The sequence below is a fragment of the Microbacterium oxydans genome, assembly GCF_006540085.1.
In the GTDB taxonomy this organism is placed as follows: domain Bacteria; phylum Actinomycetota; class Actinomycetes; order Actinomycetales; family Microbacteriaceae; genus Microbacterium; species Microbacterium oxydans.
This window is the reverse complement of the sequence record NZ_BJOG01000010.1, coordinates 115,344-165,595: the sequence shown is the minus strand read 5'-3', so window position 1 is coordinate 165,595 and position 50,252 is coordinate 115,344. Positions and strand designations below refer to the sequence as shown.

Sequence of the window (50,252 nt, the reverse complement as noted above, 5' to 3'; positions counted from 1 at the left end):
CCTCCGCGACGAGGTCCGAACCGAACTCGGCATCAGCGGATAGCCGCACCGCACCCCGCTTTCGAATCGCGCTTTCGAATCGCGCGAATGGTCCCTTCCGAGTCCAGGATGGGACCATTCGCGCGATTCGAACGCGCGTCGAGCGAATCCGGCACCGACGGGCCGACCGGCTAGACTGAACCCACAACTGAAGACAGGCCGAATGACCCACGCGGGAGAGCCCCGGCGAACGCAGCCGGGCACCGAAGGAGCAAGCCTCCCCGCCAATCTCTCAGGTACGCGTACCGCGCGGTTCCGGCCACTCTGAAAAGCGATCCGTCTCATGTGCGGATCCGCCGACGGTGAAAACCCCGCCTCCGTGCACGGGTGAAGCTCTCAGGCCCATGACAGAGGGGGAGTTCCGAGGAACGGCGATGCCGCCGTTCCGCCCGACACAGCCCGGGAGAACTCCATGTCCGACCCCCGCTACACCCCGCTGCGCGAACGCCATGAGGCACTCGGCGCGTCGTTCACCGACTTCGGTGGCTGGCAGATGCCGGTGCGTTACACCTCCGACCTCGCCGAGCACCACGCCGTGCGCCAGAACGCGGGGATCTTCGACATCTCGCACATGGCCGAGTTCCTCGTCACGGGCGAGAAGGCGGCCGAGTTCCTCGACTTCGCGCTCGCAGGTCGCATCTCCGCCATGACGGTCGGCAAGGCGAAGTACTCGCTGATGCTGAATGAGAACGGCGGAATCGTCGACGATGTCATCGCGTATCGGCTCGCGGAGGACCGCTACCTCGTCATCGCCAACGCCGGCAACCGTGGCTTCGTGGACTCGGGATTCGCCAAGCGCGTGCGGGACTTTCCGTCGCTCGTCGAGCGGGCGCTTCCGCCGCTGGCTCCGGGGGAGGACCGCACCTTCGCCGGATTCCTGGGCGACCGCGGTGTCGATGTGGAGGATGTGTCCGACCTGTTCGCGCTGCTCGCCGTGCAGGGACCGGCCGCCGAGGCGATTCTCGCTGCGACGCCGGGCATCGACGAGCTGAGCACGCCCTGGGCGGAGCAGAAGTACTACGCCTGGGCGGACGCGCGCTTCCGCGGGGAGCCTCTGCTCATCGCACGCACGGGCTACACCGGGGAGGACGGCTTCGAGCTGCTGGTTCCTGCCGGCGACGCCGCAGCCCTGTGGGACGCTCTGCTGGCTGCCGGCGAACCGCATGGTCTCGTTCCTGCGGGCCTCGCCGCCCGGGACACGTTGCGTCTGGAGGCCGGGATGCCTCTCTACGGCCACGAGCTCAGCACCGACACCCGCCCCTCGCAGGCCGGACTCGGCCGTGTCGTCGTGACGGCGAAGGAGCACTTCGTCGGCAAGGAGGCGCTCTCGTCCTTCGAGGACTCGACAGAGGCATCGGAAGCGCCGGTCCTGGTCGGCCTCGTCGCCGAGGGCAAGCGGGCAGGACGCGCCGGATACGCCGTCGTCGACGAAGACGGATCCGTGCTCGGAGAGATCACGAGCGGCGCTCTCAGCCCGACTCTCGGCCACCCGATCGCGATGGCCTACGTGACCCCATCTTCCGCGGAAGAGGGAACCGCAGTATTCCTTGACGTGCGGGGAACCAAGATCCCCGCGACCGTGACCGCCCTGCCTTTCTATCGGAGGACCAAATGACCGACCTCGCCGCACTCCACTACACCGAAGAGCACGAGTGGATCGCCGCCGACGGCGACACCGTGACCATCGGCATCACCGACTACGCCGCCGAGAAGCTGGGCGACGTCGTGTTCGTCGAGCTCCCCGCCGTCGGCACCGAGGTGACCGCAGGTGCGGTCGTCGGCGAGATCGAGTCGACGAAGTCGGTCGGCGAACTCTACGCGCCGGTATCGGGAACCGTCGTCGAGATCAACGACGCGGCCGTCGACGATCCGTCGCTGGTGAACGCCGCGCCCTTCGAGGGCGGCTGGTTGCTCAAGGTCTCCGTCGCAGCCGGTGCGCTGGACGGACTGCTCGACCGCGACGCGTACGTCGCACTCACGGAGGGCTGATTCACCAGTGGTCACTTTCGCCGATCGTCACATCGGACCCACGGATGCCGCGCAGCGCACGATGCTCGCGGCCCTGGGTCTCGACACCCCAGGGGCCGATGGCGCGCTGAGCCCGGTCGAGGCGCTCATGCGCCAGGCCGTGCCCGCGTCGATCTACACCGGGCCGTCGTCCGACTCCCCGGACGCGCCTTCACGCATCCCCTCTGCCGCGAGCGAGACCGAGGCTCTCGCCGAGCTGCGGGTGCTCGCCTCGCGCAACACCGTGAACCGACCCATGATCGGCCTGGGGTACTACGGCACCATCACGCCGCAGGTGATCCAGCGGAACGTGCTGGAGAACCCGTCGTGGTACACGGCCTACACGCCGTACCAGCCGGAGATCTCCCAGGGGCGTCTGGAAGCGCTCATCAACTTCCAGACCATGGTCGCCGAACTCACCGGGCTCACGACGGCCAATGCGTCCATGCTCGACGAGTCGACCGCGGTGGTCGAGGCGATGCTGCTCTCGCGGCGCGCATCGAAGTCGGCGTCGACCGTGTTCGCGGTCGACGCGGATGCGCTCCCGCAGACCAAGGCGATGCTCGCCACGCGCGCGGAAGCTCTCGGTATCGACATCGTCACGGTCGATTTCGCCGCGGGCGAGGAGCTGCCCGCCGACCTGTTCGGTGTCTTCGTGCAGTACCCCGGCGCATCCGGTCGCGTCTGGGACCCGTCGGCCGTGTTCGACGCCGCGCACCTCTCCGGCGCTCTCGCGGTCGCGGCCGCCGATCTGCTCGCTCTCACCCTCATCGCCTCTCCCGGCTCACTAGGCGCCGACGTGGCAGTCGGCACGACCCAGCGCTTCGGCGTGCCAATGGGCTTCGGCGGTCCGCACGCCGGCTACATGGCCGTCCGCTCCGGCCTCGAGCGTCAGCTCCCCGGTCGCCTCGTCGGAGTGTCGGTCGATGCCGACGGCAAGCCCGCGTATCGTCTCTCGCTGCAGACGCGCGAGCAGCACATCCGCCGCGAGAAGGCCACGTCGAACATCTGCACCGCCCAGGTGCTGCTCGCCGTCATGGCGTCGATGTACGCCGTGTACCACGGTCCGGACGGGCTGCGGGAGATCGCGACCCAGACCACGGCGAAGGCGGCGCTGCTGCGTGACTGGCTGACCGAGGCAGGGGTGGAGGTCGTGCACGCGGACTTCTTCGACACCCTGCAGGTGCGCGTGCCCGGTCGTGCGGCGGAGTTCGCCGCTCGGGCCCATGACGATCACGGGATCCTGCTGCACGTCGCCGACGCCGACACGGTCGGCATCGCCGTCGACGAGACCACGACCCTCGGCGAGCTGCACCACGTCACGGCTGTCTTCGGCGGCAAGAACGACCGCGCGTTCGGCATGTTCGGCGGGGACAAGCTGCGGGGGCTCCCGGAAGACCTGCTCCGTCAGGACGAGTACCTCACGCACCCGGTGTTCCACTCGCACCGCTCGGAGACCGCCATGATGCGGTACATGAAGAGTCTCTCCGACCGAGACTACGCACTCGATCGCGGCATGATCCCGCTGGGCTCGTGCACCATGAAGCTCAACGCCGCCACCGAGATGGCTGCCATCACCTGGCCCGAGTTCGCCGGCATCCACCCGTTCGCCCCGGCGTCCGATGTGCAGGGCTACCTCGAGCTCATCGACCAGCTCGAGGGCTGGCTCGCCGAGGTCACCGGTTACGACGCGGTCTCGCTGCAGCCGAACGCCGGTTCGCAGGGTGAGCTCGCGGGTCTCCTCGCCATCCGCGGGTACCACCACGCGAACGGCGACACCCACCGCACCGTGTGCCTCATCCCCTCGTCGGCCCATGGCACGAATGCGGCATCGGCCGTGCTCGCGGGCATGAAGGTCGTCGTGGTCGCGACGGACGAGCTCGGCAACGTCGACCTCGACGACCTGCGCGCGAAGATCGCCCAGCACGCCGACGACCTCTCGGCTCTGATGATCACCTACCCCTCGACGCACGGTGTGTACGAGGAGCAGGTCGTCGAGATCACGGCCGCCGTGCACGACGCGGGCGGACAGGTGTACGTCGACGGGGCCAACCTCAACGCGCTGCTCGGTTACGCGCGCTTCGGTGACCTCGGCGGCGACGTCTCGCACCTCAACCTGCACAAGACCTTCGCCATCCCGCATGGTGGGGGAGGTCCCGGCATCGGTCCGGTGGCGGCGAAGTCGCACCTCGCCCCCTACCTTCCCTCGCACCCGCTCGCACAGCGCGCCGAGCACTTCGGCGGATACACGTTCGATGGCGGTGTGATCTCGGCGGCTCCTTACGGTTCCGCGGGGATCCTGCCGATCTCGTGGGCGTACGTCCGCATGATGGGTGCCGACGGTCTTCGTCGTGCCACGGCGGCAGCCGTGCTCTCCGCCAACTACATGGCCGAGCGTCTGGGCGGCCACTTCCCGGTGCTCTACACGGGGGAGAACGGTCGCGTCGCGCACGAGTGCATCCTCGATCTGCGTCCGCTCAAGGAGGCGACCGGAATCACCGTCGACGACGTGGCCAAGCGCCTCATCGACTACGGCTTCCACGCTCCGACCATGTCGTTCCCCGTCGCGGGCACGCTCATGGTCGAGCCGACGGAGTCGGAGGACCTCGATGAGATCGAGCGCTTCATCGAGGCCATGATCATGATCAAGGCCGAGGCGGAAGCCGTGGCGGCGGGGCGCTGGCCCGCGGACGACAATCCGCTGGTGCATGCACCGCACACCGCGGTATCCCTCATCGCGGGGGAGTGGGAGCACCCCTACACGCGGGAGGAAGCCGCCTACCCCGTCCATGCGCTCGTCGCCGGCAAGTACTGGCCGCCCGTGCGTCGCATCGACCAGGCGTACGGCGACCGGAACCTCGTGTGCGCCTGCCCGCCGGTGGAGGCCTTCGCCTGAGCCGGTGCGCATCTGAGCAGACGGTGTCGCGCTTCCGTGCGGAAGCGCGACACCGTCCTGTGTTTCCCGGTGTTTCCAGGTGTTTCGCGGGTGTTACGGATGGTCACCACTCAGTAACAGTTCGTTAGCTGAAGGCGGCGGGGGGCCAAGCGGCGGGTTACGCTCAGGTATCCCTGCGTGCTCGATGGTGAGCGCGCAGACTCAGCACTGTCCACAGGAGGACGAAAAGTGAAACGAAACAGGATTGCCCTCGCGGGCAGCGCTCTGCTCGTGGTCGGCGCCCTGGCGCTGGCCGGTTGCGCAGGCGGGAACGACTCCGGCGATGAGGGCTCCAAGGGCTCGGCGTCGGCGATCATCTCGGCGAACGGAGGCGAGCCGGAGAACGCGCTGATCCCGACCAACACCAACGAGGTCAACGGCGGCAAGATTCTCGACTCCGTCTTCGCAGGTCTCGCCTTCTACGACGGCGACGGTGCTCTCGTCAACGACATGGCCGAGTCGATCACGGTCGACGCGCCGAACAAGGTCACGGTCAAGCTGAAGGAGGGCAACAAGTTCACCAACGGTGAAGACGTCGTCGCCCACAACTTCATCGACGCGTGGAACTACGGTGCGCAGCTCTCCAACGCGCAACTGAACCAGTCCTGGTTCGCCGACATCGTCGGCTTCAACCCCGACGCAGACTCCGAGCTCACCGGTCTCACCGAGGTCGATGACCAGACCTTCACGATCGACCTGAGCAGTGACGTCGCCTCCGACTTCGTGACCCGCCTCGGCTACTCGGCGTTCTACCCGCTGCCCGATGTCGCCTTCGAGGACATGGACGCCTTCGGCGAGAACCCGATCGGCAACGGCCCGTACATGCTCGCCAAGGAGGGAGCATGGCAGCACGACGTCCAGATCGACCTCGTCAAGAACGATGACTACAAGGGTGAGCGCGTCGCTCAGAACGGCGGCCTGACGCTGAAGTTCTACACGGCTCCCGAGGGCGCGTACGCCGACCTGCTCGGCGGCAACATCGACGTCATCGACCAGATCCCCGAGGCTTCCCTCGCGGTCTTCGAGGACGAGCTCGGCGAGCGGGCGACCAACCAGCCCGCGGCCATCTTCCAGTCGTTCACCATCGGTGGGCAGCTCCCGCACTTCTCGGGCGAAGAGGGCACCCTGCGCCGCCAGGCCATCTCGCTGGCGATCAACCGCGACGAGATCACGAGCAAGATCTTCGCCGACACCCGCACCCCGGCGAGCGACTTCACGACGCCCGTCATCGACGGCTGGAGCGACAGCGTTCCCGGTTCCGACGTCCTGAAGTACGACCCGGAGAAGGCCAAGGAGCTGTGGGCGAAGGCTGACGCCATCTCCCCGTGGTCCGGCACCTTCCAGATCGCGTACAACTCCGATGGTGGACACCAGGTGTGGGTCGACGCGGTCTCGAACTCGCTGAAGAACACGCTCGGCATCGAGGCGTCGGGCGCACCGTACGTCGACCTCGCCACGCTCCGCGCAGCGGTCAACGCGCGTGACGACGCGGGCAAGCGCACGATCCAGACGGCGAACCGTTCCGGATGGCAGGGCGACTACCCCGCCGTCTACAACTTCCTGCAGCCGCTCTACGGCACGGGTGCATCGTCGAACGACGGTGACTACTCGAACCCCGAGGTGGACTCTCTGCTCGCAGAGGGTGCAGCGGCCACGAGCGCGGACGACGCGAACGCGGCTTACGAGAAGGTCCAGGAGATCCTCTTCAACGACCTCCCGGTCATCCCGCTCTGGTACCAGAACTCGATCGGTGGCTTCGGCGACTCGGTCGACAACGTCACCGTCGGCTGGAACTCGGTTCCGCTCTACTACGAGATCACCAAGGCCGAGTAGGCCCTTGGAGTGAACGGCAGCGAGGCGGTGGCGGCGACGTCACCGCCTCGCGTCGTGCACTCCGGCTGACTCCGACTCCACGAAAGGAGCAAGGATGCTCGCCTACACCCTGCGGCGACTTCTTCAGCTGATCCCGGTCTTCTTCGGTGCGACGCTTCTCATCTACGCGCTCGTCTTCCTGATGCCGGGTGACCCGATCGCGGCGCTCTTCGGTGACAAACCGCCGAGCCCGCAGCTGCTCGCCACGATCCGAGCGCAGTACCACCTGGACGACCCGTTCCTCGTCCAGTACTTCTACTACATCACCGGCGTCTTCAAGGGCGACATGGGAACGACGTTCTCCGGTGAGTCCGTGAGCACCGTGCTGGCACGCACGCTCCCCATCACGGGACGTCTGGCCATCATGGCGATCGCGATCGAGTTCACGCTCGCGATCATCATCGGAACGCTCTCCGCGCTCCGCAAGGGCAAGCTGTTCGACCACGCCTCGCTGATCGTCTCGCTCGTCTTCCTGTCGATGCCGATCTTCGTCGTCGCCTTCCTCGCGCAGTACTTCCTCGCGATCAAACTGGGCTGGTTCCGTCCGACCGTCGGTGGCCAGAACGACTGGGGCGATCTGTGGCTTCCCGCCATCGTGCTGGGGCTGAGCCTGTACGCGACCAGCATGCGGCTCATGCGCGGGTCTGTGCTCGACACCCTCAACCAGGACTGGGTGCGCACGGCATACGGCAAGGGGCTGTCACGCAATCGCGTGATCCCCGTGCACGTGCTGCGCAACTCCCTGATCCCGGTGATCACCAACTCGGCGACGAACTTCGGTGTGCTCCTCGTCGGAGCGACCGTGACGGAGTACATCTTCAACATTCCCGGCGTGGGGCAGACCCTGTTCCAGGCGACGTTGAGGCACGAAGGACCGACGATCGTCTCCTTCGTGACGGTGTTCGTCATCATCTACGTTCTCGTCAACCTGCTCGTGGACCTGCTCTACGGGCTGCTCGACCCGAGGATCCGCTATGTCAAGTGACCGTCCCTCCCATTACGTCGCACCGGTGGTGGCCGAACAGCCGCCGACGGATGCCATCAACGTCAAAGGCAAGCCTGCGAGTCTCTGGCGGGACGCGTGGACCGATCTGCGCCGTCGCCCGTCGTTCTGGATCTCGCTCGGCATCGTCGCGCTCATCCTGCTGATGGCCCTGTGGCCGACGCTCTTCACGCAGACGCCTCCGAACAACCAGTGTGAGCTCGGGAACTCCAATGCGGGACCGGCCGCCGGCCATCCCCTCGGCTACACGTTCCAGGGGTGCGACATCTGGTCGCGCATCGTCTGGGGCTCGCGCACATCGATCAGCGTCGGCCTGCTGGCGACGATCATCAGCTCGACTCTCGGTCTGATCATGGGTGCGTTCGCCGGCTACTACGGAGGATGGCTCGATGCCGTGCTCTCCCGCGTCGGCGACATCTTCTTCTCGATCCCCTACATCCTCGCGGCGGTCGTCGTGATGACGGTGTTCGCGCAGTACCGCAACGTCTTCACCCTCGCCCTCGCGATCGGTGGGTTCGCCTGGGCCGCGACGGCGCGTGTCGTCAGGGCGGAAGTGCTCAGAGTGAAACAAGCGGACTTCGTGATGGCGTCGGCCGCGCTGGGGAAGGGGCGTTTCGGCACCCTGCTGTCCCACGTGATCCCGAACGCGTTCGCTCCGCTGCTCGTGCTGGCGACCCTGGCACTGGCCGGCGGTATCGTCGCGGAGGCGACCCTGAGCTTCCTCGGTGTCGGTCTCGGAAGCGACGTCATGTCCTGGGGCAACGACATCAGCCAGGCACAGCGCTCGCTGCGTGTCGCGCCGATGGCACTGATCTATCCGTCGATCGCGCTCACCATCACGGTGCTCGCGTTCATCCTTCTGGGTGAGCTCATCCGAGACGCCCTCGACCCGAGGGCGAGGGCACGCCGATGAGTGAAGCAACGACCCCGCTGCTGAGCGTCCGCGATCTCACGGTCGCGTTCGACACGCAGAACGGCACACGACAGGTCCTGCATGGCATCAGCTTCGATGTCATGGCAGGGGAGACGGTCGCGATCGTCGGCGAGTCCGGTTCGGGCAAGTCGACGGCGGCGACGTCCATCATCAAACTGCTGGCCGGCACCGGAAAGGTCACCGGCGGGAGCATCACCCTGGACGGCGAGGAGCTCACGCACCTCTCCGAGCGGGAGATGGAGCGCATCCGCGGCAAGGCGATCGGCTACGTGCCGCAGGACCCGATGTCGAACCTCAACCCCGTCTGGAGCATCGGCTTCCAGGTCGAGGAGGCGGTCCGTGCCAACGGCCTCGCCCAGGGACGCGCGGCGGTCCGGGCTCGGGCGATCGAGGTGCTCCAGCAGGCGGGGCTCGCTGACGCGGCCAAGCGCCTGCGCCAGTTCCCTCACCAGTTCTCGGGCGGTATGCGCCAGCGAGCGCTCATCGGGATCGGATTGGCCGCGGACCCCCGGCTTCTGATCGCGGACGAGCCCACCTCGGCCCTCGACGTCACGGTGCAGCGCGTCATCCTCGACCACATGGCGAGCCTGACCCGCGACCGCGGAACCTCGATGCTGCTGATCACGCACGATCTCGGTCTCGCTGCCGAGCGCGCGGAGCGCCTGATCGTGATGCAGAACGGGACGATCGTGGAGTCGGGACCGAGCCGGGAGATCCTGCAGAACCCGCAGCATCCGTACACCAAGCGCCTTGTCGCCGCCGCGCCCAGCGTGGCATCCCAGCGCATCCAGGCTGTGGTCGAGGACCGCGGTGTGGAGACGCTCGAGGATCTCGCCGCCATCCCTCCCACGGTGCGAGTGGCCGGCCTCACCAAGGACTACCGCATCCGACAGGGCGGTTTCCGCAGCGAGATGTTCCGCGCCGTAGACGACGTGTCGTTCGAGATCCCGCGCGGGAAGACGCTGGCTCTCGTCGGCGAGTCGGGCTCGGGCAAGTCGACCGTCGCCAAGATGGTCCTCAAGCTGGAGGACCCGACGTCGGGGACGATCGAGATCGACGGCATGGACGTGTCCGGGTTCTCCCGCGCACAGTCCTTCGGTCTGCGCCGGCGCATGCAGCCGGTGTTCCAGGACCCGTACGGTTCTCTGGATCCGTTGCGCAATCTCGAGAACACCATCGCCGAACCGCTCGAGATCCACGGTGTGGGTGATCGCACTTCGCGTCGAGAGCGCGTGCGTGAGCTTCTGGATCAGGTGTCATTGCCGCAGGATCTGGCAACCCGCTACCCGAGCGAGCTGTCGGGTGGACAGCGCCAGCGGGTCGCGATCGCGCGTGCTCTGGCGCTCAAGCCGGACATCGTGGTGCTCGACGAGGCGGTCTCCGCTCTGGACGTGCTCGTCCAGGCGCAGATCCTCAGGCTGCTGGCCGACCTGCAGACGGAGCTGGGCCTCACCTACCTGTTCATCACGCACGACCTCGCGGTGGTGCGTGTCTCGAGCGATCTGGTCTGCGTCATGGAGCGCGGCCGGATCGTCGAGCAGGGCACGGTCGATGAGACCTTCGCGAACCCGAAGCAGGAGTACACGAGCCGTCTGCTCGAAGCGATCCCCGGTGCGTCCATCCCTCTGGGTGGCCTCTGATCGTGGCGATGCCGAACTCTCCCGAGGACGGGCGGACCTTCCGCTCGTCCTCGGGCACGGTCGTCATGGTCGTGAGCCTCGCTCTGGCGGTGTTCCTGCTCGGCGACGCCGTCGTGCGCGGAGGCTGGGGGCAGACGCTGCTCCTCGCACCGTGGGTGCTCCTCGGCCTGTGGATCATCTACGAGATCAGCTTCGTGTCGATGGTCCGCATCAGCGACGACGGGGCACTCGTCCAGAACATGCTGCGGCGCACCGAGTTCGGTTGGCACCGGGTCCGTGACATCGACCTGCAGTGGCAGCTGCGGTTCTCGCTCGACGATGACACGGAGCTCACCTGCTGGGGTGGACCGGCGCACGCGCGTCCGAGACGAAGCAAGATGCGCGACGAGGAAGTGCAAGTCTCCGCGTCGTTGCGCGGCCTGACGGACATCCGCGACCGCTGGCAGGCTGCTGCGGGTCACGCGGCGAGTGCGCCGATCCGTCGCTCCTGGGACGCCAGGGCGCTGTCAGCGCTCGGGATCATCGTCGTGTGGGCGGTCGTCGCCGTGATGATCGCCTCCGCAGGCTGAGATACTTCCCACTTCCCCGCACACGTGCCCCCTGCCGTCTCACGAGGACAGGGGGCACGTCGCAATACGGTTCGGGGCCGGTTCAGGAGTAGGAGAACCAGTACCCCGGCTGGCCGCTGCGGTGCACGCAGGAGCCGACGCTGTAGCCCTCCTGCATGAAGATCCGTCGTTCGGCCTGGCAATAGGACAGATCGGTGAACGGGCCGAACCAGCTGGCGGCCTGCGCTGCAGCGGCCCCGCCGAACACCATTCCCGTGACGAGGACGATGCCTGCGGCCGTTGCGGACAGTTTCTTCTTCATTCGAATCCCCCCGGATTGTCGTACCCACGTCGTCGTGGGTGCCCCGAGCCTAGGGGCGAGGTCCGACGGGTGTCAACGGATCGAGGCGACGGGCTGATGCCCGCCGCCTCGATCCTCGATGATGCTCAGTACGTCTGGAAGTACCAGCCTCCGGTGCCGGGGATGCAGGGGGCGGCCTTCCCCCCGCCCCTGACATAATCGGTGCGATCGGCGTTACACTGCGCCGCCGACGAGTAGGGCCCGAAAACACTTGCCGATGCGGGCGCGACGCTGAGCAGCGTGATCCCTGCTGCGATGGCGATCGCGGCCCCCGCCTTGGTCATCCTGTTCATCTTCATGAGACTTCCCTCCGTTTTCCGTCGTTGGAAGCCTTCAGGCTAGAGCACTCCGTCAGCGAAGGGGGAGAGCCATCCCACCCGTCGTCACTCAGCCGGGGAGACCGAACAGCTCAGGCCACATCGCCGCGGCCCATGGATACCCGACGAACGCGGCCGCGTCGATCAGGAAGTGCGCGACGAGGAAGGGCATCAGCCGCCCGCTGCGGTGATACAGCCAGCCGAAGAGCAGCCCCATCGCGAGGTTGCCGACGAACGCCGGGTACCCCTGGTACAGGTGGTAGCTCGCCCGCAGGACCGAAGTGGAGATGATGATCGTCCACGGACTCCACCCGAGTTGTCGCAGCCGTGTGAAGAGGTATCCGAGCACCACGAACTCCTCCTGCAGGGAAGCGCGGGCCGCCGCGAGCAGGAGAACCGGAACGGTCCACCAATACGCGTCTATCCCGGCAGGATCGATGGCCACGGTCAGTCCGAGCGCCCGGCCGGCGAGATAGAGACCGAGGCCGGGGATGCCGATCGCGAGCACGAGCAGGATGCCGCGGCCTGCATCCTTCGCGACACCGGTGCCGTCCAGCCCCAGTCGCGCCAGATGCGGACGTCGCGACTGCCACAGCAGGAAACACACCAGCACGACGGGGACGAGCGAGAACCCGATCGCGAGCACCTGGTAGACGAGGTCGAAGATCTCCCTGTCGCTCCGAGACGGGTTGAGCTTCGCCACCTGATCGGCGATCGGCACGTCGTCCGTGAGGCGGTAGGCCAGCTGGACGATCGCGTAGACCGCCGACTGGCCGAGACCCAGCGCCAGGACGATCGCGATCTCCCACCACAGTCGAGCACGGGAGGGGGCGGGGGAGAGGTCGGGGAGGTCCCACGGAGCCTGTGGTCGGGTCACGATCTCGATGCTACGACCTGCTTTTCAGGAACCGGCCCCGAGCTTGCGTTATCCTGGAACGTCGGCTTCCCGGCGAAACCCCACATCTTTTAGGACACCTGCATGGCGCACGCCCTCCGTTCTGACCTCCGCAACGTCGCAATCGTGGCGCACGTCGACCACGGCAAGACCACTCTCGTCGACGCCATGCTGCGTCAGACGGGTTCCTTCGGCGAACACGCTCACGTCGATGAGCGCGCCATGGACTCGAACGACCTGGAACGTGAGAAGGGCATCACGATCCTCGCCAAGAACACGGCGATCACCTACAAGGGCAAGCACGCCGGCGGCAAGGAGATCACGATCAACGTGATCGACACCCCCGGCCACGCCGACTTCGGTGGCGAGGTCGAGCGCGGCCTGTCGATGGTCGACGGCGTCGTGCTGCTCGTCGACGCCAGCGAGGGTCCGCTGCCGCAGACCCGCTTCGTGCTGCGCAAGGCTCTCGAGGCCAAGCTGCCCGTCATCCTCCTGGTCAACAAGACCGACCGTCCTGACGCGCGCATCGCCGAGGTCGAGGAAGAGGCGCACGACCTGCTGCTGGGTCTCGCCTCCGACCTGGTCGACGACGTGCCCGACCTCGACGTCGACGCTCTTCTCGACGTGCCGGTGGTCTACGCCTCCGGTCGTGCCGGCGCCGCCTCGCAGAACCGTCCCGCCGACGGCACGCTTCCGGACAACGACGACCTCGAGCCGCTCTTCGAAGCCATCCTCGAGCACGTGCCGGCGCCGGAGTACGACGACGAGCACCCGCTGCAGGCCTGGGTCACGAACCTCGACTCCAGCCCGTTCCTCGGCCGTCTCGCCCTGCTCCGCATCTTCAACGGCACCCTCAAGAAGGGGCAGACCGTCGCCTGGGTGCGCGCTGACGGCACGCACCAGAATGCGCGTGTCACCGAGCTCCTGAAGACGCGTGCACTCGAGCGCTACCCTGCCGAGTCCGCGGGCCCCGGTGACATCGTCGCCATCGCCGGCTTCGAGAACATCACGATCGGCGAGACCATCGCCGACCCCGAGGACGTCCGTCCGCTTCCGGCCATCACGGTCGACGACCCCGCCATCTCCATGACGATCGGCACCAACACCTCGCCGCTCATGGGCAAGGTCAAGGGGCACAAGCTCACGGCTCGCATGGTCAAGGACCGTCTCGACAAGGAGCTCATCGGCAACGTCTCGCTCAAGGTCGTCGACATCGGACGCCCGGATGCCTGGGAGGTGCAGGGTCGTGGAGAACTGGCCCTCGCCATCCTCGTCGAGAACATGCGTCGCGAGGGCTTCGAACTCACCGTCGGCAAGCCGCAGGTGGTCACGAAGAAGATCGACGGCAAGACCTACGAGCCGTTCGAGCACCTCACGATCGACACTCCGGAGGAGCACCTCGGCGCGATCACGCAGCTGCTCGCGAACCGCAAGGGTCGCATGGAGAACATGACCAACCACGGCACCGGCTGGGTGCGCATGGAGTTCATCGTCCCGTCGCGCGGCCTCATCGGCTTCCGCAGCGAGTTCCTGACCACGACCCGCGGCACCGGTATCGCGAATGCGATCTCGCACGGCTACGAGCCGTGGGCCGGCTCCATCACGACGCGTCAGAACGGCTCGATCGTCGCTGACCGTCAGGGTGTCGTCACCCCGTTCGCGATGATCGCTCTGCAGGAGCGCATGTCGTTCTTCGTGCAGCCCACGCAGGAGGTCTACGAGGGCATGGTCATCGGCGAGAACTCGCGCGCCGACGACATGGACGTGAACATCACCAAGGAGAAGAAGCTCACCAACATGCGTGCAGCGAGCTCCGACACCTTCGAGTCGATGACGCCTCCGCGCCAGCTGACGCTGGAGGAGAGCCTCGAGTTCGCCCGCGACGACGAGTGCGTCGAGGTGACCCCCGAGGTCGTGCGCATCCGCAAGGTGAACCTCGACGCGAACACGCGTGCACGCGAGACCGCGCGCCTGAAGCGCCAGGACGCGAGCGTCTGAGAACAGCCTCGGACACGCTCCGAGTGAGAGGGCCCCGTGCCGCCGAAAGGCGTGCGCGGGGCCCTCTTCTCATGTAAATCCCAGGTGAGGGATTGTTTTCGTTCAGGTTCATCGTTCAGAGTGGTTCACTTGCGCCTGGGACGAGCTCCCGATGAGTCTCCTTAAAGGGCGTACGACAACCCGAAAGTCGAACCCAATGCTTCAGAAGACCCGTGCGCTTCGGCGCGCCTCCGCGGCGGCATCAGCCCGTAACGCGGCCCACCGTCCCATGACCATCCTCGGCGTCGCATCGGCGACGCTGGTCGGCATCACGCTGAGCGTCGGTCTGGCCTCCACCCCCGCGGTGGGAGCCATGAGCCCTGCTGCGGCCGTCACCGCACCCGCACTGGCGGGCGCTCAGCCGCTGGCAGAGATCGCGGAGGATGCCTCCGCCACTCTGGCACAGGCGAAGGACGCGGTCACCGCAGCCGAGACCCTGAGCGCTGAGGTCGCCGCCGCCGGCCTCGATGTGGGAGCAGTGACTTCCGTCGACACCTCCGATCTCGAAAGCGACATCGAGAAGCTCGATGACACCGAGGTGACGCCGGTGCTGCTCGTCGGCGTCCTCGCCGACAAGGCGCAGGATGAGACCGCGAGCGTGGTCGCCGACACCGCGGAGCTGCGCGGGGCGCTGACCGCCGCCCAGCAGAAGCAGGCCGAGGAGGAGGCAGCGCGGGTCGCAGCGGAGCAGGCGGCGGCCCAGGCCGCCGCGGAACAGCAGGCCGCAGCCGCGCTGGCTGCAGCGAACACTCCCGAGGGGGCGAAGGCGGCCGCACAGCAGATCATGTCGAGCACGTACGGATGGGGCGGTGACCAGTTCTCCTGCCTGAACTCCCTGTGGAACAAGGAGTCCGGCTGGAACTACAAGGCGTACAACCCCAGCGGTGCCACCGGCATCCCGCAGGCGCTCCCCGGAAGCAAGATGGCCTCCGCCGGCTCCGACTGGCAGACGAACGCGGCCACGCAGGTCGCGTGGGGTCTCGGGTACATCTCGTCGGTGTACGGCACTCCCTGCAGCGCGTGGTCGCACTCCCAGGCGATGAACTGGTACTGATGCCCTCCGCAACGCTGCACATGCTCTAGGTGAAGGCGGTCGTCGAGCGCTACGGTGACTCTGACGGCTGGGGGACGTCACGGATCCGAGGAGGAGATGTGCTCGACCCCGCAGCATGGCACGGTGTCCCGCAGGAGGCGTCCACCGGCGCGCTGCCGGGGTGGGACCGCGTCGAGGAGGTGGTGCGCGATGCTCACGCCCGCTACGCCGACGAGCGCCGCGGGAGCGTCGCGGACTACATCCCGGTGCTCGCGGAGGTCGATCCGGAGCTGTTCGGTCTGGCGGTGATCGAGGTCGGCGGCGGGCTGCACGACGCCGGTGATGCGTTGCATCCGTTCTCGATCCAGTCGATCTCGAAGATGTTCGTGTACGCCCTGGCCATCCAGGAGCACGGCCATGAGCGCGTGCGCGAAATCGTCGGGGTGAACAACACCGGCCTGGCCTTCAACTCCGTGATGGCGCTGGAGCTCAACGACGGCCACCCGATGAACCCCATGGTCAACGCGGGGGCGATCGCCACGACAGCGCTCATGCCCGGTGCGACATCCGTGGAGCAGTGGGAGCGGATGCGGGAGGGGCTCTCGGCGTTCGCCGGCCGCCCGCTGAGCCTCGACGGCGTCGTGTACGCCTCGGAGGCTGCGACCAACGACCGCAACCGTGCTCTCGGACGCCTGCTGCGCAGCTACGGGCGGCTCGCGGGTGACCCGGACGAGGTGGTCGATGTGTACACGCGCCAGTGCGCGCTCGGGGTCACGGCTCACGACCTCGCGGTCATGGGCGCCACGCTCGCCGACGGGGGAGTGAATCCCGTCACGGGCGAGCGGGTCGTCTCGGCGGACGTGTGCCGCGACACGCTCGCGGTCGTCGCATCGACGGGCCTCTACGAACGCTCCGGCGACTGGCTGTTCGAGATCGGACTCCCCGCGAAGTCCGGTGTCTCCGGAGGCATCGTCGCGATCGCGCCGGGAAAGGGCGCCGTCGCGGGGTTCTCTCCTCGACTCGACGAGGCGGGCAACTCCGTCCGCTCGCAGATGGCCGTCGGCTACCTGTCGCGGGCGCTCGGGCTGAACCTGTTCGCCTCGTCGGCCGTCCCCCATCCTGCGTCTTCTCCCGCCTCGCCCTCCGCACCCCTGGAGCTGTCATGACCCAGATCCCCGCACCGCAGACCCCGATCAAGACCTCGTGGCTGCCGATGGTCAGCCTCTTCCTCGCGCAGGTGCTGATGTCGTTCAACGTCGCCGCGCTGCCGATCTCGCTCGGGGGCATGGTGAGCGAGTTCGGAGTGCCGCCGACGGTCGCGAGCACGACCATCGTCATGTACGGCCTCGCCGTCGCGGCGCTCGTGATGACCGGCGCGAAGCTCGGGCAGCGGATCGGCTGGGTCGTGATCTTCCGGATCGTGATCGCGTTGTTCGCCGGTTCGTCGATCATGATGATCCTCGCTCCCACCGTGTGGTGGGCCATCGCGGGGCAGGCCGTGGCCGGGGCGGCTGCCGCGATCATCGTACCGTCGATCGTCGCTCTCATCGCCGAGAACTACCGGGGGCCTCAGCAGGCGACCGCCATCGGCGCCATCGGTTCGGCGCGCGCGATCTCGGGCGTCAGCGCCTTCCTGATCGGAGGGACGCTGGGCACGTTGGTGGGCTGGCGACCGATGTTCTTCATCGTGCTCGGCATCGCCGTGGTGGTGTTCGCCCTGAGCTTCACCCTGCGGGGGGATCGCGGCGACGCGTCGATCCGCATCGACCTCGTCGCCTCGCTGCTCATCGGCGCGGCGATCGTGCTGCTGACCCTCGGGTTCAACAACCTGAACTCGTGGGGTGCCGTGGCGGCGACGGCCGATGCCCCCTTCTCGGTGCTCGGCCTCTCGCCGGCCCCCGTGTTCATCGTGGTCGGCCTCGTGCTCGGCCAGGCGTTCTTCCTGTGGACGAGGAAGCGGATGGCGGACGGGAAGGTGCCCCTGATCGACCTGAGCGTCCTCGGATCCTCTCGCGAGCGCGCCGCCGTGTACGCGATGTTCATCGTGGTGGCGCTGGAAGCGTGCGTGAACTTCACGATCCCGCTCTACATCCAGATCGTGCAGGGCAGGACGCCGTTCGACACCTCGATGGCCATGATGCCGTTCAACCTGACGGTCTTCGTCACCGCCACCCTCGTGGTGCGGCTGTACAAGCGGTTCCCACCGCGCACGATCGGCGTCGTCGGGTTCATCCTCACCACGGCGGCCCTGGTGTGGCTGTCGTTCGTGGTCAACAACAACTGGGAGACGATCCCGACGATCCTGGGCCTGATCGTCTTCGGCATCGGGCAGGGGGCGCTGGTGACCCTGGTGTTCAACGTGTTGGTGACGGCGGCTCCGGCCGAGCTCGCGGGGGATGTGGGGTCGCTGCGAGGCACCACGCAGAACCTCGCCTCGGCGGTGGGCACCGCGCTGGCCGGAGCGCTGCTGGTGTCCCTCCTCGGCCTCAGCGTCGGTCGTGCGGTCGTCGAGCATCCCGAGCTGCCGCCGTCCCTCGTCGCCCAGGTCGACATGGACAACATCAACTTCATCAGCAACGACGATCTGCGCGCCGCGCTCGAGGCGACGGACGCGACGCCCGAGCAGATCGACGCCGCGGTGGTGGTGAACGAGGAGTCGCGCCTGGGCACTCTCAAGCTCGGGCTCCTTCTGCTGGCGGGGATCAGCGCGCTCGCGATCCTTCCCGCTTCCCGGCTGCCGCAGTATCGGCCGCACGAGATCCCCGATCCGTCGCCGGTCTCGGGAGGGGAGTGAGGCTCAGCGCAGCTCCGAGATGAGGACGGCTCTGGTGCCCGCCGCGGTCGCCTCGAAGACGTGGGGCGCATCCCCGGCGTAGGTCAGGTAGTCGCCCGGGTCGAGGAGGACGGGATTCTCCGCCGGGCCGATCCGCGCCTGGCCGGCCATCAGGACCACGTGCTCGATCGTCCCGGGGTGATGGGGGTCCGATCGACGAGCGTCCCCCGGCTCCGCCTGGATCAGGTAGACGTCGCGGCGTGCGCCGGGCGGGCTCGCAGACAGCAGGGTCGCGCTGTAGGCGGCAGCGGAGGACGGCACCCCGGACAAATCGTCTGCGCGGATCAGCGTCGGTGCGTTGGACTGCTGGTCGACGAGCACGGCGAAGGGCACACCCAGTGCGACACCGAGGGCCCACAGCGTCTCGACGCTGGGGTTGCCCGAGCCGCTCTCGAGCTGGGACACCGTCGCCTTGGAGACCCCGGCCCGTCGAGCGAGTTCGGACACCGACAGGCTCGCCGCCTCACGTTCCCGACGCAGGGTGCGGGCGATGCGCGTACGAAGTTCCTCCATACGTTCATCATGTCAAACGATCGTTCGCTTGACTATGCCGAAAAACGTGTTCAGAATTATGACCATGTGTTCACCGAAGCGAACGGCAGCTCTTGGGCGGCGCGATGACCGCGGAGCGTGAGGTCTGGCGTGAGGCACTCGGCGTGGTGCTGGCGACCAGTGCGTACGGGGTCTCTTTCGGCGCGCTCGCCGTGGCGTCGGGGCTCGACGTCTGGCAGACCTGTGTGCTGAGTCTGCTGATGTTCACCGGGGGGTCCCAGTTCGCCTTCGTCGGCGTCTTCACCGCCGGGGGATTGTCGGCACTGCCTTCCGCGATCGCCTCGGCTGCGCTCCTCGGCGTCCGCAACGTCGCCTACGCCATGCGGATGTCACCCATCATCGGGGGCGGACCGGCTCGCAAGGCCGCAGCTGCGCACTTCACGATCGACGAGTCGACGGCCGTGGCGATCTCGCAGGGTGATCCTCGGCTGCGGCAGGTCGGCTTCTGGGTGACCGGGATCGGCATCTTCGTCGGGTGGAACATGACCACCCTCGTCGGGGCGCTCGTGGGCGACGTGCTCGGCGACCCCAGGACGTGGGGACTGGATGCGGCCGCAGCCGCGGCGTTCCTCGCTCTCCTCTGGCCTCGGCTCCGGCAGCGGCAGGCCGTCGCGGTCGGCGTCGCCGCGGCTGTCGTCGCCGCGGCCTTCACGCCGTTCCTGATGCCGGGCCTTCCGGTTCTGGTGGCTGCGGTCGTCGCGATCGCCGTCGGCTGGTTCGGCTGGTGGGGTCGTCCCGCGGCCTCGACCGACGGTGGAGCGGACCGGGGTGCGGGGGCGGCCTCGTGACCGTGTGGAGTGCGATCCTCCTCGCCGCCCTGATCTGCCTCGCCCTCAAGGCGGCCGGATACCTGGTGCCCCCTCGGGTGCTGGAGGCGCCACGCACCGCCCGCATCTCCGATCTGCTGACAGTGGGTCTGCTCGCGGCTCTCGTGGCCGTGCAGACCCTCGGCGACGGTCAGGCGATCACGGTCGATGCTCGCGTGCCCGCGCTGCTGGTCGCCGGCGGCCTCCTGTGGCTGCGGCAGTCCTTCCTCGTGGTCGTCGTCGCGGCGGCGGCGGTCGCAGCCCTGTTGCGTCTGTTCGGGATCGCCGCATGACCCACCTCCCCGATCCCGTCCGGCGGGGGCTCATCGGTAAGATCGACAGGTGCGCGTGAGCTGGGTGTCGAGAGTGTTGTCGTGGATCGCTGCCGCCCTCGTCGGCGGTGTCTACGGCGTCGCCGGCACTATCAGTCACAGTGTGATGTGGGGCCCCATCCCCATCGGCATGATCATCGCGGCCATCGCGTGCGCTGCCATCCTCATCGCCGTCCGAACCCTCACGCATGACAGGGGCGCCGCTGTCGCGGCCGGACTCGGGATGATCGGAATGCTGGTGCTGATCTCCGGGGAGGGGCCGGGCGGATCCGTCGTCGTGCCCGCCTCGTTCCTCGGGCAGATCTGGACCTATCTGGTCGCCGGAATCGTCCTGCTCGTCGTCGCCTGGCCCTCCGTCCGACGCCTCCCGGCGCGCACGGAGGCGCCTGCCGCGCAGGAACCCGAGCCGCGCGAGTCGTAGACTGAGGGGGTGACGTATGTGATCGCCCTCCCGTGCGTCGATGTCAAGGATCGCGCCTGCATCGACGAGTGCCCCGTTGACTGCATCTACGAGGGCGAACGCTCGCTCTACATCCACCCGGACGAATGCGTGGACTGCGGCGCCTGCGAGCCCGTGTGTCCCGTCGAGGCGATCTACTACGAAGACGACCTGCCCGATGAGTGGCAGGACTACTACAAGGCCAACGTCGAGTTCTTCGACGAGATCGGGTCGCCCGGTGGCGCCGCCAAGGTGGGTGTCTACTCGTTCGATCACCCGATCGTCGCGGCTCTGCCGCCTCAGGGCGAGTAGGCGCTGGCTCCGTGAGCGTCCGCGATCTCGCCGACTATCCGTGGGATGCCGTCGTCCCGTTCCGTGAGCGCGCGCAGCAGCACCCGGACGGACTGATCGACCTCTCGGTCGGTTCTCCGGTCGACCCCACCCCCGACATCATCCGCCGCGCCCTGGCCGAGGCCACGGATGCGCATGCCTATCCGCAGACGGTGGGCACACCCACCCTGCGGGAGGCGATCGTCGAGTGGTACGCCCGGCGCAGGGGAGTGCCCGACCTCCGGGTCGACAACGTGCTCCCGACGATCGGATCCAAGGAACTCGTCGCGCTGCTGCCCACACTGCTCGGCCTGGGGGCCGGAGACATCGTCGTCCACCCGCGCGTGGCCTACCCGACCTATGAGGTCGGCGCCCGCGTCGCTGGAGCGACGCCCCTTCCCGCGGACGATCCCGCCGACTGGCCGGAGGGCACCAAGCTCATCTGGATCAACACCCCGGGCAACCCGGACGGACGCACCTGGACCGTCGATGAGCTCGCCGCTGCCGTGCGTCGTGCTCGTGAGCTCGGTGCCGTGCTCGCGAGCGACGAGTGCTATGCCGAGCTGGGCTGGGACGGCGTCTGGGCGACCGAGTCGATCCCGTCGGTCCTCGACCCGCGGGTGACGGGCGGAAGTCGTGCGAACCTGCTCAGTGTCTACTCGCTGAGCAAGCAGTCGAACCTCGCCGGCTACCGTGCGGCGTTCGTGGCCGGGTGCGCTCGTGTCGTCGGCGAGCTTCTCACTGCCCGCAAGCATCTCGGGCTGATGCCCCCGGCACCGGTGCAGCACGCGATGGCGGTGGCGCTCGCGGACGACGAGCACGTCGCCGTCCAGAAGGCTCTCTACCGCACCCGCCGCGATGCCCTGCGTCCCGCGTTGGAGGCCGCAGGCTTCCGCATCGACGGTTCGGAGGCCGGGCTCTACCTCTGGGCGACCGAGGGGCGCGACTCCTGGGAATCGATGGGACGACTGGCCGATCTGGGCATCCTGGCCGGTCCAGGTCCGTTCTACGGCGGTGACTCCGGGCAGCATGTCCGCCTGGCCCTCACCGCATCGACGGCTCATGTGGCCGAGGCCGCGCGCCGTCTCACTGTGGCCGATATGTAGATTCCCTCCTCGGAGGGGGCGTCCCTTTGGCGGATGTCACAGTAGGCCTGTGCGACTACTAGGCTGTAAAGGCGATTCGGTCGTGACCCGACCTGGCGCCTGAGCGCCGTGAGATCGCCAGTTCAGGCTTGATCAAGATCTTGTTCGAACCCACCGCGACGAGCGGGGGCGGACACTACGAGGAGGTCCGCGTGAGTGCAGCGGCAGACCAGACGGCGAAGCTGACGATCGGCGACACGACCGCTGAATTCCCGGTGCTGCGCGGCACGGCGGGGCACGACAGCATCGATTTCTCGACGTTGACGCGACAGACGGGCTACACCGGCCTGGACTACGGTTTCGTCAACACGGCGTCGACGAAGTCGGAGATCACGTTCATCGACGGCGACAAGGGCATCCTGCGGTATCGCGGATATCCGATCGAGCAGCTCGCGGGTTCGACGAGCTACCTCGAGGTCGCGTGGCTCCTCATCTACGGCGACCTGCCCTCCGCCTCCGAGCTGGCGGAGTTCGACGAGAAGATCCGCCGGCACACCCTCCTGCACGAAGACCTCAAGCGCTTCTTCTCGGCGCTTCCGCACACGGCGCACCCGATGTCGGTGCTGTCCTCGGCGGTCGCGGCGCTCTCGACCTACTACGAGGGTCAGACCGACCCGCACAACCCGGAGCACGTCGAGCTGAACATGGTGCGCATGCTCGCGAAGCTCCCCGTGATCGCGGCCTACGCGCACAAGAAGAGCGTCGGCCAGGCCTTCCTGTACCCCGACAACTCCCTGAGCTTCGTGGACAACTTCCTGAAGCTCAACTTCGGCGTTCACAGCGAGGAGTACGAGGTCAACCCGGTGATGTCGAAGGCTCTCGAGCTGCTCCTCATCCTGCACGAAGACCACGAGCAGAACGCGTCGACGTCCACGGTCCGCCTGGTCGGTTCGACCGGAGCCAACCAGTTCGCATCCGTGTCCGCCGGTATCCAGGCTCTCTCCGGTCCGCTCCACGGCGGGGCGAACGAGGCCGTGCTGACCATGCTCGGTCAGATCCGCGACTCCGGGCAGAGCGTCTCGCGCTTCGTCGAGCGGGTGAAGAACAAGGAAGAGGGCGTGAAGCTGATGGGCTTCGGGCACCGGGTCTACAAGAACTACGACCCCCGTGCCAAGCTCGTCAAGGACGCGGCCGACGAGGTGCTCTCGTCGCTGGGCGTCACCGATCCGCTCCTCGACCTCGCCAAGGAGCTCGAAGAGCTGGCGCTGGCCGACGACTACTTCCGGGAGCGTCGCCTGTACCCGAACGTCGACTTCTACACCGGCGTCATCTACAAGGCGATGGGCTTCCCCACGCGCATGTTCACCGTTCTGTTCGCGATCGGTCGTCTGCCCGGTTGGCTGGCCCAGTGGCGCGAGCTGCAGCTCGACCCCCAGACGAAGATCGGTCGTCCGCAGCAGCTGTACACAGGATCGCCGGAACGTCAGTTCCCCACGCGCTGAGCGCGTGACGAGAAAGCGCCCCTCCCGCCGTAGCGGAAGGGGCGCTTTCTTCTTCGCCGTGCAGCGGGGTCAGCGACCCTGCGAGCCGCGACCGCCCTGGCGGGACTGACCGCTCTGCGTGGAGTACCCGCCACCCTGGCCTGCGCCGGGACGGGGGCGACGACGGCGACGCGACGGCGGGTTGGCCGCGCTGTTCCTCTCGCCGCCGGCCGGACGCTGCTTCGAGGACTGACGCTGCTGCTGCTGCGGTGCCTGCACCGGTGCCGGGCGCACGTGCGGCGCGCGCTCGGGGACGAGCTCGGCGACCGCAGCGGCGGTGACGTCCTCGAGCGGCGCCGTGATGGCGGCCTTGCGCAGAAGATCCTTGACGTCGCGGCGCTGCTCAGGGAGCACGACCGTGACGACGGTTCCGGCAGCACCGGCGCGGGCTGTGCGGCCGGAACGGTGCAGGTATGCCTTGTGCTCGACCGGCGGGTCGACGTGGACGACGAGGTCGACGTTGTCGACGTGGACGCCGCGCGCGGCGACGTCGGTCGCGACGAGCACCCGCACGCCGCCGTCCTCAGGGGCGGTCGAGAACGCACCGAGGTTGCGCTCGCGCGCGTTCTGCGAGAGGTTGCCGTGCAGGTCGACGGCGGGGATCCCCGCGGCGGTGAGCTGCTTCGCCAGCTTCTTCGCCTGGTGCTTGGTGCGCGTGAAGAGGATGCGCCGACCGGTGCCGGAGGCGAGCTCGCGCACGAGAACGGTCTTGTTGTCGGTGGAGTCGACGACCAGCACGCGGTGCGTCATCTCGCCGACGGGAACGCTCTCCTCATCGACCTCGTGGCTGACCGCGTTCGAGAGGAAGCGGCGCGCCAGGGTGTCGATACCGCGGTCCAGCGTCGCGCTGAACAGCAGGCGCTGTCCGCCGGCAGGCGTGGCCGTGAGGATGCGGGTGACGCCGGGGAGGAAGCCGAGGTCGGCCATGTGGTCGGCTTCGTCGAGCACGGTGACCTCGATCGCGCTGAGACGGAGGACCTGCTGCTTCATGAGGTCTTCCAGGCGGCCGGGGCAGGCCACGACGATGTCGACACCGCCGCGCAGTGCCTGCTCCTGCGGGCGCTGGCTGACGCCGCCGAAGACGGTCGTGACGCGAAGGCCGGCGGCCTCGGCGAGAGGAGTGATCGTCGCGGCGATCTGAGTCGCGAGCTCACGGGTGGGGGCGAGGGCGAGACCACGCGGCAGGCCGGCGCGGCGCTGACCGCCGGAGGCGGCGAGGCGGGCGACGAGGGGGAGCGCGAAGGCGATGGTCTTGCCGCTGCCGGTGCGTCCGCGACCCAGGAGGTCGCGTCCGGCGAGAGAGTCGGGCAGCGTGTCGCGCTGGATGGCGAACGCCTCGGTCTTACCCGAGTCGGCGAGAACGGCGGCGAGCTCGGCGGGAACGCCGAGTTCAAGGAAAGTAGACATGCAGAAACTCCGTCAGCGCACGAATGAACGGCGCGAGATAGGGGGTGAGGTGGGCGACGGCGCGGAATCGCGCATCGGTTCGCCGTTCGAAAGGCCAGCTCGTGCTGGTGGTGGGAGCGGTTCCGCTCGCTTCGGTCCTCGGAGACCCCGTGACGACGACGATGTTGGGTACCGGCGGTACACGCAACGGATTCAGTCTACCAGTGCATGCATGAGCTCGGCTGCATGTCGGCTCCTGCGCGGGTCGCCGAGGCCACCTGCGCGCACTGACACCCGCCGCCCGGGGGTCTCAGGCGTGCAGGGCCTCGTTCAGCGTCACCCCGACGCCGGCGCGGCGGACGGCCTCGACGGCACCGCTGAGCGAGTTGCGGCGGAACAGCAGTCCGTCCTGACCGGAGAGCTCTCCGCCCTTCACCGTCCTCCGCCCGCCATCGGCGGTCACGGGGCCGTCGACCAGGACGATCTTCGTGCCGGCCGTCACATAGAGGCCTGCTTCGACGACGCAGTCGTCACCGAGGGAGATGCCGATGCCGGCGTTGGCGCCCAGCAGCGTGCGCGCGCCGATCGCGACGCGGTGCGTCCCTCCGCCCGAGAGCGTGCCCATGATGGAGGCGCCCCCGCCGATGTCGCTGCCGTCGCCGACGACGACCCCCTGGGAGATGCGGCCCTCCACCATCGACGCGCCGAGCGTTCCGGCGTTGAAGTTGACGAAACCCTCGTGCATGACAGTGGTGCCGGGGGAGAGGTATGCGCCGAGGCGCACGCGGGAAGCATCCGCGATGCGGACACCGGTCGGCTGCACGTAGTCCGTGAGACGGGGGAACTTGTCCAGACCCTGGACCTGGATGCCCGACCGCTGGAGGAGCGGACGCAGGCGGGCGGCGTCCGAGGGCAGGACGGGTCCCGCGTTGGTCCAGGCGACGTTCGGGAGATGAGCGAAGACGCCGTCGAGGTTCACATCGTTGGGGCGCACCACCAGGTGGGAGAGCGCGTGCAGACGAAGATAGGCGTCCGCGGTCGAAGCCGGTGCGGCGTCGAGGTCGATCTGCAGCTGCACGACCTCCACCGTGACGTTGCGTCGCTGGTCGGCTCCGGTGAGATCCGCGAGCGCGGTGACGGCGGCCTCATCCGCCTCCGCGGTTCCGGTCCGCACCTCGGGGTACCACGCATCCAGGACGGTGCCGTCTCCGGCGATCGTGGTCAGTCCGATACCCCATACCGTGCGCGCGTCGCTCATCCCTCCACGCTATCGCGCCCGCAGCGCGGTGACTGCACGCATGACGGGTAAGTAGTCTTGACCCATGGTGCTCGATCTGACCGCGTCCTCCGTCGACCTCACCCGTGCGATCTGCGATATCCCCAGCGTCTCCGGAGACGAGAAGACGCTCGCCGACGCCATCGAGGCGGCCGTCACGCCGCTGGGGCACCTGCAGGTCTTCCGCCACGGCAACACCGTCATCGCGCGCACGGATCTCGGTCGCGCGCAGCGCGTCGCGATCGCCGGGCACATCGACACGGTGCCCATCAATGCCAACCTCCCCACCCGCGACATCGAGATCGACGGTGTGCCGTACCTCTGGGGTCGTGGGACCGTCGACATGAAGGCAGGGACCGCGGTGCAGCTGAAGCTCGCTGCGGAGCTGGTCGAACCCGCGATCGACATCACCTGGATGTGGTACGACAACGAGGAGGTCGAGGCGTCGAAGAACGGCCTCGGGCTGCTCGCCGCCGTCCGCCCCGACCTGTTCGAGGCCGACTTCGCGATCCTCGGTGAGCCCTCCAACGGCGAGGTCGAGGGCGGATGCAACGGCACGATGCGGGCGACCGTGCGCACGTCGGGCGTCCGGGCGCACAGCGCGAGGGCATGGATCGGGGAGAACGCGATCCATCGTGCCGCGCCGATCCTCACCCGGCTCGCCGAGTACCGGGCCAGGGAGGTGCCGGTCGAGGGGCTGCTGTACCGCGAGAGTCTGAGCGCCGTGCGCATCGCAGGTGGCGTCGCGGGGAACGTCATCCCCGATGCCTGCGAGGTCGAGGTCAACTACCGCTTCGCGCCGAGCAAGTCCGCGGCTGAGGCCGAGACACATCTGCGCGGAGTCCTCGCGGGGTTCGACGTCGAGATCACCGACGCCGCCGAGGGTGCGCGTCCCGGCCTCGACGCGGAGATCGCGAAGCAGTTCGTCGCCGCCGTCGGTGCGGAGCCGCGGCCGAAGTACGGCTGGACGGATGTCGCCCGCTTCTCCGCTCTGGGGATCCCCGCCGTCAACTACGGTCCCGGCGACCCGCACCTGGCCCACCACGATGAGGAGCGCGTGCCGCTCGCGCAGATCGACGCCGTGGAGCGGGGCCTGCGCGCATGGCTCACCTCGCACTGAGCGCAGCGCGCCGTTGGGCGAAGGCGCCGATCGCGCTGCGCGTCGTGATGATCTACCTCGGGGCGCGGGTCGTGACGACGGTGCTCCTCATCATCGCCGCATCGCTGTCGACCTCCTCCTCGCGCTTCGGCGCCGGGGCGGGCCTGATCGATTTCGTGCTCGGCTGGGACGCGCAGTGGTACTGGCTCGTCGCCGAGGACGGGTACCCGACAGAGCTGCCGCTCACGGATGCGGGCGACGTCGCCGAGAATGCCTGGGCCTTCATGCCGGTGTTCGCATATGCGGCCAAGGGGATCGGTCTCGTGCTCGGTTCCTGGGGAGCAGGCGCCCTCCTCCTCTCTCTCGGGGCCGGATACCTGGCGTGCCTCGTGCTGCACCGGCTGCTGCGCGAGCGCATCGGTGATTCCGCTGCGCTGTGGGCAGTGGTCTTCTTCGCGGCCGGCCCGATCGCGGCGATGTTCCAGGTGGGATACGCCGAGACGCTGTTCCTCCTGCTGCTCTTCCTCGCCCTCGACATGACGGCGCGGCGGAAGTACGCCTGGCTGTATCTGCTCATCCCGGCGATGGCCTTCACCCGCCCCGGCGTCCTCGCCTTCGCGCTCTATCTGGGATTGCACGGCGTGGTGCGCTGGATCCGTCGCCGCGACGATCCGTTGGTGGGGAGGGAGATCGCACACATCCTCGCGCTCGGGGCGCTCGCGACCGTCTGCGGATTCGCCTGGCAGGTGATCGCCGGCATCGCGACAGGGGATGCGGGAGCGTATCTCGCGACCGAGCTCGCCTGGCGTCAGCACTGGATCACCGGCGGCGTCGAAGGGTTCATCCCTTTCGAGGGGTGGATCCAGGCGTCGCAGTTCTGGTTCGGTCTCTGGGGCTTGCCGCAGTGGTGGGGGCCCATCGCCCTGGTGCTCATCGTGGCAGGTGCCGCCGCAGTGCTCCTGCTCTCACCGCAGGTACGGGCGCTCGGCGTCGATCTTCGCCTCTGGAGCGCGAGCTATCTGCTCTACCTGCTCGCTGTCTTCTTCCCCCAGTCGAGCACCTTCCGCCTGCTGCTCCCGCTCAGTCCGTTGTGGGGCGCGGTCGCCGTGTCGCGGTCTCGGCTCTGGCGTCTCGGCGTCCTGGCGGCATGTCTGGTCGGTCAATGGGTCTGGATATATCACGTGTATGGGCTCGGGAACACGTTCTGGCAGGTCCCGTGACCGTGGAGCTCGACCCAATTGTTGCTCCGTGACCTCCAGGTTCCGGTGACACCCGATAAACTCATCCCATACCACCGGAGGAAAGGGAGCCACGATGGCAGCGATGAAGCCGAGGACCGGAGACGGGCCTATGGAAGCCGTGAAGGAAGGACGACTCATCATCGTGCGCGTTCCACTCGAAGGCGGCGGCCGCCTGGTCGTCTCCGTGAACGACGCCGAGGCCAAGGAGCTTCACGACGTGCTTGGCGCCGTCGTGGCACCGGCCTGATCGACCAGGGATCCGCGTCAGCGGATCCGAAAGGGCGGTGGTTCCTCGGAACCACCGCCCTTCTTCCTGGGTCGGCACCTGCGTGGTCGGCGCCGCCTCCATCGGGAATCCGTGCGATCAGCCGCGCTCTGCGAGGCTGATCAGCTGCAGCAGGCCTTCGCCCGCGGGGGAGAGCGTCGCGAGCACGGCCGAAGACTCCTGCGTCTCCTGCACGAGGGATCGGTAGGCGGCCGTGATCTCGTCGCGCTGCACCGGGTCGGCGACGCGGCCGCCCGCCAGGACACGCGGCACGAGCACGAGGCCACCGGTGCGTGCGAGACGCAGACCGTGCTCGACGTACTCGATGACGTGCTCGGGGTCGGCGTCGACCAGCACGATGTCGTAGGAGTTCTCGTTCATGCGCGGGAGCACGTCGATCGCACGCCCCGTGATGAAACGTGCTCTCGTGGAGGGGATCTTCGCGTCGGAGAAGGCCTGCCGCGCGGCGGCGAGGTGCTCCGGTTCGTTGTCGATCGAGGTGAGCACGGCCTGGGGCGCGCCGCGGAGCAGCCAGAGTCCGGAGACACCGGCACCCGTGCCGATCTCGACGATCGACCTGGCGCCGGTCGCGGCGGCGAGCACAGCGATCTGAGAGCCGACGGACGCGCTGACGGGCATGGCCCCGAGCTCGAGCGCGTGCGCACGGGCGCGAGCGATGGCGTCGGGTTCCACGATGGACTCGCGCAGAAAACGCGCGTTCGCGTCATGCTCGCTCATGGCCTGTATCTCCCTGCCTGCCTGTGATCTTCTCCAGCGTATTCGGTCCGCGAGTGCGGGGACCGCAGGCGCGGCGGTAGCCTGTAGAGATGACGTTCGGGCTCACCTTCGAGAAGCTGTTGCTGATCGGCCTCATCGCGGTTCTGATCATCGGCCCCGAGCGTCTCCCGCGCGCAGCGGAGAGCTTCTCCCGCATGGTCCGCAAGGCCGGCGAGTACCTTCGTGCGACCAAGTCGAGGGTGCGCGAGGAGATGGGCCCCGAGATCGACGACGTCGACTGGCGCAAGCTCGATCCCCGCCAGTACGACCCGCGTCGGATCATCCGCGATGCCCTCATGGAAGAGCCGCAGCCGGCGACCCCGATGCAGGCCACAGCGACGATCGCGGAGCCGGTCGCAGGCTCCATCGCCCCCACGCGCGCGGTCCCGCAGGAGTTCAGCGCGACCAACCGCCCGCCGTTCGATCCCGAGGCGACCTGATCAGGTTGCGACGTCAGGGGTCCGCGGGAGAGGGCTAGGAGATCCGGGAGCGGAGAGCGGCGATGTCGTCGTCCGTCAGCAGCTCGCGGGGTATCGCGGTCGCGGCCGAGGTGTCGCGCAGCTTCAACAGCACCGCGTCCCTTCCCACGTGCATCCTCTGGAACGTGCGGTACGCGATGTCGGAGCGACGTCGCCCGCTTCCCATCTGCAGACCCTCGTCTTCCAGTGACACCCACACGCGTGTCCCGACGGGCATCGCGATCCGCACGGCGGTGCGCGCCCCCGACACCGACATGAACACGGCGAAACCTGCGAGCGCGACGATGAGCACGGGCATCCAGCCTGCCCCGTAAGGTCCCTCTTCCCCCGGAGCCACCGGCGCGGTGAGGTTGACGACGCTGAAGACGAGCGCCGCCGCGAGTGCGACCCACATGACGATGGCCGCAGGACGGGTCAGCGAGTACATCGCGGCGTCGCGTGCCATCCGTCGCAGCAGGCTCTCGTCGACGGTCAGGGAACGTGCAGGCATCCGAGCATCCTCCCAATCCCTAGCGGATCGACATGGGCAGGGATCGGCCGGAGAGACCCCTGCCCCGGTGCGCGAGCGCGCTCGCGAGGCCGCGGATGGTCACGGCTGCGGCATCGTCCGTGTCGTCGGAGACGATCGGCCGTCCGGTGTCTCCGCCCTCGCGCAGGGCGGGGCTCAGCGGGATGGATGCCAGCAGCGGGACCGCGGCTTCCGGTTCGGAGAGTGCTTCGGCGACGGCCGCGCCGCCTCCGGAGCCGAACAGGTCGACGACAGTGCCGTCGGGGAGGGTGTACGCCGCCATGTTCTCGATGACGCCGATGACGTGCTGGCCCGTCTGCCGGGCGACGAGTCCGCTGCGGATGGCGACGTCGGCGGCGGCGGTCTGCGGCGTCGTGACCACGAGCACCTCCGCATGGGGGAGGAGCTGGCCGATCGAGATGGCGATGTCGCCCGTTCCCGGTGGCATGTCGATCAGCAGCACATCGAGGTCGCCGAAGAACACGTCGGTGAGGAACTGCGACACCGTGCGGTGCAGCATCGGACCGCGCCACGCGACGACGGATTCGCCGTCGCGGAGGAACATCCCGATGGAGATCGTCTTCACGCCGTGTGCGACAGGGGGGAGCATGAGGTCGTCGATGCGCGTCGGCTGCGTGCCTGCCGGGATGCCGAGCAGGCCAGGGATCGAGAAGCCGTGCACATCGGCGTCGACGAGCCCGACGGAGAGACCCTGCGCGGCGAGGGCGACCGCGAGGTTGGCCGTGACCGTCGACTTGCCCACGCCGCCCTTGCCGCTGGAGACGAGGATCACGCGGGTGAGGGAGTCGGGGCCGAACGGCATGTGCCGTGCCGGCCTGCCCGCGCGGAGCTTCTCCGTGAGCGCCTTCCGCTCGGTCGGAGTCATCACGCCGACCTCGACCTCGACCTCGGCGATACCGGGAACGGAGGCTGCAGCCTCGCGCACATCCGTCTCGATCCTGGCAGCGGCGGGGCAGCCCACGATCGTCAGGACGATGCCGACGTGTGCGCGATCACCCTCCACCGAGATGTCGCGGACCATGTCGAGATCGCCGATGGGACGACGCAGCTCGGGATCCGTCACAGCGGCGACGGCGGATCGGACGCGCTCCACCGCCGTCACGATGCGGAGCCGGATCGGGTCTTCTCAGGAGACTCTTCGAGCTCGGCGAGAAGAGCCTTGAGCTCCTGACGGAGCACGTCGCGCGTCACGACCTGCGAATTGCGCTCCTCGAGCGACATCCGCAGCGCCACGATCTCGCGGGCGAGGTACTCGGTGTCGGCGAGGTTGCGCTCTGCACGCTGGCGGTCCTGTTCGATCTGCACCCTGTCGCGGTCGTCCTGACGGTTCTGCGCGAGCAGGATGAGGGGTGCCGCATAGGAGGCCTGCAGCGAGAGCATGAGCGTCAGAGCCGTGAACCCGAGCGCGGCGTCGTCGAAGCGCAACTCGTCCGGCATCAGGGTGTTCCACACGATCCACAGCACGCAGAACAGGGTGAGGATCAGGAGGAACGCCGGCGTCCCCATCGCCCGCGCGACCCACTCCGTGAAACGGCCGAAGCGGTCGCGTGAGGTCGCCCTGGGGCGAGTGGTCGTGCGCCCTGGCGCGTCGAGGCGGGGGGAGCGGGGCATCAGCGCACCTCCTTCGCCGGAGCGGCGGCGTCGTCATTGTCGTGCGAGCGCCAGTCGTCGGGCAGCAGGTAGTCGAGCACGTCGTCGATGCTGATCGCTCCGACCAGGCGGTGCGCCGCGTCGATCACCGGGAGCGACACCAGGTCGTAGCTGGCCAGGAGGCGTGCCACCTCGGCGGCGGAGGCGGTGACGGGCACGGGTTCGAGACTGTCGTCGAGGATCGCGCCGAGCCGTTCATGCGGCGGGTAGCGCAGCATCCGCTGGAAGTGCACGAGCCCCAGCAGGCGCCCCGTCGGCGTCTCGAACGGGGGGAGCGTCACGAACACCGCGGCGGCCAGGGCCGGATGCAGCTCGTGGCGGCGGATCAGCGCGAGCGCTTCGGCCACGGTGGCATCGGCGGACAGGATGATCGGTTCCGGGGTCATCAGACCGCCGGCAGTGTCCGGGCCGTAGCGCAGCAGCATCCTGACGTCTTCGGCCTCCTCCGGCTCCATGAGCTCGAGGAGCTGCTCCAGACGGTCCGGTGCCAGCTGCGCGAGGAGGTCGGCTGCGTCGTCCGGCTCCATCTGGTCGAGGATGTCGGCCGCGCGCTCGTCTCCCAGGCGATCGAGGATGTGCACCTGCTCGTCTTCGGGCATCTCCTCGAGGGCATCCGCGAGGCGGTCGTCGGAGAGCTCCTCCGCGACCTCGATCATGCGCTGCTGCGGGAGATCGAGGAGGGTGTTGGCGAGGTCGGCCGCATGCAGCTCGGAGTACGAGGCGACGAGCTGCTCCGCCGACTGCGACTCGCCGGGAGCGCGCTGCTCCGTCACCTCGCTCCAGGCGGCGAAGGTCGTCGGGCCCTTCGCGAAGGGAGAGGCGCTGGTCTTGGGTCGGCGGAGGAACAGCTGGCTGATCGCCCACTCGCCGAGCCGGTTGGGCTCGATCGCGATGTCCTCGATCACGGCGGTGCCGCTGCCGTCGACGAAGCTCACCCGTCGCCCGAGCATCTCCGCCAGCACGCGGACCTCACCGGCGCGGGGTGAGAAGCGGCGCACGTTGATCAGGCCCGTGGTGATCACCTGGCCGGAGCGGATCGAGGTGACGCGTCCGATCGAGAGGAACACGTGTCGTCGCCCCGGGATCTCCACGACCAGGCCGATGACGCGGGGTGCCGCGGTACTTCGATACACGACGACGACATCCCGGACCTTGCCGAGCCGGTCGCCGACGGGATCGAAGACGGCGCACCCGGCGAGGCGCGCGGCGAATACCCGTTGTGTGCTCACCTCTCCAGAGTAGTCGGCGGCTCAGGTCTCCGGCGGGATGGCCGCGCCTCGGGCCGTCCATCGGCGCGCGTGGAAGAATAGCCGGATGAGCATGCTGAACCGGCCCGCGAGCGGCACAGACACCGGCGAGATCGTCGCGTCGATGCGCGACTACGAGAGCGCGCAGAAGACGGTCTCGAAGCTGATCGCGGGGGAGGTGCCCGCGCGCGACATCGCCATCGTCGGACAGAGCGTGCGCACGGTCGAGCGGGTGACCGGCAAGCTCGGCTATGCCGCCGCAGCGCGCTCCGGCGCGATCAACGGCGTGCTGATCGGTCTCTTCCTCGCCGCGATCCTCGTGCTGGGCAACCCCGAGGTGCCGATCCAGCTCTTCCTGGGCTTCGTGCTCATCGGCGTCGCGGTCGGAATGCTCCTGAGCCTCATCACCTATGCGATCGTGCGTCGTCGCCGAGACTTCGCCAGTGTCACGCAGTTCGCCGCCGATCACTACGAGGTCACGGTGCTCTCCTCCTCGCTGGGCAAGGCCCGTCAGGTGCTCGGGGCCAACAAGGTCGCACCGGTGCGTCCCCCCGTCAACCTCGATGAACCGCCCCGCTACGGCGAGCGGATCACTCCTGGGGCAACGGTGCCGGAAGCCACGCCGGCGCCCGAGCCCGTCCCTGCGCCCGAGGAACCCGTCATCCCGCCGCGCCCGGCAGATCCGGTGGCGGAGCCGGTGGAGCCGGTGGAGCCGGAGCACACTCCCGATCCCCGCCCGGACTCCGACGGAGTCCAGGGCGAGCGGGCATGACGTCGGTGCCGGTTTCCGCCGCCTGATGGTCGAGATCCAGGTCGAGCTGCCGACCGGACCCGCGGCGGTGTCCGCCGACTGGGCCCCCGGCGACAACGGCGCGACGGTGATCGTCGCGCACGGCGCCGGGACGGGCAAGGACCATCCGTTCTTGACGGGCTACGTCGATGCGCTGAGCGAGAGCGGCTTCTCGACTCTGCGGTTCAACTTCCCCTACGTCGAGCAGGGACGACGCATGCCCGGTCCCGCCCCGCATGCGATCGCCACCTGGAACGCCGTCGTGGCCTTCGCCCGCTCGGCCGACCCCGCGGCGACCGTCTGGGCGACGGGGAAGTCGTACGGCGGGCGGATGGCGTCGATGGCGGTCGCCGAAGGGCTGCGTGTCGACGGGCTCGCCTACCTCGGCTACCCGCTTCATCCGCCGGGGCGGCCCGAGAAGCCGCGCATCGAGCATCTGCCGGACATCACGGTGCCGCAGCTCTTCGTCGAGGGGACCAACGATCCGTTCATCCAGCCCCTCTCGCAGTTCGAGGAAGCGGTCGCGAGCTGTCGGGATGCGCGCGTCGTCTGGGTCGATGGCGGCGGGCACACCTTCGAGGTCAAGGGGCGGAAGCGCCCGGCGGAGCAGATCGGAGCGTCACTCGCGCCGATCGTCGCGGAGTTCGTCCGCGCTCGCCGATCCGGCTGAGAGCGGTCAGTCGATGAGCGCGGAGAGACCTGCATCGGCCAGCAGACGTCGCACCGTCGAGATGCCCAGTGCGCTCATGATCGGGTTCGAGGCCTCGTAGTACCAGCCGAGCCCGAGCGCCTGCTGGAGCGCCCATGCCGCGCCCCGGTGCCATTCGACGTCGTCCGCGCCGACGTCGTCACGGAGGATGCGCCGTGTCGGTGCGTCGAAGAGATGCCAGGCCACGACGAGGTCGAGGGCAGGATCGGCGGGTCCGAAGCTTCCGCCGTCGAGCACGCCGGCCAGTCGCGTCTCATCCGCACGCTCGGCGACCAGGAGATTGAACGGGGTGAGGTCTCTGTGGCTCATCACCTCCGCGACGGGACACGGGAGCTCCCGCAGCGCGCCCCAGAGCCTCTCGGCGCGTGGCGCATCGAACAGGTGCGCGCTCCTGGCGAGGCAGTGCGCGACCCACTCGTCGTGATCGCCGAGGCGTCCGCCGCGACCGTTGCCGTCGAAGGTGCGTCCGCGGAGGTCGACGGCGCGCAGTGCCAGGATCAGCGAGGCCAGGTCGCGCGCCAACGCCGGGGCGGCGGCGGAGCGCGCAGGGTCCGCCGTCTCGCCCTCGACCCAGGTCTGCATCGCCCAGGCCGAGGGGAACTCCGGCGACGGCGCGGCGATCCCGTACGGTCGCGGCGCGGGGTAGGGACTGGCGGCGGCGAACTCGTCGAGAGCGGCGGCCTCGCCCGCGAGCTCGGTCTCCGTCGCCCCGAGTAGCGGGAACCGGGCGACGTGTTCCCCGCCCACGCGGATGATCCTGTTCACGGTCCCCGTGAGAGGCACGGCTCGCACCGGCTCTCCGCGCAGTTCGGGGAACCGCCGGGCGATCAGGCGTGCCGCCGCCGCCGTGTCGAGCGCTAGTTCCCCTTCATGCATCCGACGAGGTCAGCTCTGCAGGCGTGCGATCCACGCCTCGACCTCGTCGGCCGTGCGCGGGATGCCGGCCGAGAGGTTCACCGGACCGTCCTCGGACATCACGATGTCGTCCTCGATGCGCACGCCGATGCCGCGGAGCTCGGCGGGCACGGTGAGATCGTCGATCTGGAAGTACAGCCCCGGCTCGATCGTGAACACCATGCCCGGTGCGAGGATGCCGTCGTAGTACATCTCGCGGCGGGCCTGCGCGCAATCGTGCACGTCGATTCCGAGGTGGTGCGAGGTGCCGTGCACCATGTAGCGCCGGTGCTGACCGCCCTTGTCGGCGTCCAGAGCCTCTTCCGCTGTGACGGGGAGCAGACCCCACTCGGCCGTGCGCTCGGCGATGACCTTCATCGCGGCACCGTGCACATCGCGGAAGCGCACCCCGACCTTGGCAGCGGCGAACGCGGCATCCGCTGCTTCGCGGACCGTCTCGTAGACGCGGCGCTGCACCTCGGTGAACGTGCCGGAGACCGGCAGGGTGCGGGTGATGTCGGCGGTGTACAGGCTGTCCGCCTCGACGCCGGCGTCCACCAGGATCAGATCACCGGGAACCACGGTCCCGTCGTTGCGGGTCCAGTGGAGGTAGCAGGCGTGCGGCCCCGATGCGGCGATCGTGTCGTACCCCTCGCCGTTCCCGTCCTCGCGTGCGCGGCGGTGGAAGACACCCTCCACGACGCGTTCGCCGCGGGCGTGCGCCGTCGCAGCGGGGAGCTCACGGATGATGTCGTCGAAGCCGTTCGCCGTGATCTCGACCGCGCGGCGCATCTCTGCGATCTCGAACTCGTCCTTGATGAGACGCAGCTCGGAGACGAAACGGGTCAGCGCCTCGTCCTCGTCGAGCACGAGCTCGCCCTCGACCGCCTCGAGCTCGTCGAGGTGCGCCGTCGTGATCTGGAGGTCGGCGGCGACGCCGGCGAGGGAGGGGCGCGGTCCGATCCAGAACTCGCCGACCGTCGCGTCGGCGTAGAACTCCGTGGTGGTGCGGTCGGCACGCTCGCGGAAGAAGAGCGTGATGTCGTGACCGTTCTCGGTCGGCGCGAAGACGAGGACGGAGTCGGGCTCGGCATCGGAAGCCCACCCCGTCAGGTGCGCGAAGGCGGAATGCGCCCGGAAGACGTAGTCGGTGTCGTTGCTGCGCTGCTTGAGCGAGCCTGCCGGGATCACCAGACGCTTGCCGGGGAACGCGGCGGAGACGGCGGCGCGGCGGATGGCTGCGTATGAGGCCTGCGCGCGCGGGGCAGGGAGCGTCTCCGGACGCTCGGCCCAGCCGGTGGAGATGGTGTCGAGGAAGCCCTGCGGGAACGGCTGCTTGCGGTTCGTCGTGCCGTTCTCGGCAGACGCTTCGACGGTGGGCTCTGCGATCGTGTCGCGCTCTCCTGTGCTCATCCCTCCAGTCTGTCACCTGGCGGGCAGGCGTGGGACTCAGCCGGCGGGCTCGAGCTGCACGACGAGGGCGCGGTGGTCGCTTCCGCCGGCATCGTCGAGCACGACGGAACCGCTCGGCGACCAGTTCTGCGACGCCATCACATGATCGATGGGTGCACCGGCGAGGGCGGGCAGCGAGCTCGGCCACGTGCCCGTGAGTCCGTTCCCGGTGCGGGCGGCCACATCGCGGCAGTATCCGATGTCGCCGCCCTCAACTCCGAGCGGAGCCATGTGATCGACGGTGGCGTTGAAGTCGCCGGCGAGGATGAAGTCACCCTGCGGGCACTGATCGGCGATCCACTGCAGATCGCTCCGCCACTGCTGCATCTCCTCCATACGCGGGGCCACCGCGTGCACCGCGACGATCGTGGGGCCGGTCCCATCGGTCGGCATGAGCACGACGCTGGGAACGGAGCCGGTGTTGCTCGTGCCGTCCTTGGCCGATTCGATCACGGAATACTCGCCGAGGTCCGGAGCGACGAGCACGGTGGTGTGCCAGGACTGCGGGCCGTCCTGCACATCCGGTCGGAACTGCACGTGATGCACCCACATCGGATGTCCCTGCTCGCGCAGCATGATGGCGATGCGCTCGCCGACGGCCTCGGTCGTCTCCGGGAGCGCGACGATGTCGGCTCCCTGATCGAGGATCCGCTGCGCGATCACCTCCGCGGAGACGGCCTCGCCCGCGGTGTTCCAGGTGAGCACGCGCACACTGCCGTCGGTCTTCTCCGGGAGCGCGGATGATCCGAAGCCGCGCACGGCTCCGATGGCCGCGGTCGCGCCCGCGCCGAGCAGCGCCACGATGAGGATCGATGCGGCGAACCCCCTCAGCGGGCGGGCGAACAGGAGGAGGAGCGCCAGGGTCGCGACGACGAGGAATCCGCCGAGTACGAGACCGCGCGCCGATACCAGCTGCGCGAACGGGTACGTCTGTTCCAGACGGAAGAACTGCGGCCACACCACGATCGCCGTCGCGATCGCGAGAAGCACGGTGAAGAGGATCCCCAGGAGACGAAACATCCCCTCCAGCCTAGGAGCGCCGCCTGGGAAGTCCCTGCCTCGACATCCGTGCCGAGCCTGAGCGGGATGGGGCGTGCCTGAGCGGGCCTGGGGCCGCGGATGCTCGGTACGCTCGGAGGATGGCCACTTCGTCCCCCGGGTTCGCCGGTCCCGCCGACCTGCACCTGCACTCCAACCATTCCGATGGCACGGAGTCGCCGGCCCAGGTGGTGGCCCAGGCGCATGCGCACGGGGTGCGTACTCTGGCGCTGACCGATCACGACCGCACCACGGGGTGGAGCGAGGCCGGAGATGCGGCTGTCGAGCTCGGTATGACGTTCATCCCGGGGATGGAGCTCTCCGCGAAGCACGAGTGGCGGAGCGTCCACGTGCTCGGGTACCTCTTCGACCCGGAGGACGAGGCGCTGCGTGCGGAGACCGATCGCATCCGCGGCGATCGGATCGGCCGGGCCGAGCGCATCGTGCGCAACATCGGGCGGGACTACGACCTGCAGTGGGACGACGTGGTCGCGCAGACAACGCGGGATGCCACCGTGGGGCGCCCGCACATCGCCGACGCCCTCATCGCGCGCGGCATCGTGCGGGACCGGACGGAGGCCTTCGACGGCATCCTGCACCCTCGCGAGGGCTACTACGAGCCGCACTACGCGCCCGATCCGCTGACGGCGGTGCGTCTGATCACGGACGCGGGGGGAGTGGCGATCATCGCCCACCCCGTGACGGCGGGTCGCGACCGCATGATGCCCGTGCCGTTCATCGAGCGACTCGTCGCCGCGGGGCTCGGCGGATTCGAGGTCGAGCATCGGGAGAACACGGAGTCGGGCAAGCGGGTGCTGCGTGAGATCGCCGCGAAGCACGACCTCATCGTCACCGGATCGAGCGACTATCACGGCACCGGCAAACCGAACCGCCCTGGCGAGAACACGACCTCCGAGGAGATGGTGTCCAGGCTCATAGCACGAGGCACCGGCATCGCCCCGCGTTTTCCCTGACCCTCGGCGTTCTGTCGGCGACTTCCCTGCGGGCTGTCGAACCGGACCGATACCGTCCGAGGCATGCAGCGAGCGACTTCCCTGGAGCGGCGCGTCGACGCGTGGGCTCACCGGCTCCTCCGTGACGCCCCGTCGAACGGTGTCCGCGCCGGACTCATCGAGTTCGCGGTGTTCGTGGTCAAGCAGGCGTGGGCGTGCATCTTCGGTGGAGCGCTCCTGGTCCTCATCGTCGCCGCGCGCCTGTGGTATCCCGACGACGCGGCGCTGGCCCGCAACGACGCGCTGACGATCGCTGCGGTGCTGATCCAGATCGCGATGCTCGTCTTCCGCTTGGAGAGCGGCCGTGAGCTGTGGGTCATCGTCCTGTTCCACATCACCGGCACCGTGATGGAGCTGTTCAAGACCGATGTGGGTTCGTGGGCGTATGCCGCAGACGGGATCCTCCGAATAGGCGGGGTCCCGCTGTTCAGCGGCTTCATGTACGCGGCGGTCGGGTCGTACATGGTCCGCGTCTACCGGCTGTTCGATCTCGGGTTCACGCGGTATCCGCGACGCTGGATGACGGCGATCCTCGCCGGGGCGATCTACGTCAACTTCTTCACGCACCACTGGTGGTGGGATGCGCGGTGGGTGCTGCTCGTCGGAGTGGTGCTGCTGTGGCTGCCGACCGTGATGCACGCGCGCGTCTGGCGGCGTACGATCCGCCTTCCCCTGCTGGCCGTCTTCGCGGGTGTGGCGGTGTTCATCTATCTCGCCGAGAACATCGGCACCTGGGCGGGCGCGTGGGCCTATCCGGATCAGGCCGGAGGGTGGCAACCGGTCTCGCTGAGCAAGCTGAGCTCGTGGTTCCTGCTGATGATCATCTCGGTCGTCCTGGTGGCCTGGGTGTATCCGCCGCAGGTTCCCGGAGCGCTGTTGCGTACGACGGGGAGCGGAACCGCCAGGAGAGTGCAAGGGGGCGGCGAGGGTCGCGCCTGACGTCGTCGCCCGTGCATGCGAGAGGGCGCATGGTTCGGGGGATTTCCCGACCCATGCGCCCTCTCGGTGTGACGACTCAGGCTCCCGCGACGGGAGCGGCCCCTGCCCCGGAACCCCCGCGGCGACGGCGGCGACGGCGTGCGGGAGCCGGCTTGCCGTCGTGGTGCTCCTTACCAGCGCCATCGTGGGTCCCTGCGCCCTCGGCTCCGCGATCGGACGATGGCGCGGTCTCTCCCTCGCCGCTGGACGACGACGCGGCGCCCTCGGCGAACGTCGAGCCCACGGGCGTCGAGCTGTTGCGGCGACGCCGGCGACGACGGGTACCGCTCTCGTCGGTGCCCTCCGCCGCGGCGTCGGTCGCCCGCTCGGGGCGACGGCTGCGCTCGGTCTTGACGGACTCCGTCTTGGGCGCCGACACCAGGCGGCCCTTCGTGCCCTGGGGGATGTCGAGGTCCTCGTACAGGTGCGGGCTCGACGAGTAGGTCTCGATGGGCTCGGGCTGACCGAACTCGAGGGCCCGGTTGATGAGGGCCCACTTGTGCAGGTCTTCCCAGTCGACGAAGGTGACCGCGATCCCGGTCTTGCCCGCGCGGCCGGTACGGCCGGCGCGGTGCAGGTACGTCTTGTCCTCGTCCGGAATGGTGTGGTTGATCACATGGGTGACGTCGTCGACGTCGATGCCTCGAGCGGCGACATCGGTCGCGACGAGCACGTCCTTCTTCCCCGCCTTGAAGGCGGCCATCGAACGCTCACGCTGGTCCTGGCCCATGTCTCCGTGCACGCCGCCGACGTTGAAACCGCGGTCGCTCAGCTCGTCGACGAGCCGCTGCGCCGCACGCTTGGTGCGGGTGAAGATCACGGTCTTGCCGCGCCCCTCCGCCTGCAGGATGCGGGCGATGACCTCGTCCTTGTCCATGGAGTGAGCGCGGTACACGAGGTGCTTGATGTTGGCCTGCGTGAGGCCCTCATCGGGGTCGTTGGCGCGGATGTGGATCGGGTTCGACATGAAGCGACGCGCGAGGGCGACGATCGGACCGGGCATGGTCGCGGAGAACAGCTGCGTGTGGCGGACGGCCGGCACCTTCTGGAAGATCTTCTCGATGTCGGCGAGGAAGCCGAGGTCGAGCATCTTGTCGGCCTCATCGAGCACGACCTCGGTCGCGTTCGAGAGGTCGAGCAGGCGCTGGCCGGCGAGGTCGATCAGTCGGCCGGGGGTGCCGACCACGATCTGCGCGCCCGCCTTCAGCTGGTCGATCTGGCCCTCATAGGCCTTTCCGCCGTAGATGGCGACGACGCTGGTGGAGCGGTTGCTGGTGAGCAGGTCGATGTCCTCGTACACCTGCACCGCGAGCTCACGGGTCGGCACCACGATGAGCGCCTTGACGCCGTGCTCCGGGTCCTTGCCGAGACGCTGGACGACCGGGATGCCGAAGCCGAAGGTCTTGCCGGTTCCCGTCTTGGCCTGACCGATGATGTCCTGGCCGGGAAGGCCGAGGGGGATGGTCTGCTCCTGGATGGGGAACGCGTCCACGATGCCCTTGGCGGCGAGTGCGTCGACGATGTCCTGATCGATGCCGAGATCGGCGAAAGTTGTCACTTTGTTCAGATTGCCTGTCCGGCGACCCTGCGGGATCGCCACGTTCACGGATCCACGCCGTCTCTTGTGCCACAGGCGCGGGGCCCCGCTCCGACGGCGGGGACACGCCCAGCCTACCCGAGGGGTGCCGCAGGCCGGGAAGAGGGCTTCCGCACGAGTATTGTGAACGTCGTGGTGGACTCGGGAGGACGACCTCGTGGTTAAGTGGTTCTGGCAGCGCGATGCGGCGCCGCGACGCACCCTCGCCTTGCGCGGCAGGGGAGAGCAGGGAGATGCGACGCGCATCGACTTCGCCGAGCTCGCCCCCGAGCTGAACCGCTTCCTCGGACAGGCCGCCTATCTGCAGCTGGGCTACTTCGAGACGCTGACGCGTCTCATCCGCGCCACACCCGAGCTCTCCGAGAAGGAGTCGCTCTCGCGCGCAGCCGGAGCCGCGCTCACCAAGCACCGCGGGATCGTGGAGCTCATCGCGGAGCGGGGGGACGACCCGACGCAGCTGATGCTGCCGTTCCGGGAGAACCTCGATGCGTTCCGTCGGAAGACCATCGGCGCCCGCCCTCGCGAGACGCTGCTCGCCGTCTACATCACCGCAGGGATGTTGGACGACTTCTACCTCGCGCTCGCCTCCAGCTACGGGGAGACCGGGCACCGCGTGGCGCAGATCCTGCGCGAGGACGATGCCAGGCACGAGATCGTCGCCATCGTGCAGGAGACCATCGAGAGCGATGAGGAGTGGCGGTCGCTGCTGTCGATGTGGGCCCGCCGTCTCGTCGGCGACACCATCCTCGTCTGTCGCTCGGCGCTGCGGCCGGAGCGTCTCGACGTCGACGAGGAGCGGATCGAGCCGGTGTACACCGAGCTCATGGGCGCTCACGCACGGCGCATGGACGCCATGGGACTCGCGTCCTGACCCGACATCGCCACACGCGCGGTCGGTTCACGGCGGTCAGATTCCCAGCGCGACTCGCTTCTGGGCGTCGGCGCGCTTGCGCATCCCGGTGATCGCCACGGTCGCCAGTGCGGCGACGATGGGGGCTCCGAGGACGCTCGCGAGCCACAGCCAGATGCTGTCCTCGCCCACGCCCGCCCACTGCAGCGCGGTGTACAGGACCGCAGCCACCGCGGTCGCGATGGCGGGGGTCAGAGCGACACCGCGCAGCTCACGACCGCCGATCAGGAAATGTGCGGCGATCCCGAGAGCGCACGCGCCGATGAGTGCGAGGAGGATGTACATCGTCGGGTCAGGCGACGAAGCCGACGCGGCGGGATTCCTCGGTTCCCAGCTCGATGTACGCGAGGTTCGCGGTCGGGACGATGTAGGAGTTGCCCTTCACGTCGGCGAAGCTCACGTGCGACGCGCTCTGCTCGAGGGCGGTGGCGACCTGGGTGCGCACCTCTTCGGCGCTTGCGCCGGTGTCGAAGCTCAGTTCACGGCCGGTGTTGATGATGCCGATGCGGATTTCCACGCGTGCTCCTTGAAGTTCGGGGACTGCGCCAACTCTACCCCGGGAGTACAGGCCGGGATCGGCGGTCGCGGCCTGTTTCGCCGTGAGCGCACAGGGGGAAGGCACCATGGCTGCGGGCGGCCTCAGGCGGGTGAGGACGGTGATGTCCGCGCGTCCGGATAGCGTTGGTGTCATGACACCGGATTCCGCTCAGCGTGCTGTGATCGCCGCGGAGTCGCACGCGTCCGGTGTCATCATCGGCGCACCGGGAACGGGGAAGACCCGCACCCTCATCGACCGCGTCGTCCACCTTCTCGATGCAGACGCCCTGCGCCCAGAAGAGGTGCTCGCCCTCACCCCGAACCGTCAGGCGGCGACGGCGCTGCGCGACCGGATCGGAGTCAGGATCGGGCAGGCCACGCCGGGTCCGCTCGCGAGATCGCTCGGCTCGTTCGCCTTCCAGCTCGTGCGGGGGGCGATGGTGAAGGAGGGGTCCGAACCGCCGGCGCTGTTGACGGGCGCGGATCAGGACCGCATCATCGCCGAGCTGCTCGCCGGTGACGCGGAGGACATGCGCATCCCGTGGCCGGAGAGCCTGAGCGCGTCGGTGCGGGCGTCGAAGGGATTCCGCTCCGAGCTGCGCGCTTTCCTCGCCGAGTGCACCGAGCTCGGGGTGGACGCTGCGGAGCTTCGTGCATCGGGCAACGCCGTGTGGGCGGCGACGGCGGAGTTCCTCGAGGAGTACCGAGCCGTGCTCGACGCCCTCAGATCCGCACATCGCGATGCCGCCGACCTGCTCAGCGAGGCGAGCGCCATCCTGCACGCGGCCGATCCGGCGACTCTCGGCCCGTTGGCACCGCTGCGCGTGGTGCTCATCGACGACGCTCAAGAGCTCACCCGCGGCGGTATATCGGTCGTGAAGGCCCTGCGGAGTCGGGGGATCGCCGTGCTGGCGTTCGGCGATCCGGATATCTCTTCCGGCTCCTTCCGCGGAGCCAGCCCCGAGCTGTTCGCGCAGCTCGCCGGGGTGCTGGGGGATGTGCACGTGCTCGATGGCCCCCATCGTCAACGTCCGGCGCTCACGGCGCTCACCCGCACGGTGACGCAGGCGATCGGAGTGTCGGGGCGGGTCGAGCATCGGCGGGCGCCTGTGCCGGCGACGGCCGATGACGTCGACGCCGGAGTCTCCACGTTCATCGCACCGTCTCCCTACGAAGAGCTCGATCGCATCGCCGGTGTCATGCGCGAATGGCACCTCTCCGAAGGGATCCGGTGGGATCGGATGGCGGTCATCGCCCACGACACCCGGCAGGTGACCACGCTCGAGACCGAGCTCGCCGCCAGGGAGATCCCGACGCGCGCAGCCGGTGTGCAGCGCCCGCTCGGCAGCGAGGGGATCGTGCGCGACATCGTCGGCATCGTTCGTCTGGCTCTCACGCCCGTCGAAGAGCGCACCTCGACCGCGCTCGAGGAGGCGCTGCGCACCCCGTTCGGGGGGATGGACGCCATCGGGCTGCGGCGCCTGCGCGCCCGGCTCCGACACGTCGAGCTCGAGCAGGGCGGCTCCACCCCCGCGCGGGAGCTGCTGCGGCAGGCGATGGCGAATCCTGCCCACCTCACTCTCATCGACGCTCCGGAGTCGCGCACTGCGGAGAGGTTCGCCGAGACCATCCAGGCTCTCGCCAGCGGTGCGGATGCCGGCGAGACGATCCACGACCTGCTCTGGCGGGTGTGGGACCAGGCCCGAGCCGTCGACGGGCGTCGACTGCAGGTCGCCTGGCGCGAGATCTCGCTGCTGCCGACGGGGGCGGAGACCGCGCGTTCGCTCGACGCGCTCGTGTCGCTGTTCGACGCGGCCAAGCGCTTCGTCGAACGCACCCCCAACGAGAGGCCGGAGGTGTTCGTGCGGGACATCCTCGACAGCGAAGTTCCCGAGGACTCGCTGTCGACTCCCGATCGGCCGGGAAAGGTCACGCTGCTGACCCCTGCGACGGCGCTCGGCACCGAGTTCGATGCGGTCGTCGTCGCCGGCGTGCAGGACGGCATCTGGCCGAATGTGCGCCTTCGCGGTGGACTGCTGCAGACGTGGCGTCTGCCCGACGCGATCCAGGCCGTCCGCACGGGGATGGCGATCGAGCCGCCGGGCGTCCTCGACCGGCGACGGGCTGCGCTCCACGACGAGTTGCGTCTGTTCGTCCGTGCCGTGTCACGTGCGCGCGATCGGCTCCTGATCACTGCGGTGGACGACGACGATCTGACTCCCAGTCCGTTCTTCGGCTTCCTGCCCGCTCCCGAGCCGCCTGAGCGGCATGCCTCGGCGGAGCATCCGCTCACCCTGCGAGGCCTGGTCGCACGGCACCGACGCGCCCTCACCACGACATCCGCCGAACCCGTGCGGCGAGTCGCCGCTGCGCAGCTCGCCGTCCTCGCCCGCGAGGGGGTCCCGGGTGCGGACCCCGCCGAATGGTACGGAGTGACGCCCGTCTCCACCGATGCGCCGCTGCGCGACCTCGCGGTCACGGGTGCGCGGGTCTCGCCCTCGAAGATGGAGTCCTACGAGGAGTGCGGTCTCAACTGGGTCGTCTCGGCACTCGGCGGCGACACCGTGATGCCGCCGACGGCGGGCATAGGCACGATCGTGCACGAGGCGATGGAGCGGGTTCCCGACGGAGACCTGGAGCAGATGCGGGCGATCGTGGCCGAGCAGTGGCCGGAGCTCGACTTCGAGACCGAATGGATCGGACGCAAGGAGCGACGCCGTGCCGATCTGCTCGTCGACAGGCTGCACGCCTACCTGGGCGACGTCCGTCGGGAAGGCGGAAGGGTGATCGGCAGCGAGGTCGAGTTCCGCTTCGCCGTCGACGTGGCGGGGGCGAGCGGCGAGGACGAGGATGTCGTGCCGACCGTGCATGCGGTGGGGGAGAGCAGGGCGAATCAGGCGATCATCCACGGCTACATCGACCGGGTGGAGGCCTACCCCGCCGGCGCGGGTGAGCATGCGGCGGCGCGAGGCCGCGGATGGCAGCCCATGTCGGGCGGTCCGGAGGGCCCGACGGTCGTCGTCGATCTGAAGACGGGCAAGAACGATCCGGAATCCGACTCCGGCGTGCTCGAGCATGCGCAGCTGGCCGCCTATCAGATCGCGGTGCAGCAGGGACTCGTCGAGGGGGCGCCGCCGGCTTCACTCGCCGGAGCGCGGCTCGTGATCGTCTCGAAGACCCTCGCGAAGAGCGACTACCGCATCGCCCATCAGCACACGCTCGACGACGAGTCGCGCTCGGCCTTCCTGATGCGCGTATCGGATGCGGCGCGTGGCATGTCGGCTTCGAGCTTCACAGCGCAGGTCGAATCGCACTGTGCCGACACCCAGCGTCGGGTGCATCCCTGCCGTATTCACACGGTGCCGGCGGTGAGCTCGTGACGGGGGAGAACGGCGCATGGTGGAGCGCCGGCGCCTCGATCTCCGCTACCGACATCGCCGCCGCGCTGGGCCAGCCTTCGCCGACCCCCGCCCAACAACGTGTGATCGAGGCGCCCCCGGAACCTGCGCTCGTGGTCGCGGGTGCCGGCAGCGGGAAGACCGAGACGATGTCGGGGCGCGTCGTGTGGCTCGTCGCCAACGGGCACGTGCGCCGCGACGAGATCCTCGGCCTCACCTTCACGCGCAAGGCTGCGGGTGAGCTCGCGGAGCGGATCGGCCATCGGCTCGCGGTCATCGACGAGTACGGTCGTCGTGGACTCCTGCCCCATCTCCCGGCGATCGTGGCGGACGGATCACTGCGCAGGGTGGAGGAGGCGGCGCCCGGCCGCCAGCGCGAGGTGGTCCGTGCACACGTGCTCGACGAGCTCGCCGACCAGCGCGGGACCGGGTGGGACCCGGTGATCCCTCGGGCGGCGGAGGACCTGGTGATCCGGCCTCGGGTCTCGACCTACAACGCCTTCGCGGACGGCATCGTCCGCGAGCACGCTGCACGCATCGGGCGAGACCCCGACGTGGCGATGCTCAGCCAGGCGGCCTCCTGGATGCTCGCGCGCGAGGTCGTGCTGCGCAGCGATCTCCCTGAGCTGGAGAACATCGACTTCGCGCTCGGCACGGTCATCGATGCGGTGCAGCGGCTCGCCGGAGACGCCCTCGACCACCGTGTGGACCTGGATCTCGCCGAGCGCATCGCCCGGGAGCAGGCCCTCGCCTTCGAGCCCTACCGGAGCAACGGCGATGTCGAGAAGGCGGCCGTGAACCTGCTCAGTCTTCCGACGCTGTCGAGCCTGGTGCGCGACTACATCGCGGAGAAGCATCGTCGCGGCGTGCTCGACTTCGCCGATCAGGTCGGCGGCGCGTACGACATCGTCGAGTCGGCGCCCGATGTGCGCGCCGAGCTCCGCGAGCAGCATCGCGTGGTGCTGCTCGACGAGTATCAGGACACGTCGGTCATCCAGACCCGCTTCCTCGCGGAGCTCTTCCGTGACTCGGCGGTGATGGCCGTGGGCGACCCGCACCAGTCGATCTACGGCTGGCGAGGGGCGAGCGCCGACAATCTCTACGCGTTCTCCGGCACGTTCTCGAGCACGGGCGCGGCGCATACCTACAGCCTCATGACCAGCTGGCGCAACGACCGCCGTATCCTCGGGATCGCGAACCGGGTGCTCGAGCCGCTCCAGCGGCCCGGGCTCGACGTGCCCCCGCTCGAACCCCGTCCTGGGGCGGGAGAGGGCACCGTGACCGTGGAGTACCCCTTCACGGTCGACGAGGAGGCAGCAGCCGTGGCGGAGTGGTTCTCCGAGCGTCGAGCGGCACACGATGCTCGCGACACGGCAGCGGCACACGCGACGAAGCCGCACACCGGCGCGATCCTGTTCCGCTCGAAGCGGCACATGCAGACGTTCGCGGCTGCGCTTGCAGCCCGGGGGATCCCGCATCGGATCCTCGGTCTCGGCGGACTGCTGGCGACGCCGGAGGTCGTCGACGTCGTCTCGACGCTCCGCGTGGTGCACGACCCCACGGCGGGATCGGCGCTCATCCGACTGCTCACCGGGCCGCGATTCGGCGTGGGGGTGGCCGACATGGCGGCGCTCTACGACCTCGGGCGCACGCTCTCGGAGCGTGACCCCGCGATGGCTCCGCTGCCTGAGGAGATCCGTTCGCGGCTGCGCGGGTCGCGGGGCGCCGACGAGGCGGTGTCGATCATCGACGCCGTCGACGTGGTCAGGGCCGTGCGCGACGACTACAGACTGCTCGAAGCGATCACCCCGGACGGGCGGGCACGCGTGCGCGCCGCGGGCGAGATGCTGGAGCGTCTGCGACGAGCGTCCTCGCAGCCGATCCCGGAGCTGATCCGCCTGATCGAGCTCGAACTACGGCTGGACATCGAGTTGGCGGCGAACGAGACCAGAGGGCCTGCCCGGATCGCCGCGACGCAGCTGCGCGCGTTCTCCGACGAGGTCAGGGCCTTCCTCGCCGCCGACGACCGGGGGAGCATCGGCAGTCTGCTGGCCTGGCTCGACAAGGCGGAGAGCACGGACGAGCTCATGCCTCGGCCGGAGCCGCCGGAACCCGGCGTCGTGCAGCTGCTGACGATCCACGGCTCGAAGGGCCTGGAGTGGGATGCCGTCGCCGTCGTCCGACTCGTGGTCGACGAGCTTCCGAGCCGTGTCTCCGACACCTCAGGGTGGTTCGGGTTCGGCGTCGTTCCCTTCGCTCTGCGCGGCGACCGAGATGCGCTACCCCGCTTCGAGTGGGACCCCGTCGGGGCGATGGGCGACGAGACCGACCCCGTCAAGCGTCAGAAGCTCGCGCAGGCATCGCTCTCCGGCGGCGCGACCAAGGCGAATCCGCAGGGGGGCGCGATCAAGCGCTTCAAAGACGCGTACCGGGCGTATCAGCAGCAGGAAGAGCGACGTCTGGCGTATGTCGCGGTCACCCGTGCGCGGACCGATCTGCTCTTGAGCGGCTCCCACTGGGCGGGGCAGAAGTCCCCGCGCACGCCGAGTCCCTATCTGCTCGAAGCCATCGAGGCGCAGGGGTTCGAGGAAATCGATCAGGTCGATCCGGACGACAATCCGTACGAGGGCCCCGGTTCCACGCTCCGCTGGCCCCTCGACCCGCTGGGCGCTCGGCGGGGTGTCGTGTCCGCGGCGGCAGCGGCTGTCGAAGAGGCCACGCTCCGGGGAACGACAGAACCCTCGATCGAGCTCGCTCGTCTGCTCGCCGAGCGTGCGGCCAGACAGCGCGGTGCCGATGCGGAAGCGCCGACGCGCGTGCCGGCCTCGAGGTTCAAGGAGTATGTCACCGACTTCTCCGGAACCCTCTCGTCGATCGTCAGGCCGATGCCGGAGCGGCCCTACCGGCAGACCCGCCTCGGCACGCTGTTCCACGCCTGGGTGGAGCAGCGGTCCGAGCTCGTGGGCGTCGGCAGCCGTGTGGATGAGGCGCTCTGGGAGCTCGATGAGGAGGAGGCACCGATCGAGGCCGAGCACCTGACGAGGGCGTCGGGGGAGGGGCGCGGAACGACCGCCGACGCCGCCGACCTCGCCGTGCTGCAGGCGACGTTCGAGCGCAGCGAGTGGGGAGGATTGCAGCCCATCGCCGTCGAGATCGAGATCGACTTCGTGCTCGGTGCAGGCCTCTCCGCGGACGAGGCTGCGGGCGGTCACATCGTCATCTGCAAGCTCGATGCCGTGTACCGGCGCGCCGACCGCGGCGGCCGCGTCGAGATCGTCGACTGGAAGACCGGCAAGGCCCCGCGCACCGCCGCCGAGCGGGAGGAGCGCATGCTGCAGCTCGCGCTCTACCGTCTCGCGTACCACCGCAGATTCGACGTACCGCTGGAGGAGATCGATGTCGCGCTGTACTACGTGGCCGACGACCTGATCATCCGCGGCGATCGGAT

General features: G+C 68.7%; 46 protein-coding genes and 2 riboswitches (1 of these 48 only partly in view). Of the genes, 29 read left to right on the top strand and 17 right to left on the bottom strand.

The window, feature by feature from the left end:
• Positions 1–202: 202 nt before the first annotated feature.
• A riboswitch (glycine riboswitch) is annotated at positions 203–297 on the top strand.
• Between the two features lies 1 nt (position 298).
• A riboswitch (glycine riboswitch) is annotated at positions 299–397 on the top strand.
• Positions 398–451: 54 nt separating this feature from the next.
• The 8 genes from MOX01_RS18570 (at position 452) to MOX01_RS18535 (ending at position 10,999) form a co-directional block, all read left to right on the top strand.
• Positions 452–1,654, top strand: coding sequence for a glycine cleavage system aminomethyltransferase GcvT (locus MOX01_RS18570; protein WP_061015444.1), 1,203 nt, complete (start codon positions 452–454; stop codon positions 1,652–1,654).
• Positions 1,651–2,028: a glycine cleavage system protein GcvH gene (gcvH, locus tag MOX01_RS18565; protein WP_046749583.1), complete on the top strand. Its 378-nt coding sequence runs from the start codon at positions 1,651–1,653 to the stop codon at positions 2,026–2,028. Before MOX01_RS18570 ends, gcvH begins: the two co-directional genes overlap by 4 nt.
• A gap of 61 nt (positions 2,029–2,089) precedes the next feature.
• The gene (gcvP, locus tag MOX01_RS18560; RefSeq protein WP_061015449.1) at positions 2,090–4,942 is read left to right on the top strand and encodes an aminomethyl-transferring glycine dehydrogenase; all 2,853 of its coding nucleotides are present in this window, start codon (positions 2,090–2,092) and stop codon (positions 4,940–4,942) included.
• A gap of 228 nt (positions 4,943–5,170) precedes the next feature.
• Positions 5,171–6,814, top strand: coding sequence for a peptide ABC transporter substrate-binding protein (locus MOX01_RS18555; RefSeq protein ID WP_046749582.1), 1,644 nt, complete (start codon positions 5,171–5,173; stop codon positions 6,812–6,814).
• A 94-nt stretch (positions 6,815–6,908) separates the two neighbouring features.
• Entirely contained in the window at positions 6,909–7,838 is a 930-nt protein-coding gene (locus tag MOX01_RS18550; protein WP_046749581.1) for an ABC transporter permease, read from the top strand.
• Positions 7,828–8,769: an ABC transporter permease gene (locus MOX01_RS18545; RefSeq protein WP_046749580.1), complete on the top strand. Its 942-nt coding sequence runs from the start codon at positions 7,828–7,830 to the stop codon at positions 8,767–8,769. The genes MOX01_RS18550 and MOX01_RS18545 overlap by 11 nt, the downstream gene beginning before the upstream one ends.
• A complete protein-coding gene (locus MOX01_RS18540; RefSeq protein ID WP_046749579.1) occupies positions 8,766–10,430 on the top strand; it encodes a dipeptide ABC transporter ATP-binding protein in 1,665 nt (554 codons plus the stop codon). The genes MOX01_RS18545 and MOX01_RS18540 overlap by 4 nt, the downstream gene beginning before the upstream one ends.
• Before the next feature lie 8 nt (positions 10,431–10,438).
• On the top strand, positions 10,439–10,999 hold the full coding sequence (locus tag MOX01_RS18535; protein ID WP_113681686.1) for a PH domain-containing protein: 561 nt from the start codon (positions 10,439–10,441) through the stop codon (positions 10,997–10,999).
• A gap of 82 nt (positions 11,000–11,081) precedes the next feature.
• Here MOX01_RS18535 and MOX01_RS18530 read toward each other — a convergent pair whose 3' ends face one another.
• The 3 genes from MOX01_RS18530 to MOX01_RS18520 form a co-directional block, all read right to left on the bottom strand.
• Positions 11,082–11,300, bottom strand: coding sequence for a hypothetical protein (locus tag MOX01_RS18530; protein ID WP_046749578.1), 219 nt, complete (start codon positions 11,298–11,300; stop codon positions 11,082–11,084).
• 125 nt (positions 11,301–11,425) lie between these two features.
• On the bottom strand, positions 11,426–11,638 hold the full coding sequence (locus MOX01_RS18525) for a hypothetical protein (protein WP_046749577.1): 213 nt from the start codon (positions 11,636–11,638) through the stop codon (positions 11,426–11,428).
• Between the two features lie 88 nt (positions 11,639–11,726).
• Complete coding sequence (locus MOX01_RS18520; protein WP_061015447.1) at positions 11,727–12,533, bottom strand: CPBP family intramembrane glutamic endopeptidase; 807 nt, start codon at positions 12,531–12,533, stop codon at positions 11,727–11,729.
• Positions 12,534–12,635: 102 nt separating this feature from the next.
• Between MOX01_RS18520 and typA the strand changes: the two genes are divergently transcribed.
• The 4 genes from typA to MOX01_RS18500 all read left to right on the top strand — a co-directional run bounded on the left by typA (position 12,636) and on the right by MOX01_RS18500 (position 18,415).
• Positions 12,636–14,549: a translational GTPase TypA gene (typA, locus tag MOX01_RS18515; RefSeq protein ID WP_046749575.1), complete on the top strand. Its 1,914-nt coding sequence runs from the start codon at positions 12,636–12,638 to the stop codon at positions 14,547–14,549.
• Positions 14,550–14,745: 196 nt separating this feature from the next.
• On the top strand, positions 14,746–15,642 hold the full coding sequence (locus MOX01_RS18510; RefSeq protein ID WP_052748831.1) for an aggregation-promoting factor C-terminal-like domain-containing protein: 897 nt from the start codon (positions 14,746–14,748) through the stop codon (positions 15,640–15,642).
• 98 nt (positions 15,643–15,740) lie between these two features.
• Positions 15,741–16,787, top strand: a complete 1,047-nt coding sequence (gene glsA, locus MOX01_RS18505; RefSeq protein WP_141371021.1) for a glutaminase A — start codon at positions 15,741–15,743, stop codon at positions 16,785–16,787.
• Positions 16,784–18,415 (top strand): MFS transporter, encoded by a 1,632-nt coding sequence (locus tag MOX01_RS18500; protein ID WP_141371019.1) that lies wholly within the window; start codon positions 16,784–16,786, stop codon positions 18,413–18,415. The genes glsA and MOX01_RS18500 overlap by 4 nt, the downstream gene beginning before the upstream one ends.
• Before the next feature lie 3 nt (positions 18,416–18,418).
• On the opposite strand, the gene MOX01_RS18495 is transcribed toward MOX01_RS18500, so the two are convergent.
• On the bottom strand, positions 18,419–18,967 hold the full coding sequence (locus tag MOX01_RS18495; RefSeq protein ID WP_141371017.1) for a helix-turn-helix domain-containing protein: 549 nt from the start codon (positions 18,965–18,967) through the stop codon (positions 18,419–18,421).
• Between the two features lie 104 nt (positions 18,968–19,071).
• On the opposite strand from MOX01_RS18495, the gene MOX01_RS18490 reads away from it, so the two are divergent.
• From MOX01_RS18490 to MOX01_RS18465, 6 genes are all read left to right on the top strand, one after another.
• A complete protein-coding gene (locus MOX01_RS18490) occupies positions 19,072–19,794 on the top strand; it encodes an AzlC family ABC transporter permease (RefSeq protein ID WP_141371015.1) in 723 nt (240 codons plus the stop codon).
• Positions 19,791–20,105, top strand: coding sequence for an AzlD domain-containing protein (locus MOX01_RS18485; protein WP_046749570.1), 315 nt, complete (start codon positions 19,791–19,793; stop codon positions 20,103–20,105). Before MOX01_RS18490 ends, MOX01_RS18485 begins: the two co-directional genes overlap by 4 nt.
• Positions 20,106–20,154: 49 nt before the next feature.
• Entirely contained in the window at positions 20,155–20,565 is a 411-nt protein-coding gene (locus MOX01_RS18480; RefSeq protein WP_141371014.1) for a histidinol dehydrogenase, read from the top strand.
• Between the two features lie 9 nt (positions 20,566–20,574).
• On the top strand, positions 20,575–20,895 hold the full coding sequence (gene fdxA / locus MOX01_RS18475) for a ferredoxin (protein WP_045263079.1): 321 nt from the start codon (positions 20,575–20,577) through the stop codon (positions 20,893–20,895).
• Positions 20,896–20,906: 11 nt separating this feature from the next.
• Complete coding sequence (gene dapC, locus MOX01_RS18470) at positions 20,907–22,019, top strand: succinyldiaminopimelate transaminase (protein ID WP_141371012.1); 1,113 nt, start codon at positions 20,907–20,909, stop codon at positions 22,017–22,019.
• 191 nt (positions 22,020–22,210) lie between these two features.
• Positions 22,211–23,500, top strand: a complete 1,290-nt coding sequence (locus MOX01_RS18465; RefSeq protein WP_045263168.1) for a citrate synthase — start codon at positions 22,211–22,213, stop codon at positions 23,498–23,500.
• 69 nt (positions 23,501–23,569) lie between these two features.
• On the opposite strand, the gene MOX01_RS18460 is transcribed toward MOX01_RS18465, so the two are convergent.
• Together MOX01_RS18460 and dapD are read right to left on the bottom strand one after the other, a co-directional pair.
• Positions 23,570–24,946: a DEAD/DEAH box helicase gene (locus tag MOX01_RS18460; protein ID WP_141371010.1), complete on the bottom strand. Its 1,377-nt coding sequence runs from the start codon at positions 24,944–24,946 to the stop codon at positions 23,570–23,572.
• 289 nt (positions 24,947–25,235) lie between these two features.
• Positions 25,236–26,183: a 2,3,4,5-tetrahydropyridine-2,6-dicarboxylate N-succinyltransferase gene (gene dapD, locus MOX01_RS18455; protein ID WP_058633172.1), complete on the bottom strand. Its 948-nt coding sequence runs from the start codon at positions 26,181–26,183 to the stop codon at positions 25,236–25,238.
• A 64-nt stretch (positions 26,184–26,247) separates the two neighbouring features.
• On the opposite strand from dapD, the gene dapE reads away from it, so the two are divergent.
• The 3 genes from dapE to MOX01_RS18440 all read left to right on the top strand — a co-directional run bounded on the left by dapE (position 26,248) and on the right by MOX01_RS18440 (position 28,788).
• Positions 26,248–27,321: a succinyl-diaminopimelate desuccinylase gene (gene dapE / locus MOX01_RS18450; protein WP_141371008.1), complete on the top strand. Its 1,074-nt coding sequence runs from the start codon at positions 26,248–26,250 to the stop codon at positions 27,319–27,321.
• A complete protein-coding gene (locus MOX01_RS18445) occupies positions 27,303–28,520 on the top strand; it encodes a hypothetical protein (RefSeq protein ID WP_141371006.1) in 1,218 nt (405 codons plus the stop codon). The genes dapE and MOX01_RS18445 overlap by 19 nt, the downstream gene beginning before the upstream one ends.
• 94 nt (positions 28,521–28,614) lie before the next feature.
• Positions 28,615–28,788, top strand: a complete 174-nt coding sequence (locus MOX01_RS18440) for a DUF3117 domain-containing protein (RefSeq protein ID WP_071328210.1) — start codon at positions 28,615–28,617, stop codon at positions 28,786–28,788.
• A 117-nt stretch (positions 28,789–28,905) separates the two neighbouring features.
• Here MOX01_RS18440 and MOX01_RS18435 read toward each other — a convergent pair whose 3' ends face one another.
• A complete protein-coding gene (locus MOX01_RS18435; RefSeq protein WP_058633170.1) occupies positions 28,906–29,544 on the bottom strand; it encodes an O-methyltransferase in 639 nt (212 codons plus the stop codon).
• 89 nt (positions 29,545–29,633) lie between these two features.
• Here MOX01_RS18435 and MOX01_RS18430 point away from each other — a divergent pair, with 89 nt between their 5' ends.
• Positions 29,634–30,023, top strand: coding sequence for a twin-arginine translocase TatA/TatE family subunit (locus MOX01_RS18430; RefSeq protein ID WP_061018124.1), 390 nt, complete (start codon positions 29,634–29,636; stop codon positions 30,021–30,023).
• A gap of 34 nt (positions 30,024–30,057) precedes the next feature.
• On the opposite strand, the gene MOX01_RS18425 is transcribed toward MOX01_RS18430, so the two are convergent.
• From MOX01_RS18425 to MOX01_RS18410, 4 genes are read right to left on the bottom strand one after another with little or no spacing between them, the layout of a single operon-like run.
• Entirely contained in the window at positions 30,058–30,552 is a 495-nt protein-coding gene (locus MOX01_RS18425) for a YcxB family protein (RefSeq protein WP_141371004.1), read from the bottom strand.
• A 19-nt stretch (positions 30,553–30,571) separates the two neighbouring features.
• The gene (locus MOX01_RS18420) at positions 30,572–31,693 is read right to left on the bottom strand and encodes an Mrp/NBP35 family ATP-binding protein (RefSeq protein WP_141371002.1); all 1,122 of its coding nucleotides are present in this window, start codon (positions 31,691–31,693) and stop codon (positions 30,572–30,574) included.
• Entirely contained in the window at positions 31,690–32,202 is a 513-nt protein-coding gene (locus MOX01_RS18415) for a DUF1003 domain-containing protein (RefSeq protein ID WP_045263089.1), read from the bottom strand. Before MOX01_RS18415 ends, MOX01_RS18420 begins: the two co-directional genes overlap by 4 nt.
• Positions 32,202–33,470 carry a magnesium transporter MgtE N-terminal domain-containing protein gene (locus tag MOX01_RS18410; RefSeq protein WP_046749559.1) on the bottom strand — a complete coding sequence of 423 codons (1,269 nt, stop codon included), beginning with the start codon at positions 33,468–33,470 and terminating at the stop codon, positions 32,202–32,204. Before MOX01_RS18410 ends, MOX01_RS18415 begins: the two co-directional genes overlap by 1 nt.
• 85 nt (positions 33,471–33,555) lie before the next feature.
• Here MOX01_RS18410 and MOX01_RS18405 point away from each other — a divergent pair, with 85 nt between their 5' ends.
• Both MOX01_RS18405 and MOX01_RS18400 read left to right on the top strand, forming a co-directional pair.
• Positions 33,556–34,260, top strand: a complete 705-nt coding sequence (locus tag MOX01_RS18405; protein WP_230977838.1) for a YflT domain-containing protein — start codon at positions 33,556–33,558, stop codon at positions 34,258–34,260.
• Between the two features lie 25 nt (positions 34,261–34,285).
• Positions 34,286–34,948, top strand: a complete 663-nt coding sequence (locus MOX01_RS18400; protein WP_058631851.1) for an alpha/beta hydrolase family protein — start codon at positions 34,286–34,288, stop codon at positions 34,946–34,948.
• A 6-nt stretch (positions 34,949–34,954) separates the two neighbouring features.
• Here the strand turns inward: MOX01_RS18400 and MOX01_RS18395 are convergent, their stop codons facing one another.
• From MOX01_RS18395 to MOX01_RS18385, 3 genes are read right to left on the bottom strand one after another with little or no spacing between them, the layout of a single operon-like run.
• On the bottom strand, positions 34,955–35,863 hold the full coding sequence (locus MOX01_RS18395; protein ID WP_058631831.1) for a phosphotransferase: 909 nt from the start codon (positions 35,861–35,863) through the stop codon (positions 34,955–34,957).
• Between the two features lie 9 nt (positions 35,864–35,872).
• Positions 35,873–37,294, bottom strand: coding sequence for an aminopeptidase P family protein (locus MOX01_RS18390; RefSeq protein WP_141371000.1), 1,422 nt, complete (start codon positions 37,292–37,294; stop codon positions 35,873–35,875).
• Between the two features lie 36 nt (positions 37,295–37,330).
• Positions 37,331–38,353, bottom strand: a complete 1,023-nt coding sequence (locus MOX01_RS18385; RefSeq protein WP_141370999.1) for an endonuclease/exonuclease/phosphatase family protein — start codon at positions 38,351–38,353, stop codon at positions 37,331–37,333.
• A gap of 119 nt (positions 38,354–38,472) precedes the next feature.
• On the opposite strand from MOX01_RS18385, the gene MOX01_RS18380 reads away from it, so the two are divergent.
• Together MOX01_RS18380 and MOX01_RS18375 are read left to right on the top strand one after the other, a co-directional pair.
• Complete coding sequence (locus MOX01_RS18380) at positions 38,473–39,345, top strand: PHP domain-containing protein (protein ID WP_141370997.1); 873 nt, start codon at positions 38,473–38,475, stop codon at positions 39,343–39,345.
• Positions 39,346–39,408: 63 nt separating this feature from the next.
• Positions 39,409–40,323 (top strand): DUF817 domain-containing protein, encoded by a 915-nt coding sequence (locus MOX01_RS18375; RefSeq protein WP_141370995.1) that lies wholly within the window; start codon positions 39,409–39,411, stop codon positions 40,321–40,323.
• Positions 40,324–40,399: 76 nt separating this feature from the next.
• Here MOX01_RS18375 and MOX01_RS18370 read toward each other — a convergent pair whose 3' ends face one another.
• Complete coding sequence (locus tag MOX01_RS18370; RefSeq protein ID WP_058631852.1) at positions 40,400–41,920, bottom strand: DEAD/DEAH box helicase; 1,521 nt, start codon at positions 41,918–41,920, stop codon at positions 40,400–40,402.
• A 196-nt stretch (positions 41,921–42,116) separates the two neighbouring features.
• Between MOX01_RS18370 and MOX01_RS18365 the strand changes: the two genes are divergently transcribed.
• Positions 42,117–42,830: a ferritin-like fold-containing protein gene (locus MOX01_RS18365; RefSeq protein ID WP_058631835.1), complete on the top strand. Its 714-nt coding sequence runs from the start codon at positions 42,117–42,119 to the stop codon at positions 42,828–42,830.
• 36 nt (positions 42,831–42,866) lie between these two features.
• Here MOX01_RS18365 and MOX01_RS18360 read toward each other — a convergent pair whose 3' ends face one another.
• Together MOX01_RS18360 and MOX01_RS18355 are read right to left on the bottom strand one after the other, a co-directional pair.
• Entirely contained in the window at positions 42,867–43,154 is a 288-nt protein-coding gene (locus MOX01_RS18360) for a hypothetical protein (RefSeq protein ID WP_046749550.1), read from the bottom strand.
• A 7-nt stretch (positions 43,155–43,161) separates the two neighbouring features.
• A complete protein-coding gene (locus MOX01_RS18355) occupies positions 43,162–43,386 on the bottom strand; it encodes a DUF3107 domain-containing protein (RefSeq protein ID WP_045263100.1) in 225 nt (74 codons plus the stop codon).
• A 172-nt stretch (positions 43,387–43,558) separates the two neighbouring features.
• Between MOX01_RS18355 and MOX01_RS18350 the strand changes: the two genes are divergently transcribed.
• Together MOX01_RS18350 and MOX01_RS18345 are read left to right on the top strand one after the other, a co-directional pair.
• Positions 43,559–46,786 (top strand): ATP-dependent helicase, encoded by a 3,228-nt coding sequence (locus MOX01_RS18350; RefSeq protein WP_141370992.1) that lies wholly within the window; start codon positions 43,559–43,561, stop codon positions 46,784–46,786.
• A protein-coding gene (locus tag MOX01_RS18345; RefSeq protein ID WP_230977839.1) for an ATP-dependent helicase crosses the window boundary here: on the top strand, positions 46,783–50,252 show its 5' portion. It continues 55 nt past the right edge of the window; 3,470 of the gene's 3,525 nt are visible here — the first part of the coding sequence; the start codon lies at positions 46,783–46,785; its stop codon lies off the right edge, out of view. Before MOX01_RS18350 ends, MOX01_RS18345 begins: the two co-directional genes overlap by 4 nt.

What these genes read in the sequence shown, in the direction of transcription:
- MOX01_RS18380 (WP_141370997.1), top strand. Translation starts at nt 38,473, where the DNA reads ATGGCCACTTCGTCCCCCGGGTTCGCCGGTCCCGCCGACCTGCACCTG.
- typA (WP_046749575.1), top strand. Translation starts at nt 12,636, where the DNA reads ATGGCGCACGCCCTCCGTTCTGACCTCCGCAACGTCGCAATCGTGGCG.
- MOX01_RS18535 (WP_113681686.1), top strand. Translation starts at nt 10,439, where the DNA reads ATGCCGAACTCTCCCGAGGACGGGCGGACCTTCCGCTCGTCCTCGGGC.
- MOX01_RS18425 (WP_141371004.1), bottom strand. Translation starts at nt 30,552, where the DNA reads ATGCCTGCACGTTCCCTGACCGTCGACGAGAGCCTGCTGCGACGGATG.
- MOX01_RS18415 (WP_045263089.1), bottom strand. Translation starts at nt 32,202, where the DNA reads ATGCCCCGCTCCCCCCGCCTCGACGCGCCAGGGCGCACGACCACTCGC.
- MOX01_RS18500 (WP_141371019.1), top strand. Translation starts at nt 16,784, where the DNA reads ATGACCCAGATCCCCGCACCGCAGACCCCGATCAAGACCTCGTGGCTG.
- MOX01_RS18550 (WP_046749581.1), top strand. Translation starts at nt 6,909, where the DNA reads ATGCTCGCCTACACCCTGCGGCGACTTCTTCAGCTGATCCCGGTCTTC.
- MOX01_RS18360 (WP_046749550.1), bottom strand. Translation starts at nt 43,154, where the DNA reads ATGTACATCCTCCTCGCACTCATCGGCGCGTGCGCTCTCGGGATCGCC.
- MOX01_RS18430 (WP_061018124.1), top strand. Translation starts at nt 29,634, where the DNA reads ATGACGTTCGGGCTCACCTTCGAGAAGCTGTTGCTGATCGGCCTCATC.
- dapD (WP_058633172.1), bottom strand. Translation starts at nt 26,183, where the DNA reads ATGAGCGACGCGCGCACGGTATGGGGTATCGGACTGACCACGATCGCC.
- MOX01_RS18570 (WP_061015444.1), top strand. Translation starts at nt 452, where the DNA reads ATGTCCGACCCCCGCTACACCCCGCTGCGCGAACGCCATGAGGCACTC.
- MOX01_RS18395 (WP_058631831.1), bottom strand. Translation starts at nt 35,863, where the DNA reads ATGCATGAAGGGGAACTAGCGCTCGACACGGCGGCGGCGGCACGCCTG.
- MOX01_RS18445 (WP_141371006.1), top strand. Translation starts at nt 27,303, where the DNA reads ATGGCTCACCTCGCACTGAGCGCAGCGCGCCGTTGGGCGAAGGCGCCG.
- MOX01_RS18390 (WP_141371000.1), bottom strand. Translation starts at nt 37,294, where the DNA reads ATGAGCACAGGAGAGCGCGACACGATCGCAGAGCCCACCGTCGAAGCG.
- MOX01_RS18435 (WP_058633170.1), bottom strand. Translation starts at nt 29,544, where the DNA reads ATGAGCGAGCATGACGCGAACGCGCGTTTTCTGCGCGAGTCCATCGTG.
- MOX01_RS18440 (WP_071328210.1), top strand. Translation starts at nt 28,615, where the DNA reads ATGGCAGCGATGAAGCCGAGGACCGGAGACGGGCCTATGGAAGCCGTG.
- MOX01_RS18460 (WP_141371010.1), bottom strand. Translation starts at nt 24,946, where the DNA reads ATGTCTACTTTCCTTGAACTCGGCGTTCCCGCCGAGCTCGCCGCCGTT.
- MOX01_RS18510 (WP_052748831.1), top strand. Translation starts at nt 14,746, where the DNA reads ATGCTTCAGAAGACCCGTGCGCTTCGGCGCGCCTCCGCGGCGGCATCA.
- MOX01_RS18350 (WP_141370992.1), top strand. Translation starts at nt 43,559, where the DNA reads ATGACACCGGATTCCGCTCAGCGTGCTGTGATCGCCGCGGAGTCGCAC.
- MOX01_RS18490 (WP_141371015.1), top strand. Translation starts at nt 19,072, where the DNA reads ATGACCGCGGAGCGTGAGGTCTGGCGTGAGGCACTCGGCGTGGTGCTG.
- MOX01_RS18540 (WP_046749579.1), top strand. Translation starts at nt 8,766, where the DNA reads ATGAGTGAAGCAACGACCCCGCTGCTGAGCGTCCGCGATCTCACGGTC.
- MOX01_RS18375 (WP_141370995.1), top strand. Translation starts at nt 39,409, where the DNA reads ATGCAGCGAGCGACTTCCCTGGAGCGGCGCGTCGACGCGTGGGCTCAC.
- dapE (WP_141371008.1), top strand. Translation starts at nt 26,248, where the DNA reads ATGGTGCTCGATCTGACCGCGTCCTCCGTCGACCTCACCCGTGCGATC.
- MOX01_RS18385 (WP_141370999.1), bottom strand. Translation starts at nt 38,353, where the DNA reads ATGTTTCGTCTCCTGGGGATCCTCTTCACCGTGCTTCTCGCGATCGCG.
- MOX01_RS18400 (WP_058631851.1), top strand. Translation starts at nt 34,286, where the DNA reads ATGGTCGAGATCCAGGTCGAGCTGCCGACCGGACCCGCGGCGGTGTCC.
- gcvH (WP_046749583.1), top strand. Translation starts at nt 1,651, where the DNA reads ATGACCGACCTCGCCGCACTCCACTACACCGAAGAGCACGAGTGGATC.
- gcvP (WP_061015449.1), top strand. Translation starts at nt 2,090, where the DNA reads ATGCTCGCGGCCCTGGGTCTCGACACCCCAGGGGCCGATGGCGCGCTG.
- MOX01_RS18530 (WP_046749578.1), bottom strand. Translation starts at nt 11,300, where the DNA reads ATGAAGAAGAAACTGTCCGCAACGGCCGCAGGCATCGTCCTCGTCACG.
- MOX01_RS18545 (WP_046749580.1), top strand. Translation starts at nt 7,828, where the DNA reads ATGTCAAGTGACCGTCCCTCCCATTACGTCGCACCGGTGGTGGCCGAA.
- MOX01_RS18405 (WP_230977838.1), top strand. Translation starts at nt 33,556, where the DNA reads ATGAGCATGCTGAACCGGCCCGCGAGCGGCACAGACACCGGCGAGATC.
- MOX01_RS18525 (WP_046749577.1), bottom strand. Translation starts at nt 11,638, where the DNA reads ATGAAGATGAACAGGATGACCAAGGCGGGGGCCGCGATCGCCATCGCA.
- MOX01_RS18495 (WP_141371017.1), bottom strand. Translation starts at nt 18,967, where the DNA reads ATGGAGGAACTTCGTACGCGCATCGCCCGCACCCTGCGTCGGGAACGT.